Genomic DNA, 57,671 nt, shown 5'->3' with positions numbered 1-57,671 from the left:
GATGTAAATAAAATTGGTGCATAAGATAAGAATAAAAATTCATCTCGAATTTTCTGTTCAAATTTCTGCATTGTTTTATCATCGCGCTCAATCGCATCCCACTTATTGACTACGATAATTACAGCTCGTCCGGCCTCATGTGCATAGCCTGCAATTTTTTTATCTTGTTCAATAATGCCTTCCTCAGCATTAATAACAACTAAAACGACGTTAGAACGTTCAATAGCTTTTAATGAGCGCAGCACGCTGTATTTCTCTGTACTCTCATATACCTTTCCACGTTTCCGCATCCCTGCAGTATCAATTAAGACGTAATCTTGATCATCTCTTGTAAAAGATGTATCAATAGCATCTCTAGTGGTACCAGGAATGTTACTGACTATCACTCGTTCCTCACCGAGCATCGCATTTACTAACGAGGATTTACCGACATTTGGACGTCCGATAAGTGATATACGAATCGTATCAGCATCATAATCATCTTCTACTTTTTCAGGGAAGTGCTTTAATACCTCATCGAGAAGATCACCAAGCCCTAGACCGTGCGACCCTGAAATCGGGAACGGATTACCGATACCAAGAGAATAAAACTCATATAATAAATCATGCATATCAGGGTTATCGACCTTATTAACCCCTAAAACAACCGGCTTTTTAGATCTAAATAAGATCTTCGCAACTTCTTGGTCAGCACTCGTAATTCCTTCTCGTCCATTTACGATGAAAACAATGACATCTGCTTCTTCAATCGCAAGCTCTGCCTGTTCGCGCATTTGATTCAATAATGGTTCATCCGCAAGCTCAATCCCGCCTGTATCAATCAGATTAAATTCACGATCTAACCATTCTCCGTGACTGTACAAGCGGTCACGAGTTACTCCTGGCATATCTTCGACAATGGCTACTCTTTCTCCTACTATTCTGTTAAAAATGGTTGATTTTCCAACATTAGGACGCCCTACTATGGCAACGACTGGTTTCGTCATAATTGTCCCCCGACCTTTCTTATGTAAAATACATCGTTTTTTGTATTAGTTAAAATGATTAATTGATGGAGATAGACTCCGCCTGTAACCTGTTCATTCTACTAAACCTCAATGAGATTGTCGAGACCTTGGTTGAAAACAATCGTTTCAATCACTCGTTTCAATCAACCTTTTTGCTCGCTATTTTCATTTTTTGTTTATATTAATAGCGAAATAAATCACAACGATTAATTATTCAAGGTGATCTTCTTGCGGAATCATATTCCGAACTGGTTGTTGTTTTCGCTGCTTAATCCATTCCCCTACATGTTCAGAAAGCATATGCAATAACCATCCTCCCCCGATAACAGCGGTTGAGAGCGCCAGCACATCTAAAACATAAAAAGAGCCAAATGCGTGGGAAGTAAACGTCTGAATGGCAGCAAGTCCATATAAAAGTTCCCCGTGCAGCAACCCTACTACCGCAATGAGTATTCTCAAGCTCCATTTCCCAGCCAGCATACAAGCCAGACACACCACAATGGCCATTGACATAAGCCTCCCATCAATTAAATGAACAACCGGGTCGTAAATGGCTACTAATTGAAATGTGGCATAAGCCGCGGCTACAGCTAGTACGGCAATCATTACATGCAACAACCTCATGACTTTCACTTGAGAAATAAAACCATAAAAAACACCGATTAAAAATATAAAGCCTAAACTGACCTCACTAGAAAAGACTGGGATGTAAATCGGACTTACTATTAATGTAATAAATAAAAATATAGCAGAAGTCGTTCTTAAAGACGTTTTGTTCCAAAAGAATGTAACAATACAAATATAGATCCAACCTATCCAATAAAAATATACACCTTCCATTAAACCCACCTCCCTTGCTTTAGTATCGACAATTCCAAAAAAGCTAAACGTGAAAAGAACTAGGTTCTACATGAAACAAACGAAAGTGGACATACTAAAAATTGCAATATGAAGGGAGGGGAGTATATGGGACGTGATCGCCAAGAGCGCAAATTAAAAGCTTCTCACCGTGTCGAATCAGATCGTGATCAAAGTTTATCCAATAAAGGAGCAAGCAAGCTCCAGAGCCCTGAAGAAGCTAGAGAAAATCAACGGCCATAAGAAAAAAGGTTGAATAAGGATTTTCTCCTCATTCAACCTTTTAGCGTTTAAGATATCGATCGAGGGGAATCCCCCGCTGCTCACACCATTCTTTTGTGCTCCCACCTATGACTAAAGGGATTTCTTTCAGTTCACTTAGTGAAGATGCTCCTAATGCAGTCATCAACATTTTAATATCTTTATGGATAAAATTGATCTCTTCGATAAGGGCAGTTTGGCCTTCTTCCATTAATATTTTAAGGAAGTAGCCTGCAAAGCCTGTCGCATCGGCTCCTAGTGCAATCGATTTAACTACATCTAATGCAGACTGAAGACCTCCCGATGAAATCACTGATATCCCCTTAGCAGCTTCTGTCACTTCGATAATAGAACTAGTGGTATTTATGCCCCAATCATCAAAATAGCTTAGCTTACGTTCTCTTCTTGCATTTTCAATTCGAGAGAAATTTGTTCCGCCGAACCCGCCGACATCAATCATTTGAACTCCAATTGATGCTAATGTTTCAGCCGTTTCCCTGCTCATACCGTATCCTACTTCTTTAATGATTAACGGGACATCAATCGCATCTTTTATTTTTTCAATACGAGACAACGTATGTCTAAAGTCTCTGTCTCCTTCTGGCATCACAAGTTCTTGAATGACATTAAGATGAATTTGCAGAGCAGAAGCCCGAAGCATATCGACAGCCCTTTTGGCTTGGTCTACTGTTGCTTCACTTCCTAAATTAGCGAATACGACTCCATTCGGGAGAGTCTGTCTGACAATTTCATAGCTTTTTCTCTCTTCCGGATCTCGTATGGCTGCCATTTGCGACCCTACAGCTATTCCAATCCTGCATTCAGAGGCGACTTCGGCTAATTGCTGGTTAATCATTTTCGTCCGTTCGCCGCCGCCGCCGGTCATGGCATTGATAAAAATCGGCGAACTTAATGAAAGTCCGCCGATTTCAGAGGAATAATCCACTTCATCAACAAAAGCATCAGGAATACTATTATGGACAAAACGAATATGTTCAAAGCCATGAGTGCGCTCTTGCCCTGTAGAAAGAGCATGTTCGATATGATCTAATTTTCTTTTTGCACGACTCATGTACATCACCTAATCAATTAAGATTTATATTTTTTCAATTGATCTCCTATCATGTCGCCAAGAGAAAACCCGCTTGGTTCTTCTTCTTTATTCGCCTCATACGCGGCATAATCTCCATCATTCGTATCGTCTTTTAAAAGCTCACGAATACTTAAAGAAATACGCTTATCACCAAGATTTACATCTAACACTTTCACTTCAACCTTTTCGCCTTCAGTTAAAACTTCTGACGGGGTGCCGATATGGCGGTTGGCGATTTGAGAAATGTGGACCAGACCTTCGACTCCTGGTGCTACCTCAACAAATGCACCAAATGACACTAAACGTTTTACTGTACCTTCAATGACATCACCAGTTGAAATTTGCCCCGCTACTTCTTCCCACGGTCCTGGCTGTGTATCTTTAATAGAAAGTGATACACGCTCGCTGTCTGGGTCCACAGATAAGACTTTCACCTTAACCTTATCCCCTTCATTTACAATATCAGAAGGCGTTTCAACACGGTGGTGCGCAAGCTGAGAAATATGCACAAGTCCATCTACACCGCCAACATCTACAAATGCACCAAAGCTTGTCAGACGCTGTACAGTTCCCTCAACTGTATCTCCTGATTTAAGTGATTGAAGGACATTTTTCTTCTTTTCTTCAAGCTCTGCATCTAGTACAGCACGCTGCGATAAGATCAGTTTATTATTTTCTTGATCCAGCTCTTCTACTTTCAGACGAAGTTCGCGCCCTTTATAATCCGAAAAATCTTCTACAAAATGACGTTCAACTAAAGAAGCCGGAATGAAACCTCTTACACCTACATCTACCACTAAACCGCCTTTTACTACCTCAGCTACTTCAGCAGTAATAATTTCGCCATTTTCTTGTTGCTTACGTAATTGATCCCATGCTTTTTCAGCTTGTACAGCACGCTTTGAAAGAATCAGCTCATCGTCTTCTAGTTTAAGAATTTTCATTTCCAATTCATCATCAACAGAAAGAACATCACTTACTTTTTCGACATGCAAACTAGAAAGCTCGCTGATTGGTACAATGCCTTCCACTTTAAAACCAACATCAACCAATGCTTGTTTGTCTTCCACTCTTGTTACCTTTCCGGTAACAACATCCCCTACAGCTAATGACTTCATTTCTGCTAATTGTTCATTGTTCATTTCTTCACCCATGACTTTTGCCTCCTTCAATCTCCGCTAAAGCGGTATGTATACGTATTATATAAATTGAACTCTCACATAAAGCGAGAAAGTATTGAACTACGTAGTAGACTTAACTTCCGTAGAATGCAGCTCAATCAGCTGACCAATCTCATCCATGATGATCGCTGTCGCATCATCAGCAGAACGCTTTTCTAACCGAATTTGTTCAAAGTCCATCGGCTTTCCATATATTAATTTTAATGGCTGTCCTTTTTTGTAAGGTCCTACAATGGCACAAGGGACAACCGCCGCATTCGTTCTAAGGGCAAAGAACCCTGCACCTGCAAGACCCTTCCCAAGTTTGCCATCCTTGCTCCTCGTTCCTTCAGGAAATAAGCCAAGCATTTCGCCTTGCTTGAGAAAATCCATCCCTTTACGCAGCGCTTGCTTATCACTCATTCCTCTCCTGACAGGGAAGGCACCGAGTTTTGGCAGAAGCGACTTTAAAATGGGTTTTTCAAATAACTCTTGTTTGGCCATATAACGGATAGGACGACTAATATACGCGCCTAATAAAGGTGGATCTAGATTACTTATATGATTGCAGCAAAGCAGCACACCGCCATCAGCAGGAAGATTTTCAGCACCAATCACTTCAACTTTGTACTTACTTGAGAGGTACATTCTACAAATACGCTGACCAATTTGATATATACCCATCTAAGAAGCACGCTCCTTGGCTAAATTGATAATGGAGGCCGCAACTTCTTCAATCGACATAGAGGTCGAATCAATTTCAACCGCATCATTTGCTTTTTTTAATGGAGCAAACTCTCTAGTTGAATCTAATTCGTCTCGTCTGGCTATATCTTTTTTAAGCTCTTCAAAATTAGACGGGAGTCCTTTTTTCACTTGTTCTTCATGCCTTCTTCTTGCACGCTCTTCTACTGAAGCAGTCAAGAATACTTTTAACTCCGCATCAGGAAGGACGTATGTACCTATATCCCTTCCATCTAATACCGCATCTGTCCCTTTTGCGAGAGTACGCTGTCTTTCCACCATTTCAATTCGAACAGAAGGATGACTTGCCACCAAAGAGACGTGTTTATTCACATCATCGGTCCTAATTAATTCTGTTACATCTGCCTTATTTACGTAAACGAGAACCCCGTTTTTTGTATGCTTTAAATCAATATCGATTCCTTCAAGTAATTGATCTAGAGCATCCTCATCTTCTAGGTTAACATTTTTTTCAAGTGCTGCATAAGTTAATGCTCGATACATGGCACCTGTATCAATATATAAGTAAGAGAGTCTTTCAGCTACAAGCTTCGCAACCGTACTCTTACCTGCTCCTGCAGGGCCGTCAATAGCAATATTCATTAAATTATTCATCTATTCCACACCTCATACAATCTTCCCAAAACAGCTAGCACAGAACGGCTATTCCATTTTATTCAACGGTAAATTTTCAGATACCTTCATCATATCACACTCGTATATCTCGGTCTAATACTAGCTTGCTCGAATTATAGACAAATTGAGGCCGGCATATTTTTGCTAGTGATTTAGTCTCTGCATGCTAGTCCCGGTTCCTACGTCTAAGGACAACTTGTCGTTCAAAACAATACCTGACAATTTGATCCTGATCCTTTTGGTTAACGTCAATAAACTGCAACGAAGCACGAGTCTTCGCTTCAATTCTAGGCTTGTAACTTCGTACGACCCTGCAACGTGCTCGTACATACTGGTTTTCGCTTTTTTGCATGGGAAGAACGATTGTAATATCTACTTGAGTATCTACTGAAAGAACGACTTCATCAGGCAGTAATACAGCACATCCTCCCCCGCTAATGTCAACAGTTACTGAAGTAAATGGCTTAAACGCATCATCAATAGAATGAACGGCTACATCATTTGCCGCTTCAACCCTTACATAGTTCCTTCTTTGGATCCGGTAATACTTGTCTTTACCTGGATCCATTAAAAATAAAACAGGAATATTCCTTTTTTCACGACCTATTACTTCAGTATTAAATTCATACACCACATTTGCTTCTGTTATAAAAGAAGCCTTTAACTTTGTCCCATCTATTAAGAAGCTGGTTTTTTCTGTTTTTTGATCTATAGGATAATCAATAATACACAAGCCTTTGCTTTTATCAACTAAGCGGCAGCGCATCTTCTTGCTTTCCTTATCTTTTGAGTCCTCTATCGTTTCTAATTGAATCGTTGTTCCGATCTCAATCATCAAAACCCTCCTCCGACACCATGACCTGACAGTCCTATATCTTTTTACTCATTATCGCACGGAATAAAAAAAAGAAGAAGCATTTGCCGCTTCTTCTTTTTAATAAAATAGTTGATATTTAATTAAGAGAAATCATACACACGCTCAGCACGCTCTAATCTGTCTACTTTCTCTTCTTCTCCGTCATCAGCATTGATAAAGATTCGATACGTATCGTCTTTAATCGTTCCAATGAATTCATAGCATAATACTTCATCACCTAAGTCATTTTCAATAATAGCAAGGTGATCCTCCATGACTGAAACATTAGGATTCACACTTGTTTCAGCTTCTTCTAGCGTAAGTTTAGGCTCTTTAATATCACGCTCTTTGTGATTGATTAAATAGTCTTTCGCTTCATAGCTGATAATGCTTCCATCATCTAACGCCACTTCAGTCATCACTGCATCTGTATAAACCCGAACATTATTATCAAGGTAGACAAATTCAAACATCCCAATAGAATCATATTGCTTGCTGTCAATTAATTGCATATTCTCCATTCCATTTTCATTTAAGAACACTTGTGCCTTATTTGAAGCATCATTTAAGCTGATTTTTGGTTCGGCTATTTGGCGTTCCTGTAAAAACCAAATAGGATGCCCGCCTTCAACACTCATATCCATATAATAATTTGTTTCATGATCAGGGTCATCTATCACTAAGCTATAAGCCGGATATACCAACCCTTTACCAGTATCCGCTACATGTACAGCAGCACGGTCACTTAGATCTAAATAATTACGTGCAATTTCCTGTGCTTCCTCTTTAGACACTTTTTTCTTTCCAGATAATGCACGCTTTAACTCACCATTTAAATCTTCAATTGAAGTTAGCCCGGCGCCCCATTCTACTTCGCTGTAACCTTCAATGTTTTTATTCATTACTTCAAAATTATTTACTACAAGGTTATCAGATGGTTCCTCAGTTGTTGCCGCTTGAAGCTCTTTATCAATATCTAGCCATCTTTGACCGTTTTTTAAGACGTAGGCTTGCGCTTCACGCATTTCTTCTCTAATTTCATGAGAGTGGTCGTACAACTTATTAAGCGTCTCATATTCTTTATCTGTTAAAGGCTCTTTATCAAGATCTCTAATAGAGGTTTGATAAGAAAACTTCCCAATTTTATAAAGGAACTCTTCCGTTTTCCCAAGCTGCAGGGAGTTTAATGGAAGCTGACCTAGTTCGGCTTGAGCTAAGCTTGTTACACGCCACACCTCTGCAAGTGCAGGAGTTAACTGACGACGTGTATTCATAGCAAGGGTCGCTCCAAGCTCATCTTCTATTTGATCTAAATGAAACGTGAGATCATGAAAGGCGCGTTGATAGTTATTTTCAGCATTAATAGAAAGTACCTGCTTTTGTTCTTGTTCCTGAAAACCCCAGTACCCTAACGCAATCACTGCCACTGCAAGCAACCCAATAATTATATTACGTATCATTTTTTTCACCTCCAATAATTAATGACAGAAGATATGTTTACCAATCTTTTTGATTTGCGGTCTAGACCAAATCCAGCCGGATGTTGCTGTATCTGGATTAAAATAATACATTGCATTACCTGAAGGATCTTGCCCATTTAACGCGTCTAAAACAGCACGTCTTGCTGTATCATCAGGTGACATCCAAATCTGTCCATCTGCTACAGCTGTAAAAGCACGCGGTTCAAAAATTACACCCGATACAGTATTAGGAAATGTAGGGCTATTTATTCGGTTAATAATAACTGCCGCTACCGCTACCTGCCCTACATAAGGCTCCCCGCGCGCTTCTCCGTAAACGGCTTGAGCCATTAGCTGCAAATCGTTATCAGAATAGCCCGGCGGTACATTTGTGGCTTTCTCAATATCTGCATCGTTGTTTTGATCTTCTGGTGTTTCTTCCTCAGGAACAGGTGCTTGTTCAGGTGTTTCAGGAGCTGGAGCTTCACCTGCTTGACCGCCTGGAGCCGCTTCACCTGGTGCTGGTGCTGGAGTCTCGCCCGCCTGCCCTCCGTCTGGTGCTGGTGCCGGAGCTTCACCTGCTTGACCGCCGCCTGGTGCTGGCGTTGGAGTCTCACCCGTCTGACCGCCGCCTGGTGCTGGTGCCTCGCCGCCCCTTCCTTTTTTTATTTGCTTGTCACGGCTTCCTTTTGGACCTTTTTGAATCTTTTTAGGTGTTCCGCCGTAATGAGTAAATTTTCGTCCCTCATTTAATGCCCGCTTAACAAATTGCTCATTATACTCTGTTGATTTCGCTAACATTTCTTTCATCTCAGGACCTACTAAGCCGTCAATATCAAGTCCAAATTCATATTGATAGTTTCTAACAGCCCAATACGTACCCCAGCCATATACACCATCGATTTTCCCATTATAAAAACCGATGTACTGAAGACGCGACTGTAATTCAACGACATCGTCCCCTGTCGCCCCTTGCTGAATGACTTGATCTGTAAATGCATGTGTTGGTGTGCTTGTTGCTACTAAAAGCGCTGCACATACGGTTAAAAGAGCAAGAGTAAATCTTGAGTAGAACTGATGACTCTTCATGCTGTTATTACCCTCCTTAAGTTACAAGTTCTTTGTTCGATGAGTAGTAGTTTCTCATCTCCTCTAATCGTATTGTTTGTACAGTCCCATTTTTTATACGAATGAACCTAACTTTTCTTCCCTTGCCCCGTTAATGGCAGGTTCGCACATTTAGTGGGAGTTAAGTTAAAACCACGACAAAAAACCAGCCATACGTTGATTACGTATAGCTGGCTGCTTTTTTAATAAAAGTGAATACCCACTTTATGCTAATACATTGAAATATCTTCCTTCTGGATGGGCAAAGACCATTGCTGTAACGGATGCTTCTGGTTCCATCATAAAACCGTCTGTTAATTGGACGCCAATTTTTTCAGGCTTGATCAAGTCGAATAACTTTTCTTGGTCTTCTAAGTTTGGACAAGCAGGATACCCAAACGAGACACGAACCCCTTGATACTTGGCAGCAAACCTCTCTGCCATAGTAAAATCAGTCGAGTCAGGGAAACCCCATTTATCACGCATCAGCTGGTGTACCCGCTCAGCAAAGCCTTCTGCTATTTCTAGAGCAGCTGCTTGAATAAGGTGGCTGAATAAATAATCACCATTCTCTTTTGCTTCCTCAGCTAGATCCCTTACTCCGTTTCCAGCTGTTACTGATAAAAATCCTACATAATCCATTTCACCACTTTCTTTTGGACGGAGATAATCCGCCAAACACAAAAACGGCTCATGATTTTGTCTTGGAAAACTAAATCGATTAATTTCGGTTTTCTTATCGTTAGGATCATAAATAATGACATCATTACCATCTGCTTGTGCAGGGAAGAATCGATACATTCCGTTTGCTTTAATGATACCTTCTTTTTTAATACGCTTAAACAATTCATCAACTTTCTCTTTTAATTCAACAGCGCGGGAATCCCCCTCTTCAAGCAAACGGCTTACTTTCCCTTGGAGACCTAAATGCTTTCCAAGAAGCATCTGTAAATTCACATACGGCTCAAGATGACTTAAATCATAGTTACGCAAAATGTGTTCATCAAGATCCTCAGGAATAAATAACGGACCATCTGCAGCCACTTTTGATCGCACCGGCTTCTCTAATACTTGAACTGATGCCTCCCGTTGAGGTCTTGCTTGTTCTTTTAAAGAGCGTTTTTCACTTATTTCAAGCGCGAGTTTTTCTTGGTCTTCAGGCTTCACTAATTTATTTGCGAGTTCAAGCCCATTCATCGCATCTTTTGCATAGAGGACAAGCCCGTCATATTCAGCAGCAATTTTAGTGTCTGTAAATTTACGAGTCAAGGCAGCCCCGCCCACTAAAATAGGGATCGAAATATTTTGTTGACGAAGATCCTGCGCAGTTAAGACCATTTGCTGTGCGGATTTCACGAGCAAACCAGATAATCCTACTGCTTTTGGATTCTCTTTTTTAATTGCTTCTATTAATTCATTTGACGTTACTTTAATTCCTAAATTAACAATTTTGAAGCCATTATTTCCAAGGATAATTTCAACAAGGTTCTTGCCGATGTCATGCACATCGCCTTTTACAGTAGCGAGCAAGATTTTCCCTTTACCATCATCATCTGCTTTTTTCTCCATATGAGGCTCCAGATAGGCTACTGATGCTTTCATGACTTCAGCGCTTTGAAGTACTTCAGCAACGATCAGCTCGTTATTATTAAATAAACGGCCAACCTCATCCATTCCGTCCATTAACGGCCCATTTATAATATCTAATGCATCCGGGTAAGATTCAAGAGCTTGATCGAGGTCTTTATACAATCCTTCTTTCGTTCCCTCTACTACGTAAGCTGCCAAGCGCTCTTCTAATGTCATTGAAGATGCTTCAACCTTTTTCTCTTGTTTCTTCCCTCTATAAAAAGCTGTAAATTCAGCTAAGGATTCATCCGTTGTTTCAAATAATAACGTTTTAGCCATTTCTTTTTCTTCTTCAGGGATCGAGGCATAGCGTTCTAATTTTTCGGTATTTACAATCGCATAATCGAGTCCGGCCTGTGTACAGTGATAAAGATAAACAGCATTTAAAACTTCTCTGCCTACAGGGGGCAGTCCAAACGAGACATTACTTACCCCAAGAATCGTTAAGCATTCAGGCAATTCCTCTTTTATCAAGCGAATCCCCTCAACCGTTGCTTCTGCAGAGCCGATATATTGGGCATCCCCTGTTCCTACTGGGAAAACAAGCGGATCAAAGATAATATCAGATGGTTTTAGCCCATGCTTATTTACTAGAAGATCATAAGACCTCTTGGCCACTTCAAGTTTACGTTTTGCTGATACAGCCATCCCCTCTTCATCAATCGTTCCAACAACAACTGCTGCACCATATCGTTTTATTAAGGGAACAATGGCTTCAAATCTTTCTTCTCCGTCCTCTAAATTAATGGAATTGATAATCGCTTTTCCTTGAGAGTAAGTCAGAGATTTTTCAATAACAGCCTCATCGGTAGAATCAATCATTAACGGCACTTTCACCTTATTAATAACATGACTCAAAAAGGCTTCCATATCCTCAAGTTCTTCACGATCAGGGTCAGCTAGACAAATATCGATTACATGTGCACCACGCTTCACCTGGGCACGAGCAATTTCTGATGCCTCTTCATACTTCCCTTCAGCAATAAGCCTTTTAAATTTTCTAGACCCAATGACGTTCGTTCGCTCACCTACGAATAACGGACGCATACTGTCATCATAAATAAGAGGTTCAATACCCGACACAGCATGACCGCGATTCTCTTCTAGTTTTCTCGGTGCATATCCTTCTACAGCCTCGACCATTGCCCGAATATGTTCAGGTGTCGTCCCACAGCAGCCGCCGACAATATTTAACCAGCCTTTTTCAGCAAATCCCATCAGTTTTTTCGTAAGAGAACTTGGCGATTCATGATAATGTCCTTCTTCATCAGGAAGTCCTGCATTCGGGTAACAGCTTACATACGTATTAGACAGCTCCGATAAGGAACGAATATGGTCCCGCATAAATTCAGGACCCGTTGCACAATTTAAGCCAACGACAGTCGGCTTCATATGTTCAAGCGATAAATAGAAGGCTTCAATTGTCTGGCCCGCAAGTGTTGTACCCATTGGCTCAATCGTTCCTGATACCATAATCGGCACCTTTACATCAAGTTCAGAGAATGCACGCTCAATACCGACATATGCAGCTTTTACATTCCTCATATCTTGGCTTGTTTCAAGTAATAATAAATCGGCTCCACCAGAGAGCAGCCCTCGTGCTTGCTCGTGATAAGAGTTGATTAACGCGTCAAAGGTGGTACCTCCTGTTACTGATAATGATTTGGTTGTCGGACCCATCGCACCTGCTACAAATCTAGGTTTTTCAGGAGTAGAAAATTCATTAGCTGCTTTCTTTGCAATCTCTACAGCGACACGATTAAGCTCTTCTGCTTTAAACCCTAAATCATAATCGTCTAATACAATATCTGTTGCTCCAAATGTATTTGTTTCAACAATGTCCGCACCGGCTTCAAAGTAAGCACGATGAATACCTTCAATGACATGAGGTGCTGTTTCATTTAAGTACTCATTACAACCTTCATATTCCTCGCCGCCAAAATCTTCTGCCGTAAGGTTTGCTTGTTGAAGCATTGTCCCCATAGCTCCATCTAGTACAAGGATTCTCTCTTTTAGTTGTTGTTCTAATAATGATTTTGGCATGATTAACTCTCCTTTTAAAATCCATACAATTCCTGTCCATTCACATTTCTATCAAGCATTTTAAATTCTTTTCACAATATTAATGTGTTAGTTTCGCGGTTGATTTCTGCTCAATATAGGCTGTTAACTCAGCTGTAATTTCATAACGCAGAAACGGTGTAATTAAATAAATACCGTTAAAATACTGTGTAGCCGTATCAATTAATGATTTAGCAATCTTAATTCCTTCTAACTGAGCACTTTCTTTCGTTTCACAGGAAGCCATTGAGCTGCGAATTGAATCTGTAAGCTTAATGCCAGGCACCTCATTATGAAGAAATTCCGCGTTTCTTGAGCTTGTCAACGGCATGATCCCGACATAAACTGGTGTATCTAAATGTTTTGTTTCATGATAGAACGCTTCAATTTGTTCCTCGCTGTACATAGGCTGCGTCATAAAGAAATCAGCACCGCTCTCTATCTTCTTCTCCATTCGCTGAACAGCTTTATCCATGTGTCTTACGTTAGGGTTACAAGCAGCAGCAATAGAAAAATTAGCTTTCTGACCAAGATCTTTACCTGAGAACGATATACCTTCATTTAATTGTTTCATTAACGAAATGAGTTGAAAAGAGGTGACATCATACACAGAAGTAGCCCCCGGGAAATCCCCCACTTTTGTCGGATCTCCAGTCACTGCTAGCACATCATTAATACCGAGCGCATGCAGCCCCATTAAATGTGACTGCAGCCCAATCAAATTACGGTCTCGGCAAGTTACATGTACAAGCGGCCTTACATCTTCTTTTATTTGGGCGGCCAGAGCCATATTGTCAATCCTAGGAGAAGCAAGTGAATTATCCGCCAGAGTCACCGCATCCACTCCTGCTTCTTTTAAGACTTTTGCACCTTTTATAAATTTATCTGTACTTAATTTCTTAGGAGGATCAAGCTCAACGATTACTGAGCGTCTTTTCTTAGCAATATCAGATAGCGGCTCTAGAGAGCGAGGAAACTCTATTTTCTTTGTAACTTTTTTTAAAGAAGGGGTAACCCATTTTTCCTCAACAGGTGTTCTACGCTCTGCCACATGACTAAAGGCTCTAATGTGCTCAGGAGTCGTACCACAGCAGCCGCCAAGAAGGCGTACCCCTTGATTCACAAACTGCTCACCCATACTCTCGAAATATTCAGGATTTGAATGATAAAATAATCTTCCGTCTTGATATTCAGGCAAGCTCGCATTTGGATAAACGGACAAATACGCACGCTTTGGCAGCGGCACATCTTCTAATGAACGAAGCATGTGGCTTGGACCCATTCTGCAGTTTATCCCTACAACATCTGCTCCTGCATTCTCAAGCTTCCCAATTGCTTCTTTCAGAGAAACCCCGCCATGAAGCACCCCGATTTCACCCAGTGAAACATTAGCAATTATAGGGAGCTCCGATTGTTTCCGAACGATATTAATTGCTCCTAACAGTTCTTCTAAGTCATAAAAAGTTTCTAACAATATACCGTCTACATTTGACACAAGCAAGGCCTCAATTTGTTCTTCTAATGCCTCTAGAACTTCTTCTTTCGTCCATTCCTCTTGATGGAAGTTTTGCAATCCACCGACTGTTCCGACAATAAATATGCCATTAGGGCCAGCTTCTCTTGCAAGCTTTACAGCTTCTTGATTGATGATTTTAACCTTTTCATCAAGTTCATATTTCTCCAGTTTCAATCGATTGGCAGCGTACGTATTCGTTTGAATGATTACAGCACCTGCTTCGATATACTGTTTATGTGCATCTATAATTCTATTTGGGTCTGATAGATTCAGCTCCTCAAAGCATTTGGAAATCCCTTGTTCATAAAGGAGAGTCCCCATTGCACCGTCCCCAACTAATACTTCATTTTTCATTTTTTCTAAAAAATTCATGCGGACACCCCCTTACACATTTGACTTCAATTTAGCTGCATACGTAATGGCTTGCTCTAAATCATTTATAAGATCCTCTGCTCTCTCAATCCCTACTGAAAAACGAAGTAGTCGATTACAAACCCCATTTTCAACCCTCACGTCTTCAGGAATATCTGCATGTGTTTGAGTTGCTGGATAGGTCATTAAACTTTCCACACCGCCTAGGCTCTCTGCAAAAGAAATCAGTTTTAATTGTTGCAAGAGCGGATTCACCCATTCCTCGTCTTGAATACGAAACGATACCATTCCGCCGCGTCCTGGATATAATACATCTGTAACATGCTCATTTTCTTCTAAATATTGAACGACAGCTTTTGCATTTTCTTCGTGCTTTTCCATACGCAGGGCAAGAGTTTTCATCCCGCGAATTAATAGCCATGAGTCAAAAGCCCCCAGTGTTGCGCCAATTCCATTATGGTAGTAGCCAATTCGCTCAGATAATTCTTTGCCTTTTGAGACGACAAGGCCTGCGATTACATCATTGTGTCCTCCTAAATATTTCGAGGCACTATGAACAACGATATCAGCGCCTTCTACAAGGGGCTGTTGTAATAAAGGAGTGTAGAACGTGTTATCAACGATCAATAATAAGTGATGTTTTTGACAAATAGCTGCAAGTGACTTAATACAGGCTTCTTGCATCAAAGGGTTCGTTGGCGTTTCTATAAACAGTGCTTTTGTCTTTTCATTAACAGCCGCTTCTACTTGAGCTAAGTCCCTCGGGTCTACATATGAGAAATGGAGGCCCCATCTGCTCCATCCTTCTTCAAACAGTCGGTATGTACCGCCATATAAATCTTTAGATGCTAAAATTTCATCCCCCGACTCAAATAGCGAAAAGACTGTTTGAATTGCAGCCATCCCAGAGCTGCATGCAAATCCTTGATCACCTTCTTCAAGGGATGCAATTGCTTCTTCTAACACTTCACGTGTCGGATTGCCTGTTCTTGCATAATCATATCCGGTTGATTCACCAATACCTGTATGTCTGTAGGCTGTTGATAAGTAAATAGGCGTATTAACAGCTCCAGTATGCTCGCGTCCTCTATTTCCAATCTGAACAACCTCTGTTTTATATCTCTCTTTTGTCATGATTTCTCCTCCTGATTCCTCCTAATAACTAAAAAAGACACCTTCCTTAAATAAATAAGAAGAAGGTGTCTGTTAAATGCTAGCCTCTTCTTATCTTCCAAGCTTCTGCTTGGTGGAATTAGCACCTGACCAATAATGGCTGGTTGCTGAGACTTCATCGGGCCATTCCCTCCGTCTCTCTTGATAAGAATCCATGTTTTATGAAATTTCTAAATAAACTTACTACGTTGAACCTAAGTTACACTATCTCACGGGTAATTGCAAGAGTTTTTTAAGATTCAGGTGTTGCATCCACGTGAAGGTCATCATTATTTCCGCACACACATTGTTTGAAACCCGTCTCATATTCCCCGTGATCATTTTCTTTGCCACGTAGAATATATTTTTCCCCGCATTTCGGGCAACGAATGATTACTCGATAACGTTCTCCTACCATCTTTCATTCCCCTTTCTACATTTTAATGATCAAGCTTATTAGCCCATTTTACCTTATTTAACGCTAAGATCCAAAGACCAACCATAAATGGGACCAGTCCGATTAAAAAGTACATATCAAATGTCAGCAAAATGAAATCATAGACTCCATGAAGCAGGACCGGGATCAATAAGGACAGTAACAGAAACTGCTTTCTTTTTGTGTTCTCCATCTTAGCTCTGCCTATATAATAACCCATAATCACCCCATATAAAGCATGGCTTGATACAGGAAGCAGCGCACGACCTACCGCAGTCTCTAGTCCATGAGCTAGCATATAGAACACATTTTCCATCGATGCAAACCCTAATGATAAAGACACACCGTAGACAATTCCATCATAACGACGTTTCATTTGTCCATATTGATATGCAAAAAAATAGAGCATGAACCATTTGAAAAACTCCTCAAAAAATCCATACAAAATAAATGCTTGACTTAGATCAGCCTGCAATAAACCCTCAGCTGTAAAGGCGTACTGCAACACCATAACAGGGAAAACAAGGATAAGTCCAATAATAAAGGTTCTAAACACTAAGGCGTTGACAGTTGATTCATATTCATTTCTTAAATAAAAATAAGATAGTAACGCCATTCCTGGTGCAATAGCAGCTGTTAATAGGGCAAACAATGTAGAGCCTACCTTTCTTATACTGTGCAATCAATTATTAATCATACAAATAGTATTTATACATAATTAGATGGTAATTCTAGTGAGTGAGGTATGAAAAGTATGGTAAAATACGTACATAACATCAAGAGAGTCATTCTCTAACGATAAAAAGGAGCATGAAAGATGAAAAAGATACTTGTGTTACATACTGGCGGAACCATTGCTATGCAAGAGGATGAACATGGTGCCGTTACCCCCAATCTAGTAAATCCATTATATTCCACAATTGAATCCCTTTCAAGCATCGCCTCTGTTGTCGTAGATGATTACTTGAATATTCCGTCGCCTCATATGACTCCTTCTCTAATGGTCGAACTGGCCAAACGATTAAAAGAAAGAGTACAAAATGATTCGCTCGATGGAATTGTGGTGACTCATGGTACGGATACGCTAGAAGAAACAGCTTATTTACTTGATCTTGTCTTAAACATTGAAAATCCAGTTGTGGTAACCGGTGCTATGCGCTCAAGCAATGAACTTGGATCAGATGGTCCTCACAACCTCATTTCTGCTGTAAAAACCGCAGCAAGTGACGAAGCCTACGGTAAAGGTGTGCTCGTTGTTTTAAATGATGAAATTCATACTGCTAAAAACGTAACGAAAACACATAGTTCTAACATTGCCACCTTTCAAAGCCCTCAATACGGCCCGATTGGGATTGTCACTAAACGAGGGGTAAACTTCCATCATACATTATCGCATAGGGAATGCCACCCAGTTGATTCCTTAACAAAAAAAGTCTCACTGCTTAAAACGTATGCTGGGATGGAAGCTGATATTGTTGATGCAGTAGCTGATGCAGGAATTAACGGCCTGGTCATTGAAGCTTTCGGACAAGGGAACGTGCCGCCGGCCATCATGCCTGCATTAGATCGTTTAATAAAAAAACAAATCCCTGTTGTATTAGTATCAAGATGTTATAGCGGAGTCGTACAGGATACATATGGTTACGACGGAGGCGGAAGAACGCTTAAAGATCTGGGGGTTATTTTTACGAATGGACTAAACGGACAAAAAGCACGCTTGAAGCTAATGGTTGCTCTTGAACTTACTACTGATAATGAACAATTACAACAAATATTCCTAACATAAAAAAGCCCTTAAAAGGGCTTTTTTATGTTGAAAACTTTTTCTTTAAATCTTCAGCGATCAACGGTCCATGGTGACGTCCATTTTCGATAAAGATTTCATTTGCATTATTACCAGCTGCAATCACTCCAGCAATATAAACTCCTTCAACATTTGTTTCCATCGTTTCAGGGTCAAAAGCAGGACGTCCGGAACCTGCTTCTACTTCCACCCCTATTTTTCTTAGAAAAGAATGATCAGGATGGTAACCAGTCATAGCGAAAACAGCATCTGCCTTCACTGAATATACTTCATCACCGATTGTATATATTACTTCATGATCTGTTATCTCTTTAACTTCTGCATTAAAATGCAGATTTATTTTCTCATTGCGGACAAGTGATTCATATTCTGGTAAGATCCAAGGCTTTACACTGCTTGAATACTCCTTCCCACGATACAATGCGCACACTCTAGCCCCTGCTTTCTCGAGTTCAAGAGCTGCATCTACTGCAGAGTTCTTCCCGCCGATTACGACCACATCTAAATCAAAATAAGGATGTGCTTCTTTAAAATAATGATGCACGTGCTCCTTACCCTCACCAGGAATATTCATTTTATTAGGGCTGTCGTAATAACCTGTTGCGATAATCAGCTTTTGACAAACGTATTCCCCTTCTGATGTACTTACGTGAAATTCACTGTCATCTTGTTTCGTCACCAATTTTACCTCTTCATATGATTGGACACGGATCTTCTTACGCTTCACTACATCACGGTAATAAACTAACGCTTGATTTCGCTTCGGTTTCCGCTCTTCAGTTACAAATGCAACGTCTCCGATCTCAAGCTTTTCACTCGTACTAAAAAATGTCTGATGTGTTGGATAACGATAGATCGCATGGACGATGTTACCCTTCTCTATAACAAGCGGAGAAAAACCGGCTTCTTGGCATGCAATAGCAGCTGATAGCCCGCATGGTCCTGCTCCTATAATAATGATGTCTTCTTTGATCAAACTATTCACCTCTCACAACAATGTAACCCGAAAACCCTTGTATCATAGACACAAGGGCAAGGTTAATCTTATTTATAGTATATCAAATTATACCCAGCCACGGAAACGAGAGGCTTCGGCCATCTTACGCACACCAATCATGTATGCAGCAAGACGCATATCTACTTTACGGCTCTTCGATAAGTTGTAAATGTTTTCAAATGAACCAACCATAACATGTTCAAGCTTACCTTCTACTTCTTCTTCCGTCCAATAATACCCTTGATTATTTTGAACCCACTCAAAGTAAGAAACAGTTACCCCGCCTGCACTAGCTAATACATCAGGAACTAACAGGACATCACGTTCAGATAGAATACGTGTTGCCTCCATCGTTGTCGGACCATTAGCAGCTTCTACGACAATTGAAGCTTTAATTCGCTCTGCATTTTCTTCTGTGATTTGATTTTCAATAGCAGCTGGAACTAAAATATCACATTCTAATTCAAGCAGCTCTTGGTTTGTAATAGTTTCTTTAAACAGATTGGTTACCGTACCAAAACTGTCACGACGATCAAGCAAGTAATCAATATCTAACCCTTCAGGATCATGCAGGGCACCGTAAGCATCACTAATACCAACTACTTTTGCTCCGGCATCATGCATGAACTTCGCTAGGAAACTTCCTGCATTACCAAAGCCTTGGATTACTACTTTTGCTCCTTCAATATCGATCCCTTTCTTCTTGGCAGCCTCACGGATACAAATTGTTACACCTTTAGCCGTTGCAGACTCACGTCCGTGTGATCCTCCTAACACAAGAGGTTTTCCTGTAATAAATCCAGGTGAATCAAACTCACGGATACGGCTGTATTCATCAAGCATCCACGCCATAATCTGCGAATTAGTAAATACGTCTGGAGCAGGAATATCCTTAGTCGGTCCTACTAATTGACTAATTGCCCGCACATATCCGCGGCTTAACCTTTCTAATTCACGGAAGGACATATCACGGGGGTCACAAATAATTCCACCCTTTCCTCCGCCATAAGGAAGATCGACTATTCCAGCTTTCAAACTCATCCAGATAGATAACGCTTTCACTTCTTTTTCAGTAACATTTGGGTGGAAACGTACTCCACCTTTTGTCGGTCCAACTGCATCGTTATGCTGAGCTCGGAAACCTGTAAAAATCTTTGTCGAACCATCATCCATTTTAATAGGAATACGCACCGTTAACATACGGATTGGTTCTTTCATTAACTCAAACATTTCATCAGGATAACCAAGCTTGTCCAAAGCCTTTTTAATTACCTTCTGCGTTGAAACAAGCACATCTAAATTTTCAGCTTGCTTACCATTACCTTCCATCTGTTTCACCTCTAGCCAGTGTTCGATGTATTATTTTTACGCATATGACCGCGTTATCATTCATCACTACTTACTATAATGAAAGAGCTGTCATATTTCCACCTTTTCAGTAAAAAAAACAACATAACTTATATTTCCGTCCTATTCACACTATTCTTACTACTATTTACCCAAATCTTAAGCAATTAAAACAGACTGATTTAAAATCAGCCTGCCTTTTAATAATGTTTATTTATTTAAAGATAGTTGGACGAATGTTTCAATCATCTCATCATAGGATAACCCAATTTCACGAGCAGCATCCGGATAGAGGCTTGTTGGCGTCATTCCAGGCAGAGTATTTACTTCTAAAATGACTGGGGCTCCGCCATCATCGGGTACAATAAAGTCAACGCGTGAATAAATGTCGCAGCCTAGAGCTTGGTGAGCCAATACAGCATGCTTTTGAACATAGTCTGTTTGTTCACTTGTAAGACGTGCAGGAACAATATGCTCGCTCATACCCACTGCATATTTTGCCTCGTAATCATAATACTTATTTTTTGGTACAATCTCTACTACAGGAAGAGCTTTCTCTCGCCCTTTATTCCCCATTACAGCGACCGTCACTTCTCTGCCCTTAATAAATTCTTCAAGCAGAACCGTTTCATCTAGTTTAAATGCTTCCTCAATACCATTTACTAATTCTTCTTCATTCTCAGCAAACGTAATTCCAATTGTAGAGCCTTCTTGGTTTGGCTTTACTACAACAGGAAACGGAATCTCAATTGCCGTCGTTTCAGGGTTGTATGAATGCTTATAAAGCACATGCTGTTTGGCTATTCTGGTCCCTTCTCTCTCAAAGAACAGCTTCGACTTTGCTTTATCCATCGCTAGAGCAGAACCTTGCACACCTGAACCAACATAGTTAATGTTCAGCATATCTAGTAAAGCTTGCACTTTGCCATCTTCCCCGTACCTGCCATGCAAACCAATATAAACTAAGTCGACTTCCAAGCTTAATAAATCTTCCAATCTATCAGGGTGAAAATCAATCCCAATCACTTCATGTCCATTTGCTTTAAGAGCATTAATAATGCCCTTCCCAGAGGATAAAGATACTTCTCTCTCTGCTGAAATCCCACCATACAATACAGCAATTTTCATTTGGCTCAACTCCTACTACACATTATGTACCACTAGTATATTCGCCTACTTTATTTTCGGAACTAGTCTCGGTTATTGTACCATAATACCCTTGGCCACGCTCATTTAAAAGCACAGGAAAACTGTGAAAGAAAAAGTAACTCAACGAAAAAACAGTACTGCACAAAAAAAAGAAAACCGATGACCATTTGGCACCAGTTTTCTATCGTTTGATAAATGTATGATATAGTTGATAGACAGCTTCATTTTCCATTAATGTCTTACCATATTCATTTACTCTGTGTATAGACACGGTCGAGGAATACCCAAATTCAGATAGTAATGCGATAAAAGCTTCTTCGTCTTGGTCAATAATGTCCATCTCTTCAAATTTCATATAGTATTGACCGTCAAAGAAATAAAGCTGTCCGCCTATCACACCAAATGGATACAGCCTAGAAGAAAGGCCAATGACATCTTCAAATTCTTTAAATGTATAGAATATCTCATCACTTTCATCTAATGTTACCTGCATTTCAATATAGCCTTCCTCAAACCCCTCAATATCAAAATCTTCATCTGGAAGCCCTTTTGACACAATGATAACCATTCCTTGCGCCGGCATAGCATATACTTCTACAGCAATCGGCCCATCTACTTTAAAACCTAATTCATCATCTGCTTCAAGCATCATATCTCTAAATAGATCATGTACTTTTGGAACATCCTGCCATAAATCTTCTTTCGTTATTCCTCTTTCCTGCATATCATCAAATGTAAGGAATACTTTAAATTTATCTACATTTAAACGCTCAAGACGCATTGTTAACCCTCCCTTTTCCGAGAGCCTAAAAAGGCTGACTCGTGCCGTAAACATCGTCTTACTATACGGTATGTGAGGACGTTACAGAAGGTTCGCAAACACGCCCGTGAAACAAACCTAATTATTTATTTAAGGTTGTTCCTTAGCCAGTTTTCCCATTCAGTCTTCGTCTTACCGACAAGATGCGGCTCTAACACTTCTTGTTTTTCATCCTCTAACTCATCAAACGCATAACCGCCCGTGCCAATAATTAAATGTGGAAACACCTCTTTTAGATGTTCAATTAACTCCATTGCCGCTCTAGCATTAGCAGAAATTGTACAAGAGGTGAAAAACAGTTTGGCATTCACTTCACGCAACACCATTTCTACATCAGCATTTGGTATCCCTGCCCCTAAATAAATGACCTCAAATCCTTTACGTCTTAAGAAAAGAGTAAAGATCAACAAGCCAAGTTCATGTGTTTCATTAGGTCCACACACTGCTACTACTTTCGGCAAGAATCCATCAACAGGCAGCCCGTGAAAAATATTACCGATTTTTGTTCGTAGAAAAGAAGTGACAAAATGCTCGTGAGCAGTCGAAATTTCATTATTCTCCCACATATACCCTACTTTCACAAGCAACGTTCCAAGGATATCAATGGTCACCTTATCAATACTAAACATGCTGAACGCTTGATTTAGGAGCTGATGTGCCTTTGTTTCTTCAAAAGAAAGTAAGGCTTGAAGAATTTCATCTGATAATTGTATTGAATAGTCTTGATACTCACTGCTTTCTTGCTGCGGCATCCCAATATTACCTTTCTCAAATAACCCGACAGCTTGTCCGATTGTAAAACCTTTATTTACTTTGTCAATTAACCACCGCAAGATGGCAACATGTTCATCTGAATATAAACGATGGCCTGCCGAATTACGTATTGGTTCAATAATTTGATACCTTCGCTCCCAAGCTCTTAACGTTCCTGGTTGTATCCCTAACATGGTTGAAATTGCTTTTATATTGTATTTCCCTTCATTAGAAGCCATATTCTCTCCCCCTATACAAGTTGCACAAGCTCCGTATTTTAGATCTTTGATGTAAGACTTGCTTAGAGAACCTTGCCTTCGTATCTTACTCCATACTTTTCCATGCGATCATTGAATACATTTTGATACAACCTTTGCCTTAAAGTGGTGCTTTTTAGCTTAGTATAGCGAATGAAGCCCTCTGTGTAAACTTTGTACAATCATTTGTATAATGTTTAAGAAATATTTTCAAAGTATATGCGGGGTTCATTTGAGTTGTAAGTTATATCATTTACTTATTTTCTTTCATCCAATTTCTTTATTTCAATTATATGTGTCTGTTGAGGCGCTCCCAGCCTAAGCGGCAGCTTAGTAGTTCCGTATCCATTACTAATTAAATGCCACCCTTCGTTTTCTCTTTTCATACCGCCCAGCTCAGCTATACCAAACCTGAATAGTCGGATCTGCCCCCCGTGGGTATGTCCACTTAAAGAAAGTTCAGGAGAGAGCATAGAGGATGCTTCTCTTATAATGTCTGGGTAATGACTGATTAACACAGTGAACATTTCATTATTAATCTCTCTTTCATCTAGTTGCTCATACTCTTCATCAATACCAATTAATTGGATCCTCGTTTCTGATTTAGTTATTATTTCGCTTGATTGGCTTAAAATCGTCACTCCATGATGAAGGAGAGTCGTTTCTAGCCACGGTTTATCTACTTCCTCGTCATTATTTCCCCAAACAAAATAAACAGGAGCAACGTTTGTTAACTGGCGTAAATTTTCTTCAAGTCTTTCTTGTTTTACTCCTGCCTCTAACAGATCGCCTCCGATAATGACAATATCAACCGGCTTTGTAAGTTTGTTTATTAGTCTTTCTGACACCCGCCTTTTATGGATATCAGAAATAAAAAAGATACGAAAAGAATTAAGTCCGTTTGGCAACTCCTCAAATGTTAATGGATGGTGTATTAATCGATTACGAAAAGCTTCTATAAACATATAAAACAGCAGCAGCACCCCTGCTGCTATGACCAAGTATAGGTAAAACATGCATTTTCCTACTTTCTCACATCTCGTGTTTCTTAATCAACTTTTTGCAAATCAACATCCATTATACCATATAAGCTTGCCAAAATTAGAGCACCTAGAGCAGGCACCCAGCTGATGTACATGAGATGTACAATCGATAAAAAAGCTATAACAAGAAATAAAATGCGTATGTTGTGATTTACAGAATAGCGTGGCATTTGAAAGAGGGTTTTCAGTAAATCTTGAACAAACAGCGAATAGGCTAAAAATCCCGCAACAAATGCAAAAGAGGCAGCAAGCATTTGAAAGGGAGAGAAAAGAACAGCGCCGATCAGCTCCCCTAGCCCAAACCCTCTAGGATGAGGAAAAAGCTTGAATGACGTAAAAATCCCGCCATATGCGGTTAATAAAAGTAGACATTTCTTAAAGATAAAATAAGGATCCACGTATATTTCTCCTTCATGTCTTTTACTTCTTTTAACAACATAGTATGGGATTTACATAAAGATATGAGGAAAAAGAAACTGAAGTTTACTCTGGAAAATAAACGCAAGTAAGAGGAGGATTGCCGCTCATGAAATATACTCGCTTTTCGCGGGGAGCTAGTGAGCTTCCTCGGGCTAATGCCCTGTGGGATCTCACTCCTGCTCTAAGCCCCGCAGAAGTCTCGCATATTCATTCGCTAGGTTATTGCTTTGTATAATTATTAAGTAAAATACTTTTGTTATGATTCAGTTCACTTGAGGCCCAAGTATTATTGCTTTCATCCCCGCTTCACTTTCTAAAGCCTGAAAATTTGCTTTTAATGAGAGAGCAGCTTAACAAAATCCTTCCTCCGTTGACCTCGCTGCAGGCACCGACTCCTTCGGGATGTGCGGGACCAGGAAGACCCCACAGGGCTAAAGCCCGAGGAGGCTTCCGGATCGCCCGCGGAAAGCGTGTGCCTGCAGCGAAAATCAACAACTATTGTAGGAAGAGTATTTTTAGTTCTTCTTCCCCCAGCGTTTAAGGGGTCCACTCAAAGTGCTCTATCACTTGCCCTGCGCGTACTTGAAGGCCTTCGGTGTATTCTCCAAACGTATAGATCTCGATGGTATAGTAATTATCATCGTTAGATAGTAATGCATACCGCTTAGATTCATAGTCACCAATGTAGAAACGCTCCTCCATTACATTTAATTGGTCGTTCCTTGAATTGACCCAATCTGATTCATTATCTTCTAAAGCAAAACCGTTATTACTCATTTCTTGATCCCACTCTTCTAAAATTTCATCTACACTGCCCACGTCAACTGGAGTGATCGATAAAAATGCCGGTTCTATCCGACCATTGCCATAATTGGCTGCGATTTGAATTCCTTTTTCTGCGTCAGGATTTATTTCCACTTCAAATTGTTCGTCTACAACGGAGGAAAAACCAAGTTCGGTATCTGTAAATTCTTTAACTACGATAATATCTTCTTGTCCTTCTCGCAAAACTGGTTCTTCTCTCGTTTCACCAATATCAATTCGTTCAAATGACGACCTCGGTGCTGCTGTCTCACTTTCTCCATCAGCAGGTTCTTCATAGGTTGTGACCTCACCTTCCTCCGTAAGAGCCTCTTCAGCAGCTTCTTCCTCGGTTAGAAGATTCGCTTTATCGTCTCCATTATTATATAGGGTGGCTTCCTCGTTTATTTCCTCATCACTAATGGCTATTTGATTACTCTGGTCTGAAAAAAAACCGCCTGATAGGAGAATCGCACCTATACCAGCAGCTAAAAACATTAACGCCGCCACTTGCCAACGAGAAAAAAAGGTAGCCCGGCGAGGCTGATTCCCCTTTTTAATTTGAGACATGATCTGATCACTTGAAGTCTTTTGCGGTATTTGATCATATTGCTTTTTTAATTTTTTCATTTGATTTTCAAACTGTTGATCATTCATTGTCTTTCACCTACTTTTTCAAGCTTTTCTTTTAATTGCTTTTTAGCTCGCATCATTCTCGTTTTTATGGCCCCTTCCGATACCTTTAAAACATCTGCAATTTCTGCATAGGTCAGGTCATGAAAGTAATGCAAAATGATAGGAACTTTATATTTTTCATCTAGGGATTGAATTTGTTCATGCAGTGCTTTTGTTTCATCGTCGTAAAAGGTCTCTACATAAACCGATGCCTCCCCCTCATCCTGCATCGCCTTTACTCTTTTTGAATGCCTTGCCTCTGTTCTATATTGGTCCCTGACTACATTCAATGTAATCGTATAAAGCCACGTAGTAAATTTACCTCTTGTATGCTTAGATAAGAATCGATAGACTTTAATAAACACTTCTTGTGTGATATCCTCGACACTCGATTCCTTTGCTCCAAGCTGGAACGCGAACTTCTCAACGGTCTTTATGTGCATTTCAATTAATCGTTGGAAAGCTTCGTCGTCCCCTTTCTTTGCACGCATGATCAATTGTTCTTCCATTGCGACTACCCCCGAAGTTGGTCTCACTGTTTTTATTTCATTTAATGCTATTAAGTTAGTTAGGTTTTTTAACATGACATACATAAAACGACAGTCACATTTAAAAGGTTTCATAAAAAAACACGCTCATCCTAGGATAAGCGCATTTAAAGACCAATATCTTACGATGTTGCATCGGCTTCTTTGGATTGAGTTTTTAGTAGAGAAGAATTTTTATCAGAAAGGAAATCTAATGCAACACTCAATAAAAGTTTCGCAGCAACAAGCATAGCAGATTCATCAAAATCAAATTTTGGATGATGATGCGGATAAACAATTCCTTTTTCTACGTTGCCTGCCCCAGTAAAGAAGAATGTACCAGGAACATGCTGCAAGTAATAAGCAAAATCCTCTCCCCCCATAACTGGCGCCATCTCTTTGACAAGGTCTTCCCCTTGTAATTTCGTAGCTGTCCCGACAAAGCGATCTGTTTCAAACGGGTCATTAATAACAGCTGGATAGCCTTTTTTGTACAAGAAATCATATGTTGCTCCCATGGCGTCAGATACTCCCTTTGTCACCTGCTCCATACGTTCAATCATCATATCTTGTACATCAGTCTCGAACGTTCTAACTGTCCCGACAATCTTAGCACTATCAGCTATAACATTAAATGCTCCGCCAGCATGGAAAGACCCGACACTTAAAACAGCAGATTTTAATGGGTCAACATTTCTGCTGACGATATGCTGCAGGTTTTGAACAACTGAGGTACCAACTGCAATGGCATCTACCGTTTCATGAGGGGAAGCCCCGTGTCCCCCTCTTCCTTTAAAATCAATCTCAAAACGATCAGCTGCTGCCATGATGGCATCTCTTCTATATCCAATTTCTCCGAGCGGCATTGTGGACCATAAGTGCGTACCAAAAATGGCATCCACACCTTCTAAGCAGCCATCACTAATCATAGCAATAGCTCCGCCTGGGGCAAGCTCTTCAGCAAATTGATGAATAAGGACAACCGTACCTTCTAAGTTTTGTTGATTTTCCATTAACACTTTCGCAACGACTAAAAGGGTAGCTGTGTGGCCATCGTGACCGCATGCATGCATCACACCAGGAGTCTTGGAAGCAAACGGAAGCCCTGTTTCCTCTTGAATAGGAAGAGCATCAAAGTCTGCACGCAACGCTACTGTTTTTCCAGGCTTTGCCCCTCTAATGTAGCCAACAACCCCTCGTCCGCCTACATTTCTTTTTACTTCTACCCCTAATTTCTCAAGGTAATCCGCAATCATAGCTGGCGTTTGTTCCTCTTCAAAAGAGAGCTCAGGATGTTGGTGAAGCGTTCTTCTTAATTCAACCATTTCCGGATAGTACGTTTCTAGTGTTTTATGTAATTGATCAATCATCTATCAGCACCCCTTTTCTTTTCCATTGCACATATCTATTGTACATTTCGTAGGGCGAAATGAAAACCTATTATCCTAAATATTCCGATTTTTTATAAGGTATTCTCAAATTATAACCGTTTAGAAAAATAAAAAACTGATACCCGATTGGATACCAGTTTGGTCTCAATGTTAAATTGCCTTACTTTAGTTGCTCAAAAATTACTCAGAGTACTCGGAAACTTTAAGAAGTCCAATTGCCATTACTACAGCAAGAACCATTGCCATAATTCCGAAACCTAAAACAGCTACTAATTGTACTAATGTCATTAGTCAACACTCCCCATATGAAGATGTTTCTTTTTGATAATTTGTAAACTAATCGTAACATAGCTTGTTTGTTGATCTAGAATCGATTTGTGACAATCTCACGAACATTGAATACAATAAAAATGGGTAAAATGAATGAATTTTTTTCGTCGATTTATTAGCTTTTCTGTCAAAATTCTTTTGTGAGATTCCTTCACCAACAGATTGAATATTCAGATTAGTTACGTTATACTGAAGACACGGAGATGTAGAAAGCGCTTACATTAATAAATAAGAAAGGTGTGAGTGTATGTTTTTAACTAAGCTGACAGACAAATCACTCGTAACCAACCAAGACTTAGCTTTTAACCAGCGTATCGGCCTTCCAGTTGAAGTGTATTGCTCAAGACAGGGAACAACGCTTGCCTTTGGCAAAATTGAAATGTATACGGACCATTTTATTTATGTAAGCGGCAGATCTTACTGTCGTGAGAACCATATGTTTTTTGGCCATCCACATTTATCTGCCTAGGATAAAGATAAAACCACTCCGCCATTCAGCTTGCTCCCTGAATGACGAAGTGGTTTTTATTATTTATGATAAAGGTTAATATCGTGTTCCGTTTTCATATAAGTAAAAACAGATTCCCTCTGCTGCCAGCTTTGATCTTTCTCCCAAAGTTCACTTGAGCGCTCAATACACTCTTCTCGCAAGGCTTCAAATTCGATTTCTGCTTTTGTTGTTTTTTTCGATAATAACTTAACCTGCACAATCCCTACTATAAATAAAAGGATAAGCAAAAGGAGAATCGTGTTGCCTACTAATATAGATAAAAAGTTTGAACTAAAATGAAGCCCGCTGCTCCCTCTTAAAACTTGAGCACCAAACAGTAAAAAAAGTCCAAGCGATAATAACGTAAATGAACTCCAATGATTTTTAGCTTTATTCAGCTTTTCCCACTTTTCTTTTCGTGCAATCATTTCCTCAAGCATCACCTTACTAACATTTGTAAGAGCATCAGGATGTATATTCCATTGTTTCATACCTGTCATACGCTTGGCCCCCTTTACTAGAAAATATGAAGAGGGCAGAAAACTAGAACGATTTGCTTAAAGATTTAACCAGTAAGGTGAAAAAATCAGTAGTAAAACAATGAGAATAAAAGTCATTAATAATAATCGTACAAGCGGAAATGTCATCTGGATGCCGCGTTTTTTCTTTTTCCTGTGCCGATGTATGTCTTTTCTAGAAGGAAGATCTCCTTCCTTACGTTCCGTTCGACTCTCAACTCTTGACATATGTTTTCTCAAAGGCTCTGCTTGGTCCTTGTAGTCCCGCTGTGGTTCACTCATACCGTTTCACCTCACTTATAGTATCGGTCATCCACTGCTTTTTTTAATGAATCTTATTTCCCTATTTTCTTGATTTTTTTCTTAAAAATAACCCAAATAAAAAATCAATTAAAAAATGAGCAAAAATCGTTACAGTAAGGTTATTTGTATATTCAAATAGAAGACCCAGAGAAAAACTAACTAACAATACAAATGAAAACAAGATTGGTTTCTTTAAGTACCGCACATGAACAAGGGCAAAAATAATGCTTGCAGCAATTAAACCGAAGGCTGTTTGTAAAACCGCTCTAAATAAAAGCTCTTCTACTACAGCAATGACCATACATAAAATAATCATATGAAGTACACTGCGCCCTTTAAAAACTCGTTCATTTATTCCGCCATCATCAAGATGACGATAAGGAATAACGCGGTACATTAAAAGATCAACACCAACGACAATCAGAGCAAAGCTGCCCCCTATTACGATCGTTTCATACCAAGTAAATGAAAGTAACTGCAGGAACATGGATAAATCATCAAAAACAAAGTAAGCCCCTGTCAAACCAATTAAGAGCATGGCCGCTTGTGAACCATATAAGCTAGCTAAAATTTCTTTATCACTTAAATGATCTATTTTTCGTTCGTTCTCATTCATATAATTCCCCTGTCTTGCCGAACAACCTGATAGACAGCTCCTCTTGCCAATTTTCCGCATCATGCTGATTATAATGATGTAGTTGTTCTTTTATGTAATACGTTTCAAGCGTTAACCCACAAACATCACAGCAATCTTCTGTTTGAATCTGTTTTTCTTCTTCTTCAAAATAGGCCAACACCCCATTTCGCCTGCACGTTTTACTGTGCATCCAGGTCTCAAACTGAGATAAATGTTTTTGTTTATTGATTTGATATTTTAAAAATGAATCAGCTAACATGCTCGATACTGCATCGATTGAGAACCGTTGAACCATGGTACCCTTTAAAACGTTCATTTCCTCTAATGAAACTTTTACATTTTTCCATGCTGTTTCGCTGCACCCAAGCTTGGCACAAAGTTCAGCCTCTGCCTTCTCATCCATTTCCTCCATTTGGCTGAGTGCAAGAAGCAGCTGCACCAGTTGCTCGTTATCTAATTGTTCTCGTTTTGAAAGCAGTCTTGCAAGCCCGCGGTCCTCTTCACTAAATAGTGTAATCGCAATACTTTTCTCCCCATCACGCCCTGCACGTCCTATTTCTTGTACATACGATTCCATTTGAGTTGGATAGTGAAAATGGATGACGTACCGGATATTATCTTTATTAATTCCCATGCCAAATGCACTTGTACAGCATATAATTGAAAGTTCCCCTTGCATGAATTGCTGTTGGATTAAAAGCCGATCATCATTTGTCATACCGCCATGATAAAAATTGACACCTTGAATGCCTCGTTCTTGTAGTTTTCTAGCTGCTGCCTCACTCCACAGCCTGCTCGAAAAATAAACCATACCTGGTCCTTCTAGTTTTGATGTCAGCTCAAGTAACCGTTCCATCTTCTCTTCAGTTGATAAGTATTGTTCTACTTGGACCGCAATATTCGGCCGGTTGACGGAATGAATAAATGATTTAGGTTTACTCATTTGTAAATACGAGCAAATATCTTTTTGTACATAAGGTGTAGCTGTAGCTGTAATTGCTAAGCAAGGTGGATTGGATAATTTCTCTCTTACTTGTGCTAAGCGTAAATAATCACTTCTAAATTCATGTCCCCACTGAGAAATACAGTGTGCTTCATCAACAATAAATAATGAGATCTGCAGTTTTCTCAATTTATGTAAGACATAATCAGATTGGAGCATTTCAGGTGACGTATAAATCAATTTATAGGTAGACAAAGAACGAAAAACTTCTTCACGTTCAAGATGATTCATAAAGCTATTGATCGCTACTACTTGCTTAATTCCAATGGAGCGCAGCTGCTGGACTTGATCCTCCATTAGAGAAAGAAGCGGAGATACAATAATGGTCACCCCCTCCTTCAATAAAGCAGGAAGCTGATAACAAATGGATTTCCCCATCCCCGTGGGAAGAACTGCTAATACGTCTTCATTTTCCATTAGGGCAGCTACAATTTCTTTTTGACCACTTCTAAATGTAGAATAGCCAAACCACTTGAATAGCTCCTTTTCTAGATCCATCATTATTCCTCCTTCCTTGCAAGAACTAAGCGAATCATAAAGTAAGATACTTCATCACCTAATGCCTCTTTAATATCCCGTAACTTTACAGATGATCCTTTTTCCTTCATAAACGCATAAATTTTATGTTTAATTTCTTCAGTCACATAAGGCTTGATTGAAAAATCAGGCTGCTGAAGAGCAATTTCTATAACATGATCTTCTATCGTACTCCTTTTTAAATTGCGTTTCGTTGCAATTTGGTCTAATGTATGACCTTGCTGTATGAGCCGAGCCGTTTGGTCAGCAGACTTTGTCCAACCAGCTGATTTAGAATCTCTTTCAATAAAGACTTGTAAGACTGGGAATTTTTTTTCGTTCTTCTCCATCTCCTCAAGCATTTCATGAAGCATTGCTTGATGAATGATCCAAGCATCCTCCACATTAAACCCACATGTATGAGCAGCTTGGGCTGAGGTATATCCAACTTTCTTTTCTGTTGTCAGTTGCAAAACTATAAATAGAGCATAACGATCTGGAAAACGTTCTAATAGATGCTTAAGCTCTATGTGTAATTGTCGAAGTACATCAATCCTTTTGTTTTTTTGGTTCGGCATTCGTGCCTTGACCCACTTTTGAATGGCGCGGTCTTGAATGATTGGAATAAAAGATCCACTCTGTGATAGGAGCTGTGTCAACGATTGAATAAACAACGTAAACCTCTGCCAAAAGAGTATGCCTGTCCTTCCATATTTAAATCCATTTAAGTGTCTAATCATCGGCGTTTCTGCCAGTGTATCACGAATCACGGTATCTCCCTTTTCCGTAACGAGATAACAATCCTTATCACAAGGCTTAAGATACCCATTCTCCATACAAGCAGCTGCTATCGCGTCCATTTCTTCACGTTTCATCTTAGGGAAAAGACCAAAATACGGAAGCAGTGTATAATAATGTCCATCTTGAATCGTTTGTGCAGACTTTTTGCCGTGAAGAAGGTGATAGGCTCCATATATCGTTCGTTCTCCTTTGAACCTTTTTAACACTGTTAAAACAATCAGTTGCTTTATTATCATGGTTTCATTTCATCTCCTATCACAGGCCTTACTCACGAATTAGCTGCACGTTTCTAATATATAATGATTGTATCAAATTTCCGCTTTCTTTAGGGGCTATTTGCATCACCTGCGGGAATAATGATAAGAGCATGATTTGAACACGACCATTTAACATACTCAATCGAACATAAAACTATAAATTCGAACATAAAAACTTTATAAATGAAAAAGTTTAGGAATGATTTGGTTGAAAAGTTTATCAATCGGCTTTACAATAGGTAAGTACAAAAATCAAATCACCCTAGATCAGGAAGATGCATAGGCTATTGCAACCTTATTCTAGAGTTGGATTTAATAAATAGAACAAAATGGAGGGAACATCATGGCTAAATATACGATTGTCGACAAAGATACTTGTATCGCATGTGGGGCTTGTGGCGCCGCTGCTCCAGATATTTATGATTATGACGATGAAGGCATTGCATTTGTTATTCTTGATGATAACCAAGGAACGGCTGAAATTCCAGAAGAGTTAGAAGAAGATATGATCGATGCTCAAGAAGGTTGTCCGACAGATTCAATTAAAGTCGCTGATGAATCATTTAATGGCGATGCACTAAAATTTGAATAGGATCATTATTATATTTAAAGCAGACTGCCTTTTAAGGCAGCCTGCTTTTTTCATTATAAAGAGTATGGAGAGTGAGTCCTTCTAATGCCAGCATAACGGCATTGGACCATATTTCAGCATAGCTGTGATTTGATAGGGGGTTAACTCCAACTCCTACCTCAATCGTGAAGCCAGGCCTACCAGTTTCTTGTATAAACCAGTCTTTATACCCTCCGTCACTGTCAGCCGTATGAACAGGTGTATAGGAGCTTGCCAAAGACAATCTTTTGACCATGTCTTCACTTTCTTTCGGTTCGTATCCTCTGTAACCCCAATAAATCACTTGTCCTTGTGAGTGAAAAGCCAACACATAGCTAAACATATTGCGCAGCGTTAATCTGTATACAGCCTTTGCCTCAGGTTCAGTGAGCGGGGCCGTTCCGCTGTAATGTCTGCTCCACGGCATTTGCGGACTCTCCTCTGCTTCTCGCTCCCACCCCGCAGGCCACTGGTGATTAAGATCCACCCCTCTAATATTACTTGACCAATGCTCAAATCGAGTCATCCCCTTGTTTATTTGCAACACTTTATCATAATGAGGATGCTTATCATAGATCCCTTGCATAACTAGTTCGACCCCGTCAGGATTCACAAGCGGTACGGCGAATAACTTTACCTCTTTTAACCATTTTGCAACATCATACCCATACATCTTTTTGTTCTTATGAACAGCTGCTAAGCATTCCTTTAAAAATTGCACTAAAAATTTCGTCGTATGCCACTCATTTGCATGCCATCCTGCTGAATAAAAAATGGATTTCTTCCCACTGCCAATGACAATCGCATAAATTGGTTTTTTCATTACAGAATAACCAATTACTTCCACACGTGCACCCATCGAACGAAAAAGCGGAATATCTTTTTCAAGATCGCTTGGTCCGTATTCTTCCCAACTACTACCAGCTGCATTTTGGTTGTCAGTCCTGGCTGGAATATGTAATAGTTGGCCTGGATAAATATAGTCGATTTCAGAAGTAAGATGTGAGTTAAATAACAATAAGTCAAATGGTCTAATGCCAAATTGATTGGCTACTTTAGCCAGTGTATCGCCTTGTTTTACGGTGTATTCCATCTGATCACCCCTTGTTATTACCATATGAAATAATTAGATGGATCAGAAGCAGACGAGGAATCTTTTGGGAGAGGAATCTATTGATCGTATTTTGTCCAATAGAGATTGCACTCTCATAAAGTACTCTCGCATTCAAAATAGGTTTGACAGAAAGATGTTAATATGATAAATTATCAAACAATTAGAGTTCTTAGACTTAATAAAAATGAATGATAAATTATAAAACGTTGATGAAGAATGAAGAAATGGAATCCATTTTACAGAGAGTTAGTGGCTGGTGTGAACTAACATGGATCATTTCAGATAGCCCTTCTGAGTTGGCTGATTGAAACATACTGGAGTAGATCAGCTCGGATGATCCGTTATCTTTGGAGATAATTCTCCCCTGAGATGTGTTATATCTAACACATAAATGAGGGTGGCACCGCGGTTAGAACCTTCCGCCCCTCACGATTCGATTCGTGTGGGCAGAAGGTTCTTTTTGTTGTAGCGCTTTCATGGTCTAACCATGTTGCTCAAATAAATCATTTTTAGATAAGGATAATTTAAGGGAGTGGTGGAGAATGAACAAGCAAGCAGTGATTGAAAAAGAAAAAACTACAGAGAGAACAGCTAAGTATCACATTTTAGTATCTGATGCGATGAGTCAAGAAGGGTTGCTTCCTTTGCTCGAAAATGCCAATGTACATTGCGTAGAAGCCTATGTTGATGAGGTAGAAGATCTTACACAATTCGACGCTCTGCTCGTGAGAAGCGCTACGAAAGTGACAGAGGAACTGCTGCAAAAAATGCCTAATCTAAAGATTGTTGCTCGTGCGGGAGTCGGCGTTGATAATATTGATTTAGACGCTGCTACGAAACACGGGGTGGTTGTCGTTAATGCACCAGATGGAAATACGATTTCTACAGCTGAACACACATTTGCCATGATTAGCTCATTATTACGTAAAATTCCTCAAGCTAATGCATCTATTAAAGCGGGTGAATGGAATCGCAAAGCATTCCAAGGCTCTGAGCTTCGCGGAAAAACATTAGGAATCGTTGGTTTTGGCCGTATTGGTACACAAATTGCTAAGAGAGCTCGCGCTTTTGAAATGTCTTTACTTGTTTTTGATCCATTTTTAACGAAGGCTAGAGCTGAAAAAATCGGTGTGACACCTGCTAGCTTAGATGATGTTCTTGCGCAATCAGATATCATCACTGTTCATACACCTCTTACAAAAGAAACAAAGGGTATTCTAGGTATGGAGAATATCGCCAAAACAAAACAAGGTGTCTTCTTAATCAACTGTGCGCGAGGCGGAATTATTGATGAATCAGCCCTCAAACATTATTTAGCCAACGGTCATATTGCTGGTGCCGCTCTGGATGTATTTGAAGAAGAACCTGCACAAGATAAGGAACTGCTTGAGTTTGATAATGTCATTGCAACTCCGCATATTGCAGCTTCTACAAAAGAAGCGCAGTTAAATGTAGCATCACAAGTTTCTGAGGAAGTGATCCGTTTCCTTGAAGGGCAGCCGGCTACAAATTCAATTAACCTGCCTACTTTATCTAAAGAGATTTATGAAAAAATCCAGCCTTATTATGACTTAACGAAGCGCATGGGTAACTTATTATCTCAAGTTATGAAAACCCCGGTACAAGAAATCGAAGTGTATTACGGCGGAAATATTACTGATCTTGAAACATCAATTACGACACGCAGCCTTATCGCAGGCTTCCTTCAGCCTCGCGTAGATGCAGCCGTAAATGATGTCAATGCAGCTCTTATTGCTAAAGAAAGAGGCATTACCTATGGTGAGAAGCATGTTGAAAATACATTCGGTTATTCTAACTTAATTCATGCTGTCGTACACGGTGAAGACCGTCATTTTGACATTAAAGGAACATATATCAAAGAATACGGAGCAAGAATCGTAAGCATTAATGGCTTTAATGTTGATTTTATTCCACAAGGCCACCTTTTATATATCCAGCATAATGATAAACCAGGGGTAATCGGGCGCATTGGCCAATTATTAGCCGAACATGATGTAAATATTGCGACAATGCAAGTAGGTCGTAAGCAAGAAGGCGGCGAAGCCATCATGATGATTACCGTTGATAAAACAGTAGAAGAAGACGTTTTAAAGGCCGTACGCAAAATTGAAGATATTCAGTTTGCTGATAAGATCGAAGGCTAATCTGATTCGAACGAATATAAGTACAAATAAAAACGAGATGGCTTCTTGCCATCTCGTTTTGCTTATCCTAAAGGAACTTCTTTTCGTTTTCCTTTTTCAAATGTCATAAGTGAGGTATAGCCGATTGATTTTGCAAAATCAATGGCTTGGTCAAAGTCAGCCCCGACATGATCAGGTTCATGTGCATCAGAGCTCAGTACAATAGGGATCTTCTTGTCATAGCACATCTTCAATAGACGCGGGTCCGGGTACAGATCTCCTACCGGCTTTCTAAGCCCCGCAGTACTAATTTCCACGCATGTTTTTGAATTAGCTAAAGCTGTCGTTGCCCTGTCATACTGCTCAAGCAGGAACGATTCATCCTCTGGCACATATTTAAATATCTTCACCAAATCAAGATGCCCAACGATATCAAATAAATTTGACTCAGCTAATGTAATAACTTGGTCGTAATACCCTCGATATGTATCATATATATCTCGTTTATCCCACTCGGCTCTAAACTCAGCTAAGTCAATGCCAAAGTCTCCAACCCAGTGAATACTTCCAATCACGTAATCAAAATCATATTGCTCAATAAAATGTTTCATTTCTTGGTGCTTTCCGGGAGTGTAATCCATCTCAATGGACATTTTCACATCAATATTGGCATCCCATGCCTGATGAAAAAGAGAAACATAGTCCTCCATGTCATAGTATCTTCTAGCATCAACCCATGGATTACTTAAAATATCTTTTGTTTGGTAGAAATGATAAGCATGTTCAGAAATACCAAAATGTTCGATGTCCTTTGCTTTCGCTTGATCGGTAAACTGCTTCAAATAGTCAAGTGTAAGTTCACCTTTTTCTAGGTGATTATGGTAATCAGTCTTCATTTTCAGCCTCCAGACAAGTTATGTATAGTCCTTTTTATTGTATCAAACCCCAAAGCATAATGTATCAAATTCTCAAAAATTCTGACACCTTCACACATTACCAAATATGTTGAAATAGAGTTTCTAGCTGGTCTTCCCGGTGCATCCTCAAGTAGATCTTTCCGCGGTCTGTCAGCTGTATCGCTTCATTTTCTGTAAAGACCAGTCCTTCCGCAAAAGCGACATCTACATAAAATTGATATAAAAGAGCAATCTGTGTTTTTTTCTTTTTTCCCATAAGCCTGTATCCAAATGTCTTATCATGAGTCCTCCAAAACCTTGGATGTACCTTACGTTCACCTATTAAGCGAATAGAACCGTGTTTATTCATTTTTTGAAGCATGAATACAAAACCATCTACAAGGTCCACTTGATTGGACGTTAGATCCGTTTGTTGATTTAACCACTGAAAAAGTTCAGTACTAACTATGACTCGTTCCTTCATGTCCACAACCTTCTACCTTTTCCAAGTTTCATAGACATTATTTTACCATATGCTTTTCTCTTTTTACAGAGCTCTTCATAAAGTAAATTATCAAGTAAATCTTCAAGTATATCTTCAATTAAATCGTTAAGTAAATCTTCTCTTCGCATAAAAATAAGCGTGCCTACCGTCAGCACGCTTGCCACTTCAATATATTTATTGATCAACAATCAATAAGTCCCCTACTATAATAGACTCATCAGATAACCCGTTCCACTCCATTAACTCTTCAATAGATGTATCATACAGCTGACTGATCGACCATAATGTGTCCCCGCTCTCAACCATCTTCACTGGTTGTCCTACACCATGTCTTTCTTGATCACCCGCATTTCCCATTCCATGTAGATTGCTCATAACATAAACAGCCTCAGCGTCTTCTGTATCATTTTCATAGGCAGAATCTAATGACAAAGCTACATACCGGTCCGAATCTTTTTCAGATAAGACGAATAAAGGATCTATCGCTTCTGATTTATCAATATTCCAGCTCCCGTCATGCACTTCAAAATGTAAGTGATTTCCTTGAGATCTTCCGGTATTACCTACAGTCCCAAGCTGTGATCCACCCTCTATAGCTTGTCCCTCTGAAACAAACCGGTCATGCAAATGAGCATAGACCGTTTCATATCCATTTTCATGTTCAATAAATACGACTTCTCCGTATGTATCAGAATAATACGATTTACTTACCACACCGTCTGCTGCTGAGACGACCGGCGTCCCTTCTACCGCAGCAATATCAATACCGAAATGTTTTCCCCCTCGTGTTCCAAAAGTATCTGAAACTTCACCTACCGTAGGCCAAATAAGCGATTGTTCATCTACTTGCAATACATTATTTTTTTCTTCTGCCTTAGCCGTCTGTGTTCCTAAAAATAAAATTCCTATACACAACCCTAATGCTACTGCAATACAAAAACGTTTAATAATGTCGACCATTTCTTCCTCCTTACCTCATGAAAAAGGATCATACATGCACTACAACGAATGTATGACACCTTCATTTTGTTCAAACCTTTATTAGTTTATGCTAGCGTCAATTATTTTATGCCTTGTATTTTATCCAACCTTATATATACTACCTTGAATCATTTCTACCTTATTCAATCGCACCAGAACTAAGGATCTCGACATTGGTCTTCACTTCAAATTCCATTGTTTGATAAATTTCGCTTTCCCACTGTTCTGGTTTCCAATCACGTGTTGTACTTCGATATTTCTCACCTACTGCGACAGGGTCCACCCCTTCGTCTCGAAACTGTTCTAGCAATGTTTTTCCTCTTGTAGATATTTTCTCTTCAATTTGCGCTTCAATATCGGCAATTAAATCATCCTCATCCAAATTCTCTTCTCCCGTATAATCAATGATTTCTGCCTGCATGTCAATCTCAATTGTATATCTTGGAAAAGGTCCCGTTTTATCAATTGAGCGTTTTCGGTTGCTGAAAATCTTTTCTAGTACAACAACAGCTTGTTGATCTCCTGTTTGCACGTAAAATTGCCTTGACACCCTTTTCGTGGGTGTCGTCATTAATTTTAAAATGAATGAATCATCTAACGTAAGTGTACGTAAGTATTTTTCATCTTTAAAAAGAGCTGTACCGGTTATTCCAACCCGGTTATCTTCAATGGCTAAAACGGGTAAGAAAGGGTCCCTCGCGTCATTATATAAACTAAACAAAAATTCGTGCATGTTCGTTGCTGGAACTGTGTTAGTCTCCATATTTTGCTGAACTAAGTCAGACAAGTAAACCCCGGTCTGTTCGCCCCCGCCTAAATTTGCTTCTATAACATCTTGTGCCCTGCCCTTTACTAAAGCTAACGTGATCCGATTACCTACTGAAGCATCACGATAAAGAGAATCAATAGCCTCTTCCACTCCTCTTGCTGCAAGGTCTTCACCAATTAACACCACATTCAGCTGACCAAACTCAAGAGGCTTCTGAGATTTTTCAGTTAATAGAATTCTCGCCCCCTTTACCGTTTCAGAGTCAGCTTTAATGATATCTCTTTCCTGAATATTTTCCTGTCCTTGTTCAAGAAATATAGGAAAACTGATTGTCATTGAAAGATTTTGCTCCCCGTCCGTATCAAAAGCAACCGTACGTATAACGGCAATTTCATCAATAATTCTCGTTTCAATACAGCCTGAGAGGATGAAGAGCAGGAGAAACAGGTTACAAAGAAGTCGTTTTCTCATGATCTCCCCTCCCTTTTTTCACTTTCATTACGATCGTTTGAATAATCACTAGTAATGGAATATAAGCAAAGATAAAGTAGAAACCAAACGTACTGACCCAGTCGGCAAAAAGCCCGATTTCTTGACGAGTCGGCAAAGAAATCATAATGACCGTCACAAGAACTAATGAAATAAACAAGGCAATACGTTGATTCATCTGAAAGATTCGTTTCGCTCCCCTGCTAGCTGCCCATAATGCAATGGCAATATTAGGTGCAATAAACAAGACCCAAAGAGCGACCCCAATGTATTCAAACCTTTCAAGAAACGGCAGCTGCACAACTTTAAAGAGACTGAGTGTAGCCCATATCGTTTTATTTAATTGTTCCTCGGAATAAAAAGCCAAACTGATCAGCATGATGATGGTATAGATAAAAGTTGTCGCAAACGCTCCGAGCTGTGCCCACTTTTGTGTGAATTCCCTGTTCTTTAGAAAAGGGTAATATAAAAGCAATATCTCAAAGCCTAAAAAACTTAATGTCGTTTCTTTTGCACCTAAAGCAAGTTCCACTATGGTATGCTTCAATACTGGAACTAAATTAATGAAATGGGCAAACTCAAGCGGCATTAATAAAATTAAAAATAAAGGTATGGGAATAATGACACCTAAGAATGTCAAGCCGACAACAGAACGAAAGCCCCCAGCTACGACATAATAGAATAGGCCAAATCCAATCAAGGCCATCACCCACGTTGGCAGATCAATAAACATCCACACTTGAATAATTTCAATGTAAGCGCGCATAACAACGGAGGCTAAGCAGACAAAATAGACACATACAATGAAACTTAGAGTGTTTCCAATCCATTTGCCAAATAGATGCTGGTGAATCGATATCAGGTCTCCATTTGACCGCTTCGCTAATAAGTAAATACAAAAGATAATCAAGTGTACAAAAATGCCTGCACCTAGTACAGAAATCCACGCATCATACCCTGCCTCTTTGACCACACCGCGCTGAAACCCTAAAATACCGATTCCAATCTGCATTCCGTGAATCAAAAAGAAGACTAAAAAGCCAGAAACAAGATACTGTTCTTTAATCGGTTTGTCCATACTACCACCCCCTTACAACATAACCTTTTATTCATTTTTTGTTATTCATCTATATCGTGCTTTTCCATGGCTCTTTTAAAGTTGAATCTCCCTTTATCTCTCGGCCTTAAGTAAACAGGTCTTTCAGACATATAGTTAAATGGCATTCTGATAAATGCGTCTTTCCAATCTTTTATTCTCGGTGGGAAGAGCGGTGATAAATAAGGTCTTCCTAACGAGGTTAAATGAAGAAGATGAGCTAATGTATATAACCCGCAAAAAGCGACACCCACTCCTCCTAATAAAGCCGCTGAAACAATAAACGGAAAACGAATCAAACGAATCGTATTACCCATTTGATAGACTGGTGTCGTAAATGATGCAAGTGCTGCTAGTGCAACAATGATCAATAAAACATTACTCGTTAAACCAGCTTCAACTGAGGCTTGTCCGATGACAATCCCTCCTACGATACCAATTGTCTGACCGACTTTCGTTGGGAGTCTAGCCCCCGCTTCACGTAATAGCTCGATCGTCAATTCTAAAAAGATGGCCTCTATTAACGGCGGGAAAGGAATATTACTCCTTGATGCCATAATGGTTGCTAAGAGATCTTTAGGAATTAATTCGTAATGGTATGTTAATACCGCTACATAAATAGGTGTGGCTAAAATGGAAAAGGCTACTGAAATAAAACGCAACATACGTAACGAAGATGCAATCTGCCATGGTAGGTAATAATCTTCTAAAGAAGAGAAAAACTCAACTAAGGTTACTGGTCCAAACACACCTTCAGGCGAACCGTCGCACAGAAATGCTACTTTACCCTCAGCAAGCACAGCAGAAACTCGCTCAGGACGTTCAGTATTAATGAGCTGAGGAAATATCGACATTGTTTTATCGGTAATCATTTGAGCAAGACTGCTTGAGTCGAACACTTGATCATATTCGAGATCATTTAATCTCTGGAGCATCGTATTTAAATTTGCTTCATCAACTAGTCCTTCTACGTACATAACCGCTACTCTCGTTTTTGTCAGCTTTCCTAATGTCAGTTCCTTCACTTGCAGCTGAGGAAGCGGTAATCGTTTTCGAATTAAGTTAATATTTGTATCAATTGATTCGATGAATGCTTCTTGGGGTCCTGATACACTGAACTCAACCTCTGGGGTTGTTACTTCCCGATCACTAGCTAGCCCTGCTTCAATGAGAGCTACAGTAAAAGGGTCACTCTTATCACGAATAGCGATAAACCCTTCTATGACTTTATCGCGAACATCTTGCGCTTTTGTTGTAATAAGTTTATTTTGGATAGGCACAGGCTCAATGAGTGCTGCTAAATCTTCTGATCCTGCTTTTTCTAGGTGGAGTAAGATATCGCGATGCAAGCGATCAATATCAATCATCGTCTGAAAATAACTAATTTCATATGTACGTTGATTTTGTTCGCGTTCATACTGAGTAAAGTCACTTGATTTAGTGAGCATCGTATATACGTCTTCAATCGTTTCCTGGTGATGTTGATTTTTCATACGTTGTTTCATCCATCTAACAAGCATCTCTTCTCCACCTCCTCATCTCATTCATGTATTAGTATGAAATGGATGGGAGTGAATTATGCGGAAAATCAAATATGGTCTGCCAGCTGAACCAAAAAAAGCTAAGCATAAGAGCTTAGCTTCAAGGTGTAATATGCTGATTTGAATGAACACTGACCGTGATCTCTCCTCGCTCAAGAGAAACTTCCGTGCGTATGATCACAGGATGAGAGTGCGGGTTTTTAAATTTGAAGTCAGGCCCTCCCCAAGATACTGTCGCATCACGCCCGGCCGGAACGTAGCCTATATCTTTAGAATGCGTAATCCGCTCAACCATTTCTAGACCAGCTTCTTCTACTGCATTATATAAGGTTGAAGATGTCTGACAGATGCCTCCGCCAACTCCCATCACAAATTCCTTATTTACAATTTCTTTCGCTTCCTTATAGCCACGCTCAATTGTTCGCTCTCCAACGACTTGATTAAAAGAAAATTGATCTCCAGGACCAAGGACAAAATCTTGGATTGACCCGGCAGACAATCTAATATTTTCAGAACGGCCTGCTACATTCGGGTTAAAATAAGTAGTAAATGCGCCGATCTCATACAAATCAATTCCCTCAAGTTGCTCTTCTGATACAGTTGGCTCCGTTACATAGATAGGAAGCGGGATCTGACTATCTAAAAATGTGGCATGTAACAAGGTGTCTATTAACTCTTCCTCCGCCAAAATCACCCTCGCTTGCCCCGGTGTAATGACTCCATCTTTATTTATCGTCGGGTTTCGCATCGGAGTGTCAATTGCTTCAGCAAGCTGTTTGGCAAAAACGACCAGCTCATCGCGCTGAACCGTATTTCCAGGTTGATATCCAAACTCATTTAATTCAATCACTTCAGTGGACTGATCCCGCTCATCAATAAGCTCAATCTGCCAAATAAGCGGTGTTTTAACCCTTTCTTTTGCATTCATTGGATAACCAATATGATCCCCAGCAGTCAATGGTGTTTCTGCCACAGCCGGAGATGCCCCTAACAGCAAAAAACATCCTGCAATCAATAACCTTTTGCGCATCTTCTCACACTCCTCTATACATTCCATTGCTACATTATGTAAGAACATGGCACGGTATGATCACCCTTTTCTTTTTTCTGGCTAAATAGAAAAAGACACTAGGAACTCTGCTGAGCCTAGTGTCTTATCCTACTTACTTAGTATCTTTCTTATCTTCTTTTCGTTTTCCGTTGCGAAAAACGAGCGCACTACGTTCGTACTCTACATCACGAACATTAAGACGTGCATTGACCACTCTTGCAACTGCAAAGAAATAATCAGACAAGCGATTTAAATACTTTAAAACGATCGGGTTTGTCTGCGATTCTTGCTGCAGTCTTGTCGTTAATCGTTCGGCTCTTCTTGTGACTGTTCTGCATATATGCAGTGTCGCTGCAACAGGTGAACCTCCTGGTAAAATAAACCTCTCAAGTTCCGGGGCTTCTTTGATGTATTCGTCGATTCTTTCTTCTAAAAAATCAACGATCTCTTGCTTAGCTTTATATGGACGTTCCTCACTCACTTTTACCATCGCAAGATCTCCGCCGCAATCAAATAGCTCATGTTGAATTTTCTCAAGTTCCCCTACAATATCAGCAAATTTCTCTTGATTGAGCTGAGTAACAGCCTGGCCGATAAAACTGTTTAATTCATCCGTTGTACCATATGCCTCAACCCTTATATCATCCTTATATAATCTTCCTCCGATTACACTCGTTTTTCCTTCATCACCAGTTCTCGTATAAAGTTTCATCTGTCTTCCCCCTCTTATTTTATCCGCTGATTGATGCCATACCAAATCAAATCAACACGCTCCGCTTTTTCTACAATATCTTGATAACACCAGCCAACAAGATCTCTCCAGTTTCTATGTTTGACATCGATTGGTACAATTCCTTTCCCAATATCACAGCCAATAATAAAAAGCTTATGTTGAGGTGAACTTTCTTCCCAGTCTGTCAATCTTTGAAGCCATTGCCTGAACAACTCTCTAGCACGATCCAAATCTTGCTCTAAAAATTTATCAATTACCTGTTCAATTCCGAAGATAATCGTTATCCCCTCACTTCGGACTAGATCTTCATCCACTAGATTACTAGTGTACCCATTATACCATGTGATCTCTGAATATTCGTTCTGTTCGATCTGCGAAATCTGTGTGTTCACCCATTTGTTTTTTCCACAGAAGGCACTACCTGTAATAAACTGAATGGCTCTCCCCTCCTCACGTCTTCGATATCACCTGTGAGCTTATAGGCTTTTCCAATATCAGCACTCCACTCATTAAAAGACTTTGTATTAGGTGCATATGTACTCAACAAATACCTGATGACACCTCCATGCGTAACACATACGACAGTGGAATACTCGTTCTTAGACGCTTCGTTAAGCACCTCTTTAAATCCCTGCTCGATTCGGTCCGTAAAATCATGAAAAGCTTCCCCATTAGGAGGGACGACTTCACTTGGATTAGTAATCCAGGCTTGGTAATGAGGTAAAGCTGCTAAATCGTTATACTGTTTTCCTTCCCAATCTCCAAAATCATACTCTCTTAAAGCTGGAAGAGGTTTCGGTTTTTGATCAGGATATAGAATAAGAGACGTTTCAAGACACCTGTTTAAATCACTTGAGTACAGTTGGTCTACTTTCATCTTCGCACACATGACCTTCAGAGGTTCTAGGCTTGATTGTTCTCCAGCAAGAAGAGAGAGATTCTTGTGGCCTAAATACCTTTTTTCCTTGTTGAAACTAGTTAAACCATGCCGAATGAGTACAACACAAATAGAACGGCCCACAAAAATGTCTCACTCCCTTCCGTTCCTGCGCCAATCGTATCACCGGTAATGCCTTTTATTTGTCGGTAACAAAATCGCAGCCATACTACAATAAAAAGGAAAGCAAACAAAAATAACCAAGCCAAGGTGAAGTCAAGAATTAAAAAAACAATCAGTGCAGCTGCAATCCAGCCGATAAATGCGAACTTCACTGCCAGCGTTTGAGCAGGCTTTAAGGCAGCTGCCATTCCATCATTTCTTGCAAATGAACCGATCAATATCTGCCCGCCCATAATGATCCTTGTTAAAAATGGAATAAGTATCAACCAATACACATTTAATGTCGCTTCAAGGATTTCATAAATGAATAAAAATCTCCATCCTAACAAAAGGAGCAAGGAGATGACTCCAAATGCTCCGACTCTTGAATCTTTCATGATTTCAAGCTTACGTTCTATAGACTGCCTAGAAAACACGGCATCACTAAAATCTGCCCAGCCATCAAGGTGCAGGGCACCGGAATAGATACATGTAAACGTCATCAGCCATGCTGTAATGATAAAGGATGAGAGACTTGTGTAATTCAGTAAAAGAAATGCTTGCCCCCCTAGTAAACACCCTAAAAGCAGACCTGTTAAAGGATAAAAACAAACAGATAGTCGTGCCAGCCTCTCATTCCATCCCAGCTGCAGGGAAATGGGGATCGTAGTTAGTAATTGAAAAGCTAAAAGAGCACCTTTACTTAGATTTTTAATCATTTCCATGCTGATTTTTCTCCCACATCTCTATCCGATTAATTAGGTTATTTATATCTAATTCTTTTGAAACAGCCTCAGCTAATTGATCATAAGCCTGCCTCCTAATTGCTTCGTAGGAAACAACCTCTCTTTTATCAAAGCCTTTATTTTCCCTTAACTGATTTAACCATGCATTACGCCACTCATCATGGAAATAGAGATGATGCAGATACGTCCCGATCACGCGGCCATCCTCACCGTATACACCTTCATGTTTCCCGTTTAATTTAAGAAAAGGCACTACATCATCTGTTAAGCAGATGGTATTACCTAAATGAATCTCATATCCACTAATGGTTTGGCTGTTTATCTCTGGATAGTGCAGTAACTCTCCTGTTGATTGAATGGTAGTTTTATCTTTCATAAATTGGGTTTCAAGCGGGCATAAGCCAAGCCCATTGACCATCTTTCCAGCAGCCCCCGTATCCGTACCAGCTGTATCAATGATCGATTGACCTATTAATTGATACCCGCCGCATATACCGACAACATATCCTCCATCTTTTTCGTAAGCTTGAATTGCCTCAAACAACTTGGTGTCAAGAAGCCAGTTAACTGCTGAAATGGTGCTTTTAGTGCCCGGTAAAATCACCGCATCAGGATAACCTAACTCTTCTCCTCTTTGGACAAAACGCAAAGAAACATCTTCTTCAGATAAAAGTGGTTCTAAGTCGGTGTGGTTAGATACATATGGAAGGTTAATCACGGCGATATCTAAACTATCTCTTTTGAGCGATGAATGTTTTTTCAGGTGATCAAGAGCAAGTGAATCCTCAGCTTCGATTCGAAGATCCGGCAAATGTGGAATCACAGCTAATACAGGAATATTCAAATGCTCTTCAATCCATTTTTCCCCGCTCGTAAATAAAGCACGATCTCCTCGGAACTTATTGATGACAACACCTATTACCCGGCTTCTCTCTTCTTTACTTAGTAAAGACAGTGTACCTGCAATAGAGGCAAAGACTCCGCCGCGGTCTATATCCGCAACTAATATAACGGGGACATTGGCTACCTCAGCAACCTTCATATTTACGAGTTCTTTATCATTCAAGTTCATCTCAACTGGACTGCCAGCTCCTTCTATTACGACAAATTCAAACTCTTTTTTAAGCTCAGCAAGAGAATAAGAGATCGCTTCTAACCCTTTTTCATAGAAATCTCGCCGGTAATCAGCCCCAGTTGATGTGTGTTGTCTCCTGCCTAATAGGACAATTTCAGATTCTTGATCGCTAGACGGCTTTAATAAGATTGGATTCATAAAAACGGTTGCTTTAACGTTAGCCGCTTCTGCTTGTATACCCTGTGCTCGTCCGATTTCTTCCTGAGAGGCTGTAACATAGGAGTTATTGGACATATTCTGAGATTTAAAAGGCGCGACTTTTATCCCTTGATTATAAAGGATACGGCATAGAGCGGTGCAAATGATACTTTTTCCTACATCTGAAGACGTACCTTGAATCATAATTCCTCTCATTTCACTGCCTGCCTTTCATTACTATTGGTATTCCTGCTTCAACTTTGATTGCTTCAACAGACTCTTTTACTGCATGCTGATGCAAGGTGCCTAAGAGCTTCGCATACGCAAGCGTCAGCTCATCCGAGATAGGTTCATGACTTACCTCATTTGACACTAAAATAGCGGTGAACTCTCCCCTAGCTAATTCATTTATAAACGAAATAAGCTTTGTTTCTATTTCCATCACGTAAGCAGGATCCTTCCATTTATCTGGTACATCCCGCCAATCTTTGAATAATTCGTTTGTCAATAAAGTGGTCAAACAATCAATTAAGACCACATCTCTTTGGTTAAATGAAGGGAGATGTTCTTCAACATCTATGCTCTGCTCAATGACGTTCCAATGCGAAGAAATCCTACTTCGCTGCCGCTGATGTTTTTTTACTCTTTCTTTCATTTCATTATCATCTGCTAGTCCCGTTGCAAGATAAAATAAGGACCCTTTTTCATTGTGAAACTGTTCCACTGCTCGTTTCTCCGCATAAGAACTTTTTCCACTCCTTACTCCGCCTGTAATAAACATTAACATGGCTGTTCCCGCCATTTTTTTAATACAGATAAAAGAGTGTTGTTTTCATCTTTCGTCTTGACAGCCAGCCTTAAATAACGCCCATTTAAACCATTAAATGAGTAGGTATGTCTAGGGATGATTTTATGTTCAATTAAAAAAATCATAAGCGGTCTTAGATCTCGCTTATCTTTCTCACTTAATAAGTAAAAGTTGACAACCGAATCAGATACGGAAAAATCCATCTTTTCAAGTTCCGTCTTCATCCGAAGCCTTTCTGTTTTTATGTATGAAGCTGTTTCATTTACTAGGGTTGAGTCTTCTAAAAGATTTTGTCCAATCTTCTGAGCAAGACCGTTCACACTCCAAGGCGGTTGAATGTTTTTTACACGTTGAATAAGTGAAGGTGAGGCGATCATATAACCGAGGCGTACACCTGCAATTCCGTACATCTTGGTCATCGAGCGTAAAATAATTAAATGCTGAAATTGATTAATATCCCCTATGAGGGTTTGTCTACTCTCTTGAAAATCATAAAATGCTTCATCAATCACAACGATTGTGTTATGGTTTTTAGCACAGTTTAGGATCTCTGACATTTCTTCCATTGAATACGTTGTTCCTGTTGGATTATTAGGGGCACATAAAAACATCAAGTCTACCCCGGCAAGACGACCTTCTAATTGTTTAATATTGATCTTCCAAGGATCTTCTAGAACCAGTGATTCGACTTCGCACCCGTTCGCCTCACAAGCATCTCTATATTCACTGAAGGCAGGTTCTATCAACAGCACCTTTTTCCCTTGATATATATGGGCTAAATGAAAGATTAATTCCGCCGCTCCGTTTCCTGCTAACAGCCTGCTCTTATCAACCTTTAGATACCTCGCTAGAGCTGCTGTTAATTGTTCAGCATGCGGTTCTGGATAGGCACTTATTGCCTCTTTAAGATCACTTTGAGTAAAGTTCGCATAATTACTCATACCTAAAGGGTTCGTGTTTACACTAAAATCGATTGAGCCTTCTTCATAAGCCACTCCTAATGCTTTCGTAAAGATCTTAGGGTTGGCGCCATGGTCAGGTAAGGACATACCACATACCCCCAATCATCCATAATAAAATTGTGAATCCGAAAACTGTGCGTATCATCAAGCGATTAGCAGCAAGTATATGTTCTGGAAGAAGTTTAATTAATGAGTCTCCCATTCTAGCTCGCTCTGACACTTGTCCGCCATATACATTTCTCCCGCCGAGCTGGATTCCCATTAGTGTTGCAGCTGCTGCTTCTCCCCAGCCGCTATTTGGGCTCGGGTGCTTCTTCGCATCTCTTAAGAGCACGTTAAAACACTCTGTTCGGCTGCGTTTTAGCGCAGGACGATTAAACATAATCATAATCAATCCAGTCATTCTGCTTGGTATCAAATTAAAAAGATCATCCAATTTCGCCGCTGCATACCCAAACTCAGAATATCTCTCATTTTTATACCCTACCATTGAATCGCCTGTATTAACGGCTCTGTAAATCATAGCAAGGGGCGCGCCTCCAAGCAGGGCATAAAATAATGGAGCTGTGATCCCATCACTCGTATTTTCTGATACCGTTTCAATGGTTGCTCTTGTAATCTCTTCTTCCTTCAAATTCGTAGTATCACGGCCTACGATATATGATAGATACTTCCTTGCTTCGTTTAAATCCTTATTTACGAGTGGCTGCCACACATCAAGCGCAGCTTGCTTTAACCCTTTTGCAGCGATCGTCGTTGAAATAAACCATGCCTCTACCATTATTCCTAACATGATATGAATGGAATAGGCAGTATAAACGATGATAAAGAGGACACCGCCACTGATAGTGAGTAAAAAAAGCATCATCATAAACCCTTTAATACGACAATGGCTTCCTTTATTCAACCTTTTTTCAAAGAAGGAGATGATTTTCCCCATCCCAACGACAGGGTGCGGCAGCCATTTGGGGTCGCCGATCAGACGATCAATGATCACAGCAAGAGTTAGAGCCATCAAATGATATAAAATCATATTCCCCGCCTCTTTTTGTTCTTCACTATTGCTTCTCTTGTCGCTTCATATACTAATTTAGCCATTAACTTCCCAATCGATGTAATGGTTCCGGCATAAGGAAACTCTTCACCTTCCTGACTAGCTGCGATCATTACACTGTCAGTAGACGTTCCGGTCGCAATCGTTTGAGTGACTTCATCTTTAATCCCTTCATCAAACATTGCTTTACTTTTGGCTTCCGTTACTGTCATTAATGCTTGAACATAGGCAGACTCCGGCAGCTTCCCTTCCATAAACACCCATGTGTTAATCGTCCCTATCTTGCTTGTCATTTGAGGGTGCGAGAAAGCTTTTGAGGCGTCAACCGCATTTGAGGTGCCTGCTGTCACCATGACTAACATATTTAATCCATTTTCATTCACACGTAATATAACTGCATCTTCTAACATTGCCGCGGTCATCATGCCCATCACATCTTCACCGCTCACTTCACGTTCAGTAAGGTAGTGGCTAAACTCAGAAATGACATCATCACACTGATAATCTTTATGCACATGACGATTAACAAACGTATTATGCCAGCTGAACCCTGCACCTAATACAGCAGATGATAAAGCTTTCCACCTATTAGGACTCGTTATTTTAATCCACTGCGGATCCTGCTCTATCTCTAATAAGTCAATGGGTGAGAGCGTTTCTTCATTTGCAGCCTCAGGAACAAATGTAATGAGTGGTGAAGGATGAGCGGGATGTTCTCCGCACTCAAGCGCTGTTTTATACACATCAGTCAGAGACTCTTTTTTCATCACATTTCTCGGTTCATTTAATGCGATTGTCTGACCTTCATCTAACAACAAGACTCGATCACAGTATAAGCTTGCCATATTTAAGTCATGCAAAACGGCAATTACGGTTAAGTCACGATCTCTAGACCATTGCTTCAGCGAGTTCAGCAAGCTCATTTGATAGGATATATCAAGATGATTCGTTGGTTCATCGAGTAATAAAACATCTGGTTCCTGAGCTAAGGCTCTTGCTAGCAGCACACGCTGGCGCTCTCCTCCGCTTAATGATTGAAGCGGTGTATCTCTAAATTGCTCTGTCCCAGTTTGTTTGAGCGCTTGTTCAATCACTTGATGATCATCTTTAGTAAGCCCTTGAAGCCACCCTTTTTGATAGGGATACCTTCCAAGAGCTACCACATCCCATACAGAATATGTAAAGGCAGTCTCTGATTGCTGAGGCAGTACAGCCATTAATTTTGCTAATTCTTTTGAATGATAGGTTAAGAGAGATCTCTCATTTAACATAATATGTCCCTGCTTAGGTTCTTGACTGCCGCTGATTGCCTTTAAAAGGGTCGTTTTTCCACTCCCATTAGGACCGACTATCCCAAAAATCTCTCCCTTATTCACTTTAAAAGTGACATCTTTAATGACAGTCTTCTCTCCATAGCTTAGTGTTAGATTAGTTACCTTTAACAATTTTGTTCCTCCTTTCTATCACGATGCATCTCACCTTCCTATTTTCCGTTGTTTTAATAAAATAAGAGCAAACACAGGTCCGCCTATAATGGCCGTTATAACCCCAATCGGCAGCTCTGTTGGCGCTAAAATCGTTCTGGCCGTTAAATCGGTTAATGCTAAGAACCCGGCACCGACGAACATCGAAAGCGGAATCAAGTGCTTATGGTCACTTCCCCAGAGTAGTCTTGTCAAGTGCGGAATAACTAATCCTACAAATCCAATCGTTCCTGAAACGGCAACCGCACCACCCGTTACGACCGTGGCACCAAGTAATATGGTCAGTTTACGCGCTTTTAAATTAACTCCTAATTGACGTGCGGTTTCTTCTCCAAATGCTAGTGCATTTAGTTCATGGCGATTAAAAAACAACATAGTAAATCCAATGAGAAAACATGGAACAATCATGTAGACATATGGCCATCCCCGCATAGCGACACTACCCATGAGCCAATTAATAATCTGCCGCAGTTCATCACCAGTAAGGGAAATCATTAAAGAGATAAAGGCACCTAAAAATGAGCTAAAAATAATTCCTGCTAAAATAATCGTCTCAGCCGACATCGAACGCTGAACGACTCTCGCAAATCCAATGACTAAAAACAGGGTTAAAAAACCAGAGATGATGCTGACAAATGGTAGAGTAAATTGACCAATGATCGGCAAGCTGATGCCAAAGAATAACACAACAACCGCGCCAACTGCAGCACCCGATGAAACTCCTAATGTATAAGGATCGGCCAGTGGATTTTTCAGAAAACCTTGAAAGGCAGCTCCAGCAACAGCTAAACAAGCGCCGACCATCATAGCAAGCAGCGTCCTCGGAAGCCTGATTTCCATCACAATATTTACATGCATGGGATCTAGGGCAGCATTAAGCGGTATATGTAACCCTTCTTGCAAAACAATAAGAATAACGATAGAAAAGGGAAGCTCAACACTTCCCTTTCCGATGCTTATGATAAATGCTAAAAAACAAAATATGAGTACGGCTGTATAGGCAATAAAGTGATTATTCGCCAAATACCTCTGGATAAATAACTGACGCAAGTTCCTCTACTCCTTTAACAAGACGCGGACCTGATCGTGTAACTTCATCAGATTGTACATCGTAAATACGCTCATTCTTAACCGCATCTACATCTTGCCAAGCGGCACGTTCTTTAATTTTCTCATCAGCGTCCTCAACATAGTATCCATAAGTCGTAATAATAACTTCTGGATTTAACGTGACTACTTCCTCTTCTGTAAACTGCGGCCAACCTTGTTCTGTATCAGCAATATTATTGGCACGAATCATCGTCAGCATTTCATTAATAAAGGTTTCGCTGCCAGCTGTATATAAATCGTCCGACACTTCAATCCATACATTTACTTGATCTTCTTCACTAATTTCAGATGCTTTTTCTTCAACAGCTGCAAAACGCTCTTTCATCTCTTCTACGGTAGAAGCAGCTTGTTCATCAGCACCAGATGCTTCCCCAATCATAGTAATAGCCTCATACACAGCATCGATTGAATTTGCATCGTTAATGACAACAACCGGAATACCAGCAGAGCGGATTTGATCCAATCCTTCAGTTGAACTATGTGCGCTTGATTCATGGGATAATACAAGATCTGGACTAAGCGCAAGGACACGTTCGACATCGAAGTTCATATCTCCTACACTTTCAATATCCAACACTTCTTCAGGATAATTATCCCAATCTGTACGTCCTACTACATATTCTCCTTGCTCGATTTCGAATAATGTTTCTGTAATACTCGGAATAAGTGAAACGATTTTCTCAGGCTTTTCTTCAATAACAACTTCTTCTCCAATAGCATCCGTTACGGTTCTAGGAAAATCTCCAGATTCCTCGTTCTCATCTTCCGCATTTTCTACATTCCCTGACTCTTCTGTCTCCTCGACAGGTTCACTGCTGTCACCTGTATCTGTGGTCTCTCCACAAGCAGTCAAAACAAAAGCAAGCATAAGTGCAGCAAGAAGTGCATACCACTTTTTCAACATAAAATCCTCTCCCAAATATGTAATGTACTTATTTCTCTCTCTAGCTCTTGCGTGGAACGAATGGTTGAATTAGAAGGTACACATAAAAAAGCACTCCATCATACCGAGGAGTGCTTACTTTATAAAGTAGTACTAACCTTACTCTATGTGATTAATTAGAGTAGATTAGACCGCTTCCCCTTTTCCTCGAAGGTTTCACACGAAACACCTAGGCAGGTCTCCTGACTCATGCTTACCGATTACTTACCCTTCCCATCAAATTGACAGTGGATGTGCAGGCAATCAAGCATTTACAGTGGCGGGACCGCGTTGGATTTACACCAACTTCCCTATTATCACTTCTATAACGAAAGTGACCTAGATGTGCTATATGAGATTGTTAATAAGTACCTTTATTATACATGAATACGGTGGATTCGACACTATCTTTTAAACATTTTGTCTATCAATAAAAAATTAATAGGTTTTATTTTATAAAACAGTGGAATTCATACATTACATTCCAAAACAACAAGGAGGCAGCAATGATGGCAAAAACAAACTACGCAGCTCATGAAGTGTTAGAAGTTCATGAAATACTGACGATTAAATCAGCTAGTGCTGCAAAATCATCAATGATGCAAGGTCTAGCTTCTGACAAGAAACTAAAACAATTGCTTCAAAAAGATGCCGCAGCATCTCAAGAAGCTGTTAAAGAATTACGTACTATTTTAGAAAAAGTAGAGAAAGGAGAATAAGCATATGTCTAGTATTCTTGATAAAATCAATAATAAAGATTTAATTAATGATGAGGTCATTGCAACAGATCTTCTAGTAACTGCAAAAGCAGCTGTAAGGAGCTATGCAGTAGCTATTACGGAAACAGCAAGCCCTGAGATCCATAATATTTTAAAGAAACAACTAGATGAAACGATACAATTACATCATGAAGTGGCAACCTATATGATCGAGCAGGAAATGTATCATGCCTATGATATCGACGAGCAAGTAAGTCATGACTTAGAAAAAGCAAAGATTGCTCTTGAAATGCCAACTTCAAAATAACAAAAAAACGTCATTCATAATGAGCTATTTGAACATAAGAACTCATGTTTATATTGAATCTGACATACACTTTTGTTAAGCCTGGTGAGACTCCGCATTACTATAGTTTGCGGAGTCTCACCTTTCTTTTTTGTTTAGGTTTATCATAATTGAATTAGATGGACATGAAGCATCAGTCAATGAAGAAATTGATAAATGCTCAGAAATACGTAAATCATTTTCTAATGTACAGATAAAAGTAGCTAAAACAGAAGAAGAGCGAATTAATATCTGGAAAGCTAGAAAAATAGTTTCCCCAGCAATCACTCAGTTAGGCCCGACGAAAATCTCTGAAGATGCCACTGTTCCGAGGAGTAAGATCCCAGAAATGATTAAAAAACTCCACATGATACGTGAAAAATATAATCTGAATTTAGTAGTTTTTGGACATGCTGGTGATGGAAATTTGCATCCGAAAATCATAACGGATAAAAGGAATATTGAGGAAATGAAGAAAGTAGAACAGGCTGTCGGCGAAATATTTCAAGTTGCCATTGCCCTAGGCGGAACTTTATCAGGTGAACATGAGATTGGTATCCTTAAAGCACCATACATGAGAAATGAACTAGGTTTGACACTGGATTTGATGAAAAAAATAAAAGAAGCCTGGGATCCAAACAATATCCTCAATTCAGGGAAAATGTTCCCGCAGAAAGGTCAAACTAGGGTGGTGCTCACACAGAATGGATAATAAAAAAATACAAGAAGAAGCGGTTTTTAGTAGTTGCTACCTCTTTATAAAGTATCTATATCCCCCATCTGATCTAGCTCCAAAGGTAAAAAAGCATATTCTCCGTTCTTAATAATCTCACATTTACGCACTGGAATAGTATTTTTAAAAATAGGCCCATCTATTACTGTGGTATGGAACTCTCCACCTTCACCGCATGGGTCAATGCCACGAGCTTCAAGCTCCTTCACGTAATCATGGGTTAACGTGCGCCCTAAATCGTCTTCTCGCATTCCATTTGATAAATTAACAGTTACAATAATCGTTACAAATCCCAGATCTATGAACTCTTCGACAGCTTCACGATGATTCATTTCCCATAAAGGCATCCCAAGCTTTAGTCCAGCATTCTTTGTAACCTTTTCATGCCAACAGCCATGAGCAGGCATATCTAAGTCGCCAGTTACTAACACTTCTGCTCCTTGATTTTTAGCTTTTTCTAAAAGGTGCATAAATACTTTTTCATAATTTGTCCAACTTGCAGCGGCAGTATATACGGGCAAACCTATAGATTTAGCTTGGGCACGTATGAGCTCTGGTGGCATGCCGTGGGATCTCGAATGTTTTCCTTTTTCCTCCAGCATGACGATCAACCCCACAGCTTCTCCAACCTTCAATGCTTTATATAGAGCTAGGACACTATCCTTTCCTCCGCTAAAAGAAGTAATAAATTTTTGCCCTCGGGCACCATTTTTCCAATTCAATAATTCTGCCATTCATATCTCTCCCCTTTATTCTCATCAATTTTTTCACGATACCTGTTAGCCAATTTCATAGTATTTATATAAAATTTCATTGCGTAATTTGTTTAATTCTATCACGAGTTCACTGTGAAAAGTTTATATAAAAATAGTTTAACATTTATTAATAAAAGGCCTGACATCATTATCAGACCTTTCAACATAACTTTTATACACCTAGCCCTTTTCGTTGATCTCACGCATCGAGATTCGGTTAGCCTCACTTAGATTAAGTTTTACTCCGACAGCACGTTCTATTGCCGGACCAGAAGTATACAATACTAGACACCCCCGGTTGCCACAACCGCAAGGTTCTCCGTACATATTTACAGAAGTATGTCCAAACTCACCTGCATTATCACTAAAACCCCTGATCAACTTACCATGAGAGATAATTCCAGCCCCTACACCTGTACCGACCGTCACATAAGCTAGATGTTCAGTTCTCTTATAGCCCCATTTATATTCTGCAATAGCCGCAGCATTAGCATCGTTATAAAGTTTAACAGGAATGTTGAAGTGACTTTCAACGGCTTCACCAATCAATCACTTTAAATTAGCAATAAAGAACTTGCACATTAGAACATAAGCTAATATTAATTTGTTATTCCAATAACATTTT

Annotated in this window: 58 protein-coding genes, 1 pseudogene, 2 riboswitches and 1 other annotated feature (1 of these 62 running past the window's edge); of the genes and pseudogenes, 8 read left to right on the top strand and 51 right to left on the bottom strand. The window is 39.8% G+C overall.

The window, feature by feature from the left end; genetic code table 11:
• Positions 1 to 986: the 5' portion of a ribosome biogenesis GTPase Der gene (gene der, locus A33I_RS03875; RefSeq protein WP_022627144.1), read on the bottom strand. 328 nt of this gene lie to the left of the window's left edge; the window shows 986 of its 1,314 coding nt (coding positions 1–986); its start codon is at positions 984 to 986; the stop codon falls past the left edge of the window.
• A 231-nt stretch (positions 987 to 1,217) separates the two neighbouring features.
• Positions 1,218 to 1,847: a YphA family membrane protein gene (locus A33I_RS03870; protein WP_022627143.1), complete on the bottom strand. Its 630-nt coding sequence runs from the start codon at positions 1,845 to 1,847 to the stop codon at positions 1,218 to 1,220.
• A gap of 126 nt (positions 1,848 to 1,973) precedes the next feature.
• Here A33I_RS03870 and A33I_RS20130 point away from each other — a divergent pair, with 126 nt between their 5' ends.
• Positions 1,974 to 2,108, top strand: a complete 135-nt coding sequence (locus A33I_RS20130) for a YpzI family protein (RefSeq protein WP_012958480.1) — start codon at positions 1,974 to 1,976, stop codon at positions 2,106 to 2,108.
• A gap of 40 nt (positions 2,109 to 2,148) precedes the next feature.
• Here the strand turns inward: A33I_RS20130 and fni are convergent, their stop codons facing one another.
• The 12 genes from fni to prsW all read right to left on the bottom strand — a co-directional run bounded on the left by fni (position 2,149) and on the right by prsW (position 17,000).
• Positions 2,149 to 3,198: a type 2 isopentenyl-diphosphate Delta-isomerase gene (fni, locus tag A33I_RS03865; RefSeq protein WP_022627142.1), complete on the bottom strand. Its 1,050-nt coding sequence runs from the start codon at positions 3,196 to 3,198 to the stop codon at positions 2,149 to 2,151.
• Between the two features lie 17 nt (positions 3,199 to 3,215).
• On the bottom strand, positions 3,216 to 4,373 hold the full coding sequence (gene rpsA / locus A33I_RS03860) for a 30S ribosomal protein S1 (RefSeq protein ID WP_022627141.1): 1,158 nt from the start codon (positions 4,371 to 4,373) through the stop codon (positions 3,216 to 3,218).
• Between the two features lie 87 nt (positions 4,374 to 4,460).
• Positions 4,461 to 5,063 (bottom strand): lysophospholipid acyltransferase family protein, encoded by a 603-nt coding sequence (locus A33I_RS03855; protein WP_022627140.1) that lies wholly within the window; start codon positions 5,061 to 5,063, stop codon positions 4,461 to 4,463.
• Entirely contained in the window at positions 5,064 to 5,738 is a 675-nt protein-coding gene (gene cmk / locus A33I_RS03850; RefSeq protein WP_022627139.1) for a (d)CMP kinase, read from the bottom strand.
• Between the two features lie 187 nt (positions 5,739 to 5,925).
• Entirely contained in the window at positions 5,926 to 6,594 is a 669-nt protein-coding gene (locus tag A33I_RS03845; RefSeq protein ID WP_022627138.1) for a flagellar brake protein, read from the bottom strand.
• A gap of 122 nt (positions 6,595 to 6,716) precedes the next feature.
• Positions 6,717 to 8,075 (bottom strand): germination protein YpeB, encoded by a 1,359-nt coding sequence (gene ypeB / locus A33I_RS03840; RefSeq protein ID WP_022627137.1) that lies wholly within the window; start codon positions 8,073 to 8,075, stop codon positions 6,717 to 6,719.
• Positions 8,076 to 8,093: 18 nt separating this feature from the next.
• On the bottom strand, positions 8,094 to 9,164 hold the full coding sequence (locus A33I_RS03835; protein WP_022627136.1) for a cell wall hydrolase: 1,071 nt from the start codon (positions 9,162 to 9,164) through the stop codon (positions 8,094 to 8,096).
• Between the two features lie 243 nt (positions 9,165 to 9,407).
• Positions 9,408 to 12,854, bottom strand: coding sequence for a methionine synthase (metH, locus tag A33I_RS03830; RefSeq protein WP_022627135.1), 3,447 nt, complete (start codon positions 12,852 to 12,854; stop codon positions 9,408 to 9,410).
• Positions 12,855 to 12,933: 79 nt separating this feature from the next.
• Positions 12,934 to 14,760 carry a bifunctional homocysteine S-methyltransferase/methylenetetrahydrofolate reductase gene (locus A33I_RS03825; RefSeq protein WP_022627134.1) on the bottom strand — a complete coding sequence of 609 codons (1,827 nt, stop codon included), beginning with the start codon at positions 14,758 to 14,760 and terminating at the stop codon, positions 12,934 to 12,936.
• Positions 14,761 to 14,772: 12 nt separating this feature from the next.
• Positions 14,773 to 15,894 carry a methionine biosynthesis PLP-dependent protein gene (locus A33I_RS03820; RefSeq protein ID WP_022627133.1) on the bottom strand — a complete coding sequence of 374 codons (1,122 nt, stop codon included), beginning with the start codon at positions 15,892 to 15,894 and terminating at the stop codon, positions 14,773 to 14,775.
• Positions 15,895 to 15,981: 87 nt separating this feature from the next.
• Positions 15,982 to 16,084, bottom strand: a riboswitch (SAM riboswitch).
• 81 nt (positions 16,085 to 16,165) lie between these two features.
• On the bottom strand, positions 16,166 to 16,330 hold the full coding sequence (locus A33I_RS21025) for a hypothetical protein (protein WP_012958469.1): 165 nt from the start codon (positions 16,328 to 16,330) through the stop codon (positions 16,166 to 16,168).
• Positions 16,331 to 16,352: 22 nt separating this feature from the next.
• The gene (prsW, locus tag A33I_RS03815) at positions 16,353 to 17,000 is read right to left on the bottom strand and encodes a glutamic-type intramembrane protease PrsW (protein WP_022627131.1); all 648 of its coding nucleotides are present in this window, start codon (positions 16,998 to 17,000) and stop codon (positions 16,353 to 16,355) included.
• Between the two features lie 165 nt (positions 17,001 to 17,165).
• Between prsW and A33I_RS03810 the strand changes: the two genes are divergently transcribed.
• Positions 17,166 to 18,134 (top strand): asparaginase, encoded by a 969-nt coding sequence (locus A33I_RS03810; protein WP_022627130.1) that lies wholly within the window; start codon positions 17,166 to 17,168, stop codon positions 18,132 to 18,134.
• A gap of 22 nt (positions 18,135 to 18,156) precedes the next feature.
• Here A33I_RS03810 and A33I_RS03805 read toward each other — a convergent pair whose 3' ends face one another.
• The 10 genes from A33I_RS03805 to A33I_RS03760 all read right to left on the bottom strand — a co-directional run bounded on the left by A33I_RS03805 (position 18,157) and on the right by A33I_RS03760 (position 28,311).
• Positions 18,157 to 19,128 carry a YpdA family putative bacillithiol disulfide reductase gene (locus tag A33I_RS03805; RefSeq protein ID WP_022627129.1) on the bottom strand — a complete coding sequence of 324 codons (972 nt, stop codon included), beginning with the start codon at positions 19,126 to 19,128 and terminating at the stop codon, positions 18,157 to 18,159.
• An 87-nt stretch (positions 19,129 to 19,215) separates the two neighbouring features.
• Positions 19,216 to 20,478, bottom strand: coding sequence for a Glu/Leu/Phe/Val family dehydrogenase (locus A33I_RS03800; protein WP_012958465.1), 1,263 nt, complete (start codon positions 20,476 to 20,478; stop codon positions 19,216 to 19,218).
• Positions 20,479 to 20,706: 228 nt separating this feature from the next.
• Positions 20,707 to 21,624, bottom strand: coding sequence for a D-alanine--D-alanine ligase family protein (locus tag A33I_RS03795; protein WP_022627128.1), 918 nt, complete (start codon positions 21,622 to 21,624; stop codon positions 20,707 to 20,709).
• A gap of 202 nt (positions 21,625 to 21,826) precedes the next feature.
• Entirely contained in the window at positions 21,827 to 22,426 is a 600-nt protein-coding gene (locus A33I_RS03790; protein WP_022627127.1) for a genetic competence negative regulator, read from the bottom strand.
• A gap of 125 nt (positions 22,427 to 22,551) precedes the next feature.
• Entirely contained in the window at positions 22,552 to 23,457 is a 906-nt protein-coding gene (locus tag A33I_RS03785; RefSeq protein WP_022627126.1) for a MerR family transcriptional regulator, read from the bottom strand.
• 275 nt (positions 23,458 to 23,732) lie between these two features.
• Entirely contained in the window at positions 23,733 to 24,491 is a 759-nt protein-coding gene (locus tag A33I_RS03780; RefSeq protein WP_022627125.1) for a metallophosphoesterase, read from the bottom strand.
• A gap of 32 nt (positions 24,492 to 24,523) precedes the next feature.
• Positions 24,524 to 24,916, bottom strand: coding sequence for a hypothetical protein (locus A33I_RS03775; protein WP_022627124.1), 393 nt, complete (start codon positions 24,914 to 24,916; stop codon positions 24,524 to 24,526).
• Positions 24,917 to 25,475: 559 nt separating this feature from the next.
• Positions 25,476 to 26,396: a hypothetical protein gene (locus A33I_RS03770; protein ID WP_022627122.1), complete on the bottom strand. Its 921-nt coding sequence runs from the start codon at positions 26,394 to 26,396 to the stop codon at positions 25,476 to 25,478.
• Entirely contained in the window at positions 26,393 to 26,923 is a 531-nt protein-coding gene (locus A33I_RS03765; RefSeq protein ID WP_022627121.1) for an RNA polymerase sigma factor, read from the bottom strand. Before A33I_RS03765 ends, A33I_RS03770 begins: the two co-directional genes overlap by 4 nt.
• A gap of 161 nt (positions 26,924 to 27,084) precedes the next feature.
• Positions 27,085 to 28,311, bottom strand: coding sequence for a M20 family metallopeptidase (locus A33I_RS03760; protein WP_022627120.1), 1,227 nt, complete (start codon positions 28,309 to 28,311; stop codon positions 27,085 to 27,087).
• Between the two features lie 598 nt (positions 28,312 to 28,909).
• Between A33I_RS03760 and A33I_RS03755 the strand changes: the two genes are divergently transcribed.
• A complete protein-coding gene (locus A33I_RS03755; protein WP_012958455.1) occupies positions 28,910 to 29,131 on the top strand; it encodes a hypothetical protein in 222 nt (73 codons plus the stop codon).
• Between the two features lie 59 nt (positions 29,132 to 29,190).
• Here A33I_RS03755 and A33I_RS03750 read toward each other — a convergent pair whose 3' ends face one another.
• The 5 genes from A33I_RS03750 to A33I_RS03730 all read right to left on the bottom strand — a co-directional run bounded on the left by A33I_RS03750 (position 29,191) and on the right by A33I_RS03730 (position 33,166).
• Complete coding sequence (locus A33I_RS03750) at positions 29,191 to 29,652, bottom strand: YpbF family protein (RefSeq protein ID WP_022627119.1); 462 nt, start codon at positions 29,650 to 29,652, stop codon at positions 29,191 to 29,193.
• A 57-nt stretch (positions 29,653 to 29,709) separates the two neighbouring features.
• Entirely contained in the window at positions 29,710 to 29,952 is a 243-nt protein-coding gene (locus A33I_RS03745) for a hypothetical protein (protein ID WP_022627118.1), read from the bottom strand.
• Between the two features lie 61 nt (positions 29,953 to 30,013).
• Positions 30,014 to 30,589: a CPBP family intramembrane glutamic endopeptidase gene (locus tag A33I_RS03740; protein WP_022627117.1), complete on the bottom strand. Its 576-nt coding sequence runs from the start codon at positions 30,587 to 30,589 to the stop codon at positions 30,014 to 30,016.
• Positions 30,582 to 32,111 (bottom strand): RecQ family ATP-dependent DNA helicase, encoded by a 1,530-nt coding sequence (locus tag A33I_RS03735; protein WP_022627116.1) that lies wholly within the window; start codon positions 32,109 to 32,111, stop codon positions 30,582 to 30,584. Before A33I_RS03735 ends, A33I_RS03740 begins: the two co-directional genes overlap by 8 nt.
• A 2-nt stretch (positions 32,112 to 32,113) precedes the next feature.
• A complete protein-coding gene (locus A33I_RS03730; protein WP_022627115.1) occupies positions 32,114 to 33,166 on the bottom strand; it encodes a YpbB family protein in 1,053 nt (350 codons plus the stop codon).
• A 364-nt stretch (positions 33,167 to 33,530) separates the two neighbouring features.
• On the opposite strand from A33I_RS03730, the gene A33I_RS03725 reads away from it, so the two are divergent.
• Positions 33,531 to 33,779: a ferredoxin gene (locus tag A33I_RS03725; RefSeq protein WP_022627114.1), complete on the top strand. Its 249-nt coding sequence runs from the start codon at positions 33,531 to 33,533 to the stop codon at positions 33,777 to 33,779.
• 31 nt (positions 33,780 to 33,810) lie between these two features.
• Here the strand turns inward: A33I_RS03725 and A33I_RS03720 are convergent, their stop codons facing one another.
• Positions 33,811 to 34,890 (bottom strand): M14 family metallopeptidase, encoded by a 1,080-nt coding sequence (locus tag A33I_RS03720; RefSeq protein WP_022627113.1) that lies wholly within the window; start codon positions 34,888 to 34,890, stop codon positions 33,811 to 33,813.
• Positions 34,891 to 35,108: 218 nt separating this feature from the next.
• Positions 35,109 to 35,341 (top strand) — a binding site (T-box leader).
• A gap of 112 nt (positions 35,342 to 35,453) precedes the next feature.
• Here A33I_RS03720 and serA point away from each other — a divergent pair.
• On the top strand, positions 35,454 to 37,076 hold the full coding sequence (serA, locus tag A33I_RS03715) for a phosphoglycerate dehydrogenase (protein ID WP_022627112.1): 1,623 nt from the start codon (positions 35,454 to 35,456) through the stop codon (positions 37,074 to 37,076).
• Positions 37,077 to 37,138: 62 nt separating this feature from the next.
• On the opposite strand, the gene A33I_RS03710 is transcribed toward serA, so the two are convergent.
• The 19 genes from A33I_RS03710 to A33I_RS03620 form a co-directional block, all read right to left on the bottom strand.
• Positions 37,139 to 37,951 carry a histidinol-phosphatase gene (locus A33I_RS03710; RefSeq protein WP_022627111.1) on the bottom strand — a complete coding sequence of 271 codons (813 nt, stop codon included), beginning with the start codon at positions 37,949 to 37,951 and terminating at the stop codon, positions 37,139 to 37,141.
• Positions 37,952 to 38,048: 97 nt separating this feature from the next.
• Positions 38,049 to 38,435, bottom strand: a complete 387-nt coding sequence (locus tag A33I_RS03705; protein ID WP_022627110.1) for a hypothetical protein — start codon at positions 38,433 to 38,435, stop codon at positions 38,049 to 38,051.
• Positions 38,432 to 38,644, bottom strand: coding sequence for a hypothetical protein (locus A33I_RS03700; protein WP_022627109.1), 213 nt, complete (start codon positions 38,642 to 38,644; stop codon positions 38,432 to 38,434). The genes A33I_RS03705 and A33I_RS03700 overlap by 4 nt, the downstream gene beginning before the upstream one ends.
• Positions 38,631 to 39,416 (bottom strand): peptidoglycan DD-metalloendopeptidase family protein, encoded by a 786-nt coding sequence (locus A33I_RS03695; RefSeq protein ID WP_022627108.1) that lies wholly within the window; start codon positions 39,414 to 39,416, stop codon positions 38,631 to 38,633. The genes A33I_RS03700 and A33I_RS03695 overlap by 14 nt, the downstream gene beginning before the upstream one ends.
• 160 nt (positions 39,417 to 39,576) lie before the next feature.
• Positions 39,577 to 40,677 (bottom strand): Ger(x)C family spore germination protein, encoded by a 1,101-nt coding sequence (locus A33I_RS03690; protein WP_022627107.1) that lies wholly within the window; start codon positions 40,675 to 40,677, stop codon positions 39,577 to 39,579.
• Positions 40,655 to 41,773 (bottom strand): GerAB/ArcD/ProY family transporter, encoded by a 1,119-nt coding sequence (locus A33I_RS03685; protein ID WP_022627106.1) that lies wholly within the window; start codon positions 41,771 to 41,773, stop codon positions 40,655 to 40,657. The genes A33I_RS03690 and A33I_RS03685 overlap by 23 nt, the downstream gene beginning before the upstream one ends.
• Positions 41,774 to 41,814: 41 nt before the next feature.
• Positions 41,815 to 43,311 carry a spore germination protein gene (locus tag A33I_RS03680; protein ID WP_022627105.1) on the bottom strand — a complete coding sequence of 499 codons (1,497 nt, stop codon included), beginning with the start codon at positions 43,309 to 43,311 and terminating at the stop codon, positions 41,815 to 41,817.
• Between the two features lie 121 nt (positions 43,312 to 43,432).
• Positions 43,433 to 44,362 (bottom strand): VanW family protein, encoded by a 930-nt coding sequence (locus A33I_RS03675; RefSeq protein ID WP_022627104.1) that lies wholly within the window; start codon positions 44,360 to 44,362, stop codon positions 43,433 to 43,435.
• 133 nt (positions 44,363 to 44,495) lie between these two features.
• On the bottom strand, positions 44,496 to 45,095 hold the full coding sequence (locus A33I_RS03670) for a cob(I)yrinic acid a,c-diamide adenosyltransferase (RefSeq protein ID WP_022627103.1): 600 nt from the start codon (positions 45,093 to 45,095) through the stop codon (positions 44,496 to 44,498).
• 14 nt (positions 45,096 to 45,109) lie between these two features.
• Positions 45,110 to 45,508 carry a bifunctional adenosylcobinamide kinase/adenosylcobinamide-phosphate guanylyltransferase gene (locus tag A33I_RS03665; protein ID WP_022627102.1) on the bottom strand — a complete coding sequence of 133 codons (399 nt, stop codon included), beginning with the start codon at positions 45,506 to 45,508 and terminating at the stop codon, positions 45,110 to 45,112.
• Positions 45,505 to 46,137 (bottom strand): histidine phosphatase family protein, encoded by a 633-nt coding sequence (locus A33I_RS03660; RefSeq protein ID WP_161808673.1) that lies wholly within the window; start codon positions 46,135 to 46,137, stop codon positions 45,505 to 45,507. The genes A33I_RS03665 and A33I_RS03660 overlap by 4 nt, the downstream gene beginning before the upstream one ends.
• Positions 46,095 to 46,880 carry an adenosylcobinamide-GDP ribazoletransferase gene (locus A33I_RS03655; RefSeq protein ID WP_022627100.1) on the bottom strand — a complete coding sequence of 262 codons (786 nt, stop codon included), beginning with the start codon at positions 46,878 to 46,880 and terminating at the stop codon, positions 46,095 to 46,097. The genes A33I_RS03660 and A33I_RS03655 overlap by 43 nt, the downstream gene beginning before the upstream one ends.
• Positions 46,867 to 48,390, bottom strand: a complete 1,524-nt coding sequence (locus A33I_RS03650) for a cobyric acid synthase (RefSeq protein ID WP_022627099.1) — start codon at positions 48,388 to 48,390, stop codon at positions 46,867 to 46,869. The genes A33I_RS03655 and A33I_RS03650 overlap by 14 nt, the downstream gene beginning before the upstream one ends.
• 1 nt (position 48,391) lies before the next feature.
• Entirely contained in the window at positions 48,392 to 48,961 is a 570-nt protein-coding gene (locus tag A33I_RS03645) for a bifunctional adenosylcobinamide kinase/adenosylcobinamide-phosphate guanylyltransferase (protein ID WP_022627098.1), read from the bottom strand.
• Positions 48,955 to 50,031, bottom strand: a complete 1,077-nt coding sequence (gene cobD / locus A33I_RS03640; protein ID WP_022627097.1) for a threonine-phosphate decarboxylase CobD — start codon at positions 50,029 to 50,031, stop codon at positions 48,955 to 48,957. Before cobD ends, A33I_RS03645 begins: the two co-directional genes overlap by 7 nt.
• Complete coding sequence (gene cbiB / locus A33I_RS03635) at positions 50,018 to 50,977, bottom strand: adenosylcobinamide-phosphate synthase CbiB (protein ID WP_022627096.1); 960 nt, start codon at positions 50,975 to 50,977, stop codon at positions 50,018 to 50,020. The genes cobD and cbiB overlap by 14 nt, the downstream gene beginning before the upstream one ends.
• The gene (locus tag A33I_RS03630; protein ID WP_022627095.1) at positions 50,974 to 52,443 is read right to left on the bottom strand and encodes a heme ABC transporter ATP-binding protein; all 1,470 of its coding nucleotides are present in this window, start codon (positions 52,441 to 52,443) and stop codon (positions 50,974 to 50,976) included. The genes cbiB and A33I_RS03630 overlap by 4 nt, the downstream gene beginning before the upstream one ends.
• Positions 52,444 to 52,473: 30 nt before the next feature.
• The gene (locus A33I_RS03625) at positions 52,474 to 53,532 is read right to left on the bottom strand and encodes a FecCD family ABC transporter permease (protein WP_022627094.1); all 1,059 of its coding nucleotides are present in this window, start codon (positions 53,530 to 53,532) and stop codon (positions 52,474 to 52,476) included.
• Complete coding sequence (locus A33I_RS03620) at positions 53,495 to 54,496, bottom strand: ABC transporter substrate-binding protein (protein WP_022627093.1); 1,002 nt, start codon at positions 54,494 to 54,496, stop codon at positions 53,495 to 53,497. Before A33I_RS03620 ends, A33I_RS03625 begins: the two co-directional genes overlap by 38 nt.
• A gap of 194 nt (positions 54,497 to 54,690) precedes the next feature.
• A riboswitch (cobalamin riboswitch) is annotated at positions 54,691 to 54,872 on the bottom strand.
• A gap of 148 nt (positions 54,873 to 55,020) precedes the next feature.
• Here A33I_RS03620 and A33I_RS03615 point away from each other — a divergent pair.
• The 3 genes and pseudogenes from A33I_RS03615 to A33I_RS03605 all read left to right on the top strand — a co-directional run.
• The gene (locus A33I_RS03615) at positions 55,021 to 55,233 is read left to right on the top strand and encodes a hypothetical protein (protein WP_235806156.1); all 213 of its coding nucleotides are present in this window, start codon (positions 55,021 to 55,023) and stop codon (positions 55,231 to 55,233) included.
• A gap of 4 nt (positions 55,234 to 55,237) precedes the next feature.
• Positions 55,238 to 55,540 (top strand): spore coat protein, encoded by a 303-nt coding sequence (locus A33I_RS03610; RefSeq protein WP_022627091.1) that lies wholly within the window; start codon positions 55,238 to 55,240, stop codon positions 55,538 to 55,540.
• A gap of 142 nt (positions 55,541 to 55,682) precedes the next feature.
• Positions 55,683 to 56,270, top strand: a pseudogene (locus tag A33I_RS03605) (FAD-linked oxidase C-terminal domain-containing protein); the annotation flags it as partial.
• Positions 56,271 to 56,314: 44 nt separating this feature from the next.
• Here A33I_RS03605 and A33I_RS03600 read toward each other — a convergent pair.
• Together A33I_RS03600 and A33I_RS03595 are read right to left on the bottom strand one after the other, a co-directional pair.
• On the bottom strand, positions 56,315 to 57,025 hold the full coding sequence (locus A33I_RS03600) for a Dph6-related ATP pyrophosphatase (RefSeq protein WP_022627089.1): 711 nt from the start codon (positions 57,023 to 57,025) through the stop codon (positions 56,315 to 56,317).
• Positions 57,026 to 57,226: 201 nt separating this feature from the next.
• Positions 57,227 to 57,595 (bottom strand): ROK family protein, encoded by a 369-nt coding sequence (locus tag A33I_RS03595; protein ID WP_022627088.1) that lies wholly within the window; start codon positions 57,593 to 57,595, stop codon positions 57,227 to 57,229.
• Positions 57,596 to 57,671 lie beyond the last annotated feature (76 nt).

This window comes from Alkalihalophilus marmarensis DSM 21297 (genome assembly GCF_000474275.2).
In the GTDB taxonomy this organism is placed as follows: Bacteria; Bacillota; Bacilli; order Bacillales; family Bacillaceae_D; genus Alkalihalophilus; species Alkalihalophilus marmarensis.
This window is presented reverse-complemented; position numbering and strand designations above follow the sequence as displayed.

Excerpts from the sequence above, each read along its gene's own strand:
- A33I_RS03870 (WP_022627143.1), bottom strand. The coding sequence starts at position 1,847 with ATGGAAGGTGTATATTTTTATTGGATAGGTTGGATCTATATTTGTATT.
- A33I_RS20130 (WP_012958480.1), top strand. The coding sequence starts at position 1,974 with ATGGGACGTGATCGCCAAGAGCGCAAATTAAAAGCTTCTCACCGTGTC.
- fni (WP_022627142.1), bottom strand. The coding sequence starts at position 3,198 with ATGAGTCGTGCAAAAAGAAAATTAGATCATATCGAACATGCTCTTTCT.
- rpsA (WP_022627141.1), bottom strand. The coding sequence starts at position 4,373 with ATGGGTGAAGAAATGAACAATGAACAATTAGCAGAAATGAAGTCATTA.
- A33I_RS03855 (WP_022627140.1), bottom strand. The coding sequence starts at position 5,063 with ATGGGTATATATCAAATTGGTCAGCGTATTTGTAGAATGTACCTCTCA.
- cmk (WP_022627139.1), bottom strand. The coding sequence starts at position 5,738 with ATGAATAATTTAATGAATATTGCTATTGACGGCCCTGCAGGAGCAGGT.
- A33I_RS03845 (WP_022627138.1), bottom strand. The coding sequence starts at position 6,594 with ATGATTGAGATCGGAACAACGATTCAATTAGAAACGATAGAGGACTCA.
- ypeB (WP_022627137.1), bottom strand. The coding sequence starts at position 8,075 with ATGATACGTAATATAATTATTGGGTTGCTTGCAGTGGCAGTGATTGCG.
- A33I_RS03835 (WP_022627136.1), bottom strand. The coding sequence starts at position 9,164 with ATGAAGAGTCATCAGTTCTACTCAAGATTTACTCTTGCTCTTTTAACC.
- metH (WP_022627135.1), bottom strand. The coding sequence starts at position 12,854 with ATGCCAAAATCATTATTAGAACAACAACTAAAAGAGAGAATCCTTGTA.
- A33I_RS03825 (WP_022627134.1), bottom strand. The coding sequence starts at position 14,760 with ATGAATTTTTTAGAAAAAATGAAAAATGAAGTATTAGTTGGGGACGGT.
- A33I_RS03820 (WP_022627133.1), bottom strand. The coding sequence starts at position 15,894 with ATGACAAAAGAGAGATATAAAACAGAGGTTGTTCAGATTGGAAATAGA.
- A33I_RS21025 (WP_012958469.1), bottom strand. The coding sequence starts at position 16,330 with ATGGTAGGAGAACGTTATCGAGTAATCATTCGTTGCCCGAAATGCGGG.
- A33I_RS03810 (WP_022627130.1), top strand. The coding sequence starts at position 17,166 with ATGAAAAAGATACTTGTGTTACATACTGGCGGAACCATTGCTATGCAA.
- A33I_RS03800 (WP_012958465.1), bottom strand. The coding sequence starts at position 20,478 with ATGGAAGGTAATGGTAAGCAAGCTGAAAATTTAGATGTGCTTGTTTCA.
- A33I_RS03795 (WP_022627128.1), bottom strand. The coding sequence starts at position 21,624 with ATGAAAATTGCTGTATTGTATGGTGGGATTTCAGCAGAGAGAGAAGTA.
- A33I_RS03790 (WP_022627127.1), bottom strand. The coding sequence starts at position 22,426 with ATGCGTCTTGAGCGTTTAAATGTAGATAAATTTAAAGTATTCCTTACA.
- A33I_RS03785 (WP_022627126.1), bottom strand. The coding sequence starts at position 23,457 with ATGGCTTCTAATGAAGGGAAATACAATATAAAAGCAATTTCAACCATG.
- A33I_RS03780 (WP_022627125.1), bottom strand. The coding sequence starts at position 24,491 with ATGTTTTACCTATACTTGGTCATAGCAGCAGGGGTGCTGCTGCTGTTT.
- A33I_RS03770 (WP_022627122.1), bottom strand. The coding sequence starts at position 26,396 with ATGAATGATCAACAGTTTGAAAATCAAATGAAAAAATTAAAAAAGCAA.
- A33I_RS03765 (WP_022627121.1), bottom strand. The coding sequence starts at position 26,923 with ATGGAAGAACAATTGATCATGCGTGCAAAGAAAGGGGACGACGAAGCT.
- A33I_RS03760 (WP_022627120.1), bottom strand. The coding sequence starts at position 28,311 with ATGATTGATCAATTACATAAAACACTAGAAACGTACTATCCGGAAATG.
- A33I_RS03755 (WP_012958455.1), top strand. The coding sequence starts at position 28,910 with ATGTTTTTAACTAAGCTGACAGACAAATCACTCGTAACCAACCAAGAC.
- A33I_RS03750 (WP_022627119.1), bottom strand. The coding sequence starts at position 29,652 with ATGACAGGTATGAAACAATGGAATATACATCCTGATGCTCTTACAAAT.
- A33I_RS03745 (WP_022627118.1), bottom strand. The coding sequence starts at position 29,952 with ATGAGTGAACCACAGCGGGACTACAAGGACCAAGCAGAGCCTTTGAGA.
- A33I_RS03740 (WP_022627117.1), bottom strand. The coding sequence starts at position 30,589 with ATGAATGAGAACGAACGAAAAATAGATCATTTAAGTGATAAAGAAATT.
- A33I_RS03735 (WP_022627116.1), bottom strand. The coding sequence starts at position 32,111 with ATGGATCTAGAAAAGGAGCTATTCAAGTGGTTTGGCTATTCTACATTT.
- A33I_RS03730 (WP_022627115.1), bottom strand. The coding sequence starts at position 33,166 with ATGATAATAAAGCAACTGATTGTTTTAACAGTGTTAAAAAGGTTCAAA.
- A33I_RS03725 (WP_022627114.1), top strand. The coding sequence starts at position 33,531 with ATGGCTAAATATACGATTGTCGACAAAGATACTTGTATCGCATGTGGG.
- A33I_RS03720 (WP_022627113.1), bottom strand. The coding sequence starts at position 34,890 with ATGGAATACACCGTAAAACAAGGCGATACACTGGCTAAAGTAGCCAAT.
- serA (WP_022627112.1), top strand. The coding sequence starts at position 35,454 with ATGAACAAGCAAGCAGTGATTGAAAAAGAAAAAACTACAGAGAGAACA.
- A33I_RS03710 (WP_022627111.1), bottom strand. The coding sequence starts at position 37,951 with ATGAAGACTGATTACCATAATCACCTAGAAAAAGGTGAACTTACACTT.
- A33I_RS03705 (WP_022627110.1), bottom strand. The coding sequence starts at position 38,435 with ATGAAGGAACGAGTCATAGTTAGTACTGAACTTTTTCAGTGGTTAAAT.
- A33I_RS03695 (WP_022627108.1), bottom strand. The coding sequence starts at position 39,416 with ATGGTCGACATTATTAAACGTTTTTGTATTGCAGTAGCATTAGGGTTG.
- A33I_RS03690 (WP_022627107.1), bottom strand. The coding sequence starts at position 40,677 with ATGAGAAAACGACTTCTTTGTAACCTGTTTCTCCTGCTCTTCATCCTC.
- A33I_RS03685 (WP_022627106.1), bottom strand. The coding sequence starts at position 41,773 with ATGGACAAACCGATTAAAGAACAGTATCTTGTTTCTGGCTTTTTAGTC.
- A33I_RS03680 (WP_022627105.1), bottom strand. The coding sequence starts at position 43,311 with ATGCTTGTTAGATGGATGAAACAACGTATGAAAAATCAACATCACCAG.
- A33I_RS03675 (WP_022627104.1), bottom strand. The coding sequence starts at position 44,362 with ATGCGCAAAAGGTTATTGATTGCAGGATGTTTTTTGCTGTTAGGGGCA.
- A33I_RS03670 (WP_022627103.1), bottom strand. The coding sequence starts at position 45,095 with ATGAAACTTTATACGAGAACTGGTGATGAAGGAAAAACGAGTGTAATC.
- A33I_RS03655 (WP_022627100.1), bottom strand. The coding sequence starts at position 46,880 with ATGGAAATGATTAAAAATCTAAGTAAAGGTGCTCTTTTAGCTTTTCAA.
- A33I_RS03650 (WP_022627099.1), bottom strand. The coding sequence starts at position 48,390 with ATGAGAGGAATTATGATTCAAGGTACGTCTTCAGATGTAGGAAAAAGT.
- A33I_RS03645 (WP_022627098.1), bottom strand. The coding sequence starts at position 48,961 with ATGTTAATGTTTATTACAGGCGGAGTAAGGAGTGGAAAAAGTTCTTAT.
- cobD (WP_022627097.1), bottom strand. The coding sequence starts at position 50,031 with ATGTCCTTACCTGACCATGGCGCCAACCCTAAGATCTTTACGAAAGCA.
- cbiB (WP_022627096.1), bottom strand. The coding sequence starts at position 50,977 with ATGATTTTATATCATTTGATGGCTCTAACTCTTGCTGTGATCATTGAT.
- A33I_RS03620 (WP_022627093.1), bottom strand. The coding sequence starts at position 54,496 with ATGTTGAAAAAGTGGTATGCACTTCTTGCTGCACTTATGCTTGCTTTT.
- A33I_RS03615 (WP_235806156.1), top strand. The coding sequence starts at position 55,021 with ATGATGGCAAAAACAAACTACGCAGCTCATGAAGTGTTAGAAGTTCAT.
- A33I_RS03610 (WP_022627091.1), top strand. The coding sequence starts at position 55,238 with ATGTCTAGTATTCTTGATAAAATCAATAATAAAGATTTAATTAATGAT.
- A33I_RS03600 (WP_022627089.1), bottom strand. The coding sequence starts at position 57,025 with ATGGCAGAATTATTGAATTGGAAAAATGGTGCCCGAGGGCAAAAATTT.